The 57,671-nt window shown below is 44.3% G+C and carries 31 protein-coding genes (1 of these 31 running past the window's edge); 22 read left to right on the plus strand and 9 right to left on the minus strand.

The annotated features are described in order from the left end of the window. The 4 genes from F0249_RS07490 to F0249_RS07505 form a co-directional block, all read left to right on the plus strand. Positions 1-5,520: VCBS domain-containing protein (locus F0249_RS07490; RefSeq protein WP_171756264.1), on the plus strand; the 5,520-nt coding region annotated here is incomplete at its 5' end. 490 nt (positions 5,521-6,010) lie between these two features. Continuing rightward, positions 6,011-7,657, plus strand: a complete 1,647-nt coding sequence (locus F0249_RS07495) for an ABC transporter transmembrane domain-containing protein (RefSeq protein WP_171756265.1) — start codon at positions 6,011-6,013, stop codon at positions 7,655-7,657. After that, positions 7,654-9,840: a peptidase domain-containing ABC transporter gene (locus F0249_RS07500; RefSeq protein WP_171756266.1), complete on the plus strand. Its 2,187-nt coding sequence runs from the start codon at positions 7,654-7,656 to the stop codon at positions 9,838-9,840. Before F0249_RS07495 ends, F0249_RS07500 begins: the two co-directional genes overlap by 4 nt. Continuing rightward, on the plus strand, positions 9,833-11,146 hold the full coding sequence (locus F0249_RS07505) for an HlyD family type I secretion periplasmic adaptor subunit (protein WP_171756267.1): 1,314 nt from the start codon (positions 9,833-9,835) through the stop codon (positions 11,144-11,146). Before F0249_RS07500 ends, F0249_RS07505 begins: the two co-directional genes overlap by 8 nt. A gap of 165 nt (positions 11,147-11,311) precedes the next feature. Here the strand turns inward: F0249_RS07505 and F0249_RS07510 are convergent, their stop codons facing one another. Both F0249_RS07510 and F0249_RS07515 read right to left on the minus strand, forming a co-directional pair. After that, on the minus strand, positions 11,312-23,050 hold the full coding sequence (locus F0249_RS07510; protein ID WP_171756268.1) for a VCBS domain-containing protein: 11,739 nt from the start codon (positions 23,048-23,050) through the stop codon (positions 11,312-11,314). Positions 23,051-23,778: 728 nt separating this feature from the next. Further along, a complete protein-coding gene (locus F0249_RS07515; RefSeq protein WP_171756269.1) occupies positions 23,779-24,786 on the minus strand; it encodes a YafY family protein in 1,008 nt (335 codons plus the stop codon). Between the two features lie 93 nt (positions 24,787-24,879). Here F0249_RS07515 and F0249_RS07520 point away from each other — a divergent pair, with 93 nt between their 5' ends. Both F0249_RS07520 and F0249_RS07525 read left to right on the plus strand, forming a co-directional pair. Continuing rightward, positions 24,880-26,469, plus strand: coding sequence for a DUF4145 domain-containing protein (locus tag F0249_RS07520; protein WP_171756270.1), 1,590 nt, complete (start codon positions 24,880-24,882; stop codon positions 26,467-26,469). A 329-nt stretch (positions 26,470-26,798) separates the two neighbouring features. Next, on the plus strand, positions 26,799-28,181 hold the full coding sequence (locus F0249_RS07525) for an MATE family efflux transporter (protein ID WP_171756271.1): 1,383 nt from the start codon (positions 26,799-26,801) through the stop codon (positions 28,179-28,181). An 88-nt stretch (positions 28,182-28,269) separates the two neighbouring features. Here F0249_RS07525 and F0249_RS07530 read toward each other — a convergent pair whose 3' ends face one another. Next, positions 28,270-29,832: an arylsulfatase gene (locus F0249_RS07530; RefSeq protein ID WP_113798975.1), complete on the minus strand. Its 1,563-nt coding sequence runs from the start codon at positions 29,830-29,832 to the stop codon at positions 28,270-28,272. A gap of 347 nt (positions 29,833-30,179) precedes the next feature. On the opposite strand from F0249_RS07530, the gene F0249_RS07535 reads away from it, so the two are divergent. The 10 genes from F0249_RS07535 to yegS all read left to right on the plus strand — a co-directional run bounded on the left by F0249_RS07535 (position 30,180) and on the right by yegS (position 43,093). Next, on the plus strand, positions 30,180-31,727 hold the full coding sequence (locus F0249_RS07535; protein ID WP_113798973.1) for an arylsulfatase: 1,548 nt from the start codon (positions 30,180-30,182) through the stop codon (positions 31,725-31,727). A 208-nt stretch (positions 31,728-31,935) separates the two neighbouring features. After that, positions 31,936-34,299 (plus strand): tetratricopeptide repeat protein, encoded by a 2,364-nt coding sequence (locus F0249_RS07540; protein ID WP_171756272.1) that lies wholly within the window; start codon positions 31,936-31,938, stop codon positions 34,297-34,299. A gap of 148 nt (positions 34,300-34,447) precedes the next feature. After that, positions 34,448-35,431 (plus strand): MoxR family ATPase, encoded by a 984-nt coding sequence (locus tag F0249_RS07545; protein WP_171756273.1) that lies wholly within the window; start codon positions 34,448-34,450, stop codon positions 35,429-35,431. A 12-nt stretch (positions 35,432-35,443) separates the two neighbouring features. After that, a complete protein-coding gene (locus F0249_RS07550) occupies positions 35,444-36,406 on the plus strand; it encodes a DUF58 domain-containing protein (protein ID WP_171756274.1) in 963 nt (320 codons plus the stop codon). After that, positions 36,407-36,985, plus strand: coding sequence for a DUF4381 domain-containing protein (locus F0249_RS07555; protein ID WP_171756275.1), 579 nt, complete (start codon positions 36,407-36,409; stop codon positions 36,983-36,985). Then, a complete protein-coding gene (locus F0249_RS07560; protein WP_171756276.1) occupies positions 36,978-38,057 on the plus strand; it encodes a VWA domain-containing protein in 1,080 nt (359 codons plus the stop codon). The genes F0249_RS07555 and F0249_RS07560 overlap by 8 nt, the downstream gene beginning before the upstream one ends. Further along, complete coding sequence (locus F0249_RS07565; protein WP_171756277.1) at positions 38,050-39,774, plus strand: VWA domain-containing protein; 1,725 nt, start codon at positions 38,050-38,052, stop codon at positions 39,772-39,774. The genes F0249_RS07560 and F0249_RS07565 overlap by 8 nt, the downstream gene beginning before the upstream one ends. Next, on the plus strand, positions 39,771-41,150 hold the full coding sequence (locus tag F0249_RS07570; protein ID WP_171756278.1) for a BatD family protein: 1,380 nt from the start codon (positions 39,771-39,773) through the stop codon (positions 41,148-41,150). Before F0249_RS07565 ends, F0249_RS07570 begins: the two co-directional genes overlap by 4 nt. A gap of 78 nt (positions 41,151-41,228) precedes the next feature. Further along, the gene (locus F0249_RS07575) at positions 41,229-42,134 is read left to right on the plus strand and encodes a LysR family transcriptional regulator (protein WP_171756279.1); all 906 of its coding nucleotides are present in this window, start codon (positions 41,229-41,231) and stop codon (positions 42,132-42,134) included. Positions 42,135-42,151: 17 nt separating this feature from the next. Then, positions 42,152-43,093, plus strand: a complete 942-nt coding sequence (yegS, locus tag F0249_RS07580; protein ID WP_171756280.1) for a lipid kinase YegS — start codon at positions 42,152-42,154, stop codon at positions 43,091-43,093. Positions 43,094-43,236: 143 nt separating this feature from the next. Here yegS and F0249_RS07585 read toward each other — a convergent pair whose 3' ends face one another. Both F0249_RS07585 and F0249_RS07590 read right to left on the minus strand, forming a co-directional pair. Then, positions 43,237-44,919 carry an alkaline phosphatase family protein gene (locus F0249_RS07585; protein ID WP_171756281.1) on the minus strand — a complete coding sequence of 561 codons (1,683 nt, stop codon included), beginning with the start codon at positions 44,917-44,919 and terminating at the stop codon, positions 43,237-43,239. Between the two features lie 97 nt (positions 44,920-45,016). After that, on the minus strand, positions 45,017-45,805 hold the full coding sequence (locus F0249_RS07590; protein WP_171756282.1) for an SUMF1/EgtB/PvdO family nonheme iron enzyme: 789 nt from the start codon (positions 45,803-45,805) through the stop codon (positions 45,017-45,019). Between the two features lie 136 nt (positions 45,806-45,941). On the opposite strand from F0249_RS07590, the gene F0249_RS07595 reads away from it, so the two are divergent. The 5 genes from F0249_RS07595 to F0249_RS07615 all read left to right on the plus strand — a co-directional run bounded on the left by F0249_RS07595 (position 45,942) and on the right by F0249_RS07615 (position 51,216). After that, on the plus strand, positions 45,942-47,273 hold the full coding sequence (locus tag F0249_RS07595; RefSeq protein ID WP_171756283.1) for an anaerobic sulfatase maturase: 1,332 nt from the start codon (positions 45,942-45,944) through the stop codon (positions 47,271-47,273). An 87-nt stretch (positions 47,274-47,360) separates the two neighbouring features. After that, complete coding sequence (locus F0249_RS07600; protein ID WP_171756284.1) at positions 47,361-48,419, plus strand: HEAT repeat domain-containing protein; 1,059 nt, start codon at positions 47,361-47,363, stop codon at positions 48,417-48,419. A 484-nt stretch (positions 48,420-48,903) separates the two neighbouring features. Next, positions 48,904-49,872: a TerC/Alx family metal homeostasis membrane protein gene (locus F0249_RS07605; RefSeq protein WP_253825292.1), complete on the plus strand. Its 969-nt coding sequence runs from the start codon at positions 48,904-48,906 to the stop codon at positions 49,870-49,872. A gap of 289 nt (positions 49,873-50,161) precedes the next feature. Further along, complete coding sequence (locus F0249_RS07610; protein WP_017054483.1) at positions 50,162-50,353, plus strand: hypothetical protein; 192 nt, start codon at positions 50,162-50,164, stop codon at positions 50,351-50,353. Positions 50,354-50,505: 152 nt separating this feature from the next. After that, a complete protein-coding gene (locus F0249_RS07615) occupies positions 50,506-51,216 on the plus strand; it encodes a DUF1223 domain-containing protein (RefSeq protein ID WP_171756286.1) in 711 nt (236 codons plus the stop codon). 47 nt (positions 51,217-51,263) lie between these two features. On the opposite strand, the gene F0249_RS07620 is transcribed toward F0249_RS07615, so the two are convergent. The 3 genes from F0249_RS07620 to F0249_RS07630 all read right to left on the minus strand — a co-directional run bounded on the left by F0249_RS07620 (position 51,264) and on the right by F0249_RS07630 (position 55,798). Beyond that, positions 51,264-51,821, minus strand: coding sequence for a PhnA domain-containing protein (locus tag F0249_RS07620; protein ID WP_017054668.1), 558 nt, complete (start codon positions 51,819-51,821; stop codon positions 51,264-51,266). Between the two features lie 226 nt (positions 51,822-52,047). Next, entirely contained in the window at positions 52,048-54,534 is a 2,487-nt protein-coding gene (locus tag F0249_RS07625; RefSeq protein WP_171756397.1) for a VolA/Pla-1 family phospholipase, read from the minus strand. Between the two features lie 22 nt (positions 54,535-54,556). After that, positions 54,557-55,798, minus strand: a complete 1,242-nt coding sequence (locus F0249_RS07630) for an outer membrane protein transport protein (RefSeq protein ID WP_171756287.1) — start codon at positions 55,796-55,798, stop codon at positions 54,557-54,559. Between the two features lie 404 nt (positions 55,799-56,202). On the opposite strand from F0249_RS07630, the gene F0249_RS07635 reads away from it, so the two are divergent. Next, complete coding sequence (locus tag F0249_RS07635) at positions 56,203-57,285, plus strand: site-2 protease family protein (RefSeq protein ID WP_171756288.1); 1,083 nt, start codon at positions 56,203-56,205, stop codon at positions 57,283-57,285. A 92-nt stretch (positions 57,286-57,377) separates the two neighbouring features. Here the strand turns inward: F0249_RS07635 and dcuC are convergent, their stop codons facing one another. Continuing rightward, positions 57,378-57,671: the 3' end of an anaerobic C4-dicarboxylate transporter DcuC gene (gene dcuC, locus F0249_RS07640; RefSeq protein ID WP_017054672.1), read on the minus strand. It continues 1,074 nt past the right edge of the window; 294 of the gene's 1,368 nt are visible here — the last part of the coding sequence; the start codon falls outside the window, past its right edge; its stop codon occupies positions 57,378-57,380.

Consider the following 57,671-nt stretch of genomic DNA (forward strand, 5'->3'; position numbering starts at 1 on the left):
GAGCTGAACAACCGCCACCCAGACGTGCAAGCTCTCGATGCCGATAGCGATCCTGTGATCCGTACCCTGACAGTGACGTCGGCGGACGGCACCCCTCATGACGTGGTCGTGACCATCGCGGGCTCAGACGACCAAGCGGTCATCACACCAGAGCAACCGGGTGATGATAAAGGCGCGGTGCAAGAAGACGTTACGCTGACCACGAGTGGCAACTTAACCGTGTCTGATCCTGATGAAGGCGAAGCGGTCTTCCAACCACAAACCAACGTTCAAGATGGTAACTGGGGCACCTTCTCGATTGATGAGACTGGTAAATGGACGTATGAGCTGAACAACCGCCACCCAGACGTGCAAGCGTTAGACGCCGATAGCGATCCGGTGATCCGTACTCTGACAGTGACGTCGGTGGACGGCACCCCTCATGACGTGGTGGTGACCATCGCGGGCTCTGACGACCAAGCGATCATCACACCAGAGCAACCGGGTGACGATGCGGGTGCAGTAAGAGAAGACGTCACGCTGACCACGGGTGGCAACTTAACCGTGTCTGATCCTGATGCCGGCGAAGCGGTCTTCCACCCACAAACCAACGTTCAAGACGGCCACTGGGGCACGTTCTCGATTGATGCCGAGGGCAACTGGACGTATGAGCTGAACAATCGCCACCCAGACGTGCAAGCGTTAGACGCCGATAGCGATCCGGTGATCCGTACCCTGACAGTCACATCGGTGGACGGCACCCCTCATGACGTGGTGGTGACTATTACTGGTAACAACGATGCTCCGGAATTTATTAGTGGAACGAATGATAGCCACGGCCTAGATGAAGACGGTAAAGCTGATACCGATAGTTACCAGTTTAGTATCAATGAGAATGCTGTTGCTGGGGTAATTGGGCAGGTCGAGGCATTTGATGTTGATAAAGGGAGTAGCGTAACTTATCAGTTAACTAACCACACCGGCCTGTTTGAAATCAACAGCCTCACAGGTGAAATCAGCGTTAAAAGCGGCGTAGTCTTTGATCATGAAACGTTGGATAGCTACCAATTATTGGTAGAAGTTGAAGATCAGTCTGGTGCGAAGGATACGGCCAACGTCAATGTCGTGATAAATGACATTAACGAAGCTCCAATCGCTGAAGATGACAAGGGTATTGAGAAAGAGACGAAGGTTTTAGATCACACGAACTGGGACGAGAGCACCGATATTAGTGTGGATTACTACATCGTTGATACCAACACTGGTAACAAAGTTGGTGACGCTAACAAGGCGGATTACACCGGTGATGGTGGTACGCATAAGTTTGGGGTTAGCTCTTCTTTAGATGGCGGTACGGATCAGGTAAAAGATGGCCAAATTGGATTCGATGATGCCACTTCACACAGTGAGGCTATGCGTTTCACTTTCGCTGATGGTCAAGTCGCAGATCATGCTGAAGTTCAAGTTAATAATCTTTGGAGCTCTTGGGAGCCAGGAGTTGAGCGCGGTGTTTGGAAGGCTTACTATAAAGGTGAGGTTGTCGCTTCGGGTGTATTTGAAGGTACTGGCAATGGTAAGCAAGTTGTTAGTATTGATGCGGACGGTCGATATTTCGATAGTATTGAAATGTCAGCTGTGGGTTACAAAGATGGTGTGGTTGATCCTAAAGGGTCGGAGTACTTTGTAACGCAAGTTTCCGCCGATTTGACGAACTTTGATGACGACTATCAAACAACAGGAGCTGGTATTCTAGAGTTGGATGTGTTGGCGAATGATAGCGATCCAGACGGTGACGAACTAACCATTATCGATTACCCACAAACAGAATATTTAAATTTAGTAGATGGCAAATTGGTTTTTGATGCAGCTAAGTATCTTGAGTCGTTGCCAGAAGATCAGCGTACGATCAAAACAGGGGAGATAAAGGAATACTCATTTAAATACGTCATTGAAGATGCGGATGGTCTAACTGATGAAGCAGAAGTGACAGTTCATGTGGTAGGTGAACCTATCTCATTGGATGATTCGCATATCATGCTTGATGAGTCTGCCGTTGGTTCGGATGCTGGCGTACATGCAGAAGGTGATTTAGTTGCAGACCTTGGTTTAGCATCCGATGCAGAGTTCCGATTTGATTCTGAACAGAATCTGCAGAACGTTACCAGTGAAGGCAAGCCTGTCGTGTTTGAAGTGAGTGACGATCGCGGGACTTTGACAGGATATGTTAGCTCAGGTGATGATAAGGTCAAAGTGATTGAAGCTAGTATTGATGGTAAAACTGGGCATTATACCGTCGAACAATATGAACCAGTAGATCACCCGGAACAAGGTGCTGATACGTTAGATATCCCTGTCAACATTCAAGTGGATGCAGGTGGTCGAGTTGAAAATGCGACAATGCACCTTGGCGTCGTTGATTCTTTACCTTCAGTTAATTCAGGGCACCATGAAATCATGGACGTTGACCCACAAAACAACAGTGTCGTCATTGCGTTAGATGCGTCAGGTTCAATGTGGTCAGATATGGTTAAAAACGAACAAGGTGTTGAAGTTACCCGCTGGGACCTTGCACGTAGTGCAATTAAAACCATGTTTGAAAAATATGATGATCTTGGTGATGTTCGATTTAAGATTGCGACACACTCAGGATACCCTGAGGGTAAAACGTCTGAATGGTTGGAGTCTGTGGAGGATATTGATACTTATCTGGATTCAATTGGTCGCGGCGGTTGGACGCCATACAGCCAAGCGATCGATCAGGTAAACGAAGCATTAACCGAACTTAGCCATGAAACGGGCGATACTAGCAGTCATCAGCTTTACTTTATTTCAGATGGTGCACCAAGCGATTTCAATTCATGGACAAATACTTCGGACCCTGCATATAGTGGGTTACGCGATAGCTTAATGAAGTGGTCTACAGCAGACGATTTTGAAAGTGAGCAGCGTTACGAGTACTTAGTTAATGGTTGGGATCAACCGACAGAAGCTGAGCAAAATATCATTCTTGAAAATGCGATGGAGCACAGTATCGGTTCGAGTGGTGCATCTTTAGAGAACATTTGGTCAATTGGTATTGGTGCTGGTGCGGATATGAAATATCTAGAACCAGTGGCAACCGATAAAGGCTCAGCACTAGTGGTGACCGATGATTCTCAAATAGAGGGGCTCCTGAATAAAACAGTATCAGGTCAGCTTCAAAGTAACCTTTTAGATGATATTAGTGGCGACAGCCAATGGGTCGATCAAATAGAGGTGGATGGTGAAACCTACCAGTATAATAAAGTGGAAGGTACTGTTAGTAAGAGTGATGGAACGGTTATTTCTTCGCACTCGTTGGCAGAGATTGACACCGAGCACGGCACGTTAACCATTAACTTTGAGAATGGTCGCTATGATTATAAAGCGACGAATGTTGCTGGCCATCAACAAGAAAGATTTGATGTAACCGTTATCGACGCGGATGGCGATACTGCCACTGGTGAAGTGACTATCGATATTCGAGATCGCGCTCCTGAGTTTATTAGCAATACTGATGCAGATCAGACTCATGGAACCGATGTCAGCGGTATGCCAACAGCGGATAATGCAACTTTTAACGTTGCAGAGCTGGAATCCGGATTGTTGGTGGGTAAAGTTGGAGCTTTCGATCCTGATGGCGTAGATACTATTAAATACGAGCTAAGTGGCGGTGATGCCAATTTATTCAGCGTAGATTCAAATAGCGGTGAGATTTGGCTTAAAGACGGGGTTAAGTTAGACCACTCTGTTCAGAATAGTTATCAGTTGGAAGTCACGGCGACGGACGGTACGGATAAAGACACAACTCAGGTCACTCTAAACGTAACTGAAAACCATGCGCCAACGTCATCGCCAGTACACAGCTTTGCTGAAATGGAAGACTTGCCGATTAACAAAGTGACGGTTGTGTTTGATGAGTCTAACAGTATGACTCTCACCTTTGATGGGCAAAACACCGTTGGTAGTGAAGCAACCGCAGAAAAGAGTGAATCAAGAGCTTATAAAGCAGCAGATGCTCTGCACTCTATGGTTGTAAATATGATAGAGGATGGTGGTCAATCTAATACTTTCATTCGTTTGGTTCGTTTTGATGGCGATACGTCTACACAGAGCTGGTTGACTTTAGATCAAGTAGAGGAAATGAGTCGTCCGCCTTTGCAGAATGGACGCGATTCTAATGATCCTAAATATCTGAGTGAAGTTGCCTCTTACGTGAGTCGATGGTGTGATATTGATCACGGGACGAACACTGACTATAGCAAGGCACTAGAAGCTGTCATGGGCTCTAATGAAATAGGGACTCGCTTCCCTTGGCAAGATGGCTTAGATGAAAACGGCAATTTTGATTGGGATCTGTACTTGAAAGAACAGCCAATCGAAAGCAAAGAGACCATATTCTTTATCTCTGACGGCGCACCAAATCCTAAAGAAGGTGAAGTAGCAGCTCCGGATTTGAATGAACGATGGGAAGACTACAAGCAAACACATGATGCCAAAGTATATGGTATTGGTATTGCAACGTCAGATAGTGAAAATGCAGCACAAGCGCTAGAAGAGCTGAGCGACAAAGTTGTATTTATCGACTCTGGCGAAGAGTTAGGTCAGTTCCTGAACCATTTTTCACCTGAACCAATTGCTGGTGAGTTGCTTTCAGGAAGCCAAGATGCGGATGGCGACATCATGACAGTATCTTTGGTTGATGGGGATTTTACTCTTTTAAGTGCTGATACGCATGGTGTCGCTGTCGACCAAGAACTGGTTTCTTCGACGTATCAAGTTGATGGGAGTTTGCATGTCGAAACGGCATTTGGTTTGTTGCAAGTTGAGTCAAATGGGAGCTACAGTTTTACACAAAGTGATAGCTTTACCTTAGAAGGTAATCAACAAGTTGATCTTAACTTTCTCTTTAAAGTGTCAGATGGAAGAGGCGGGTTGAGTGACAACGTTTTTACCTTAACGCTAAGCGAGTCTGGCGCTGATATTGCTTCAACTGAACGTCACGCTATCATAGGGAATGAGTTATCTAACCTACTTGATGGTAGTGAAACTATTGATATCATGTTGGGACAAGAAGGGGCAGACACCTTAAGTGGCGCTGCAGGCGACGACATCTTAGTTGGTGGCCTAGGCAACGATATACTTATAGGCGGTTTGGGGAATGATATCCTAACAGGAGGTGAGGGGAGCGATACGTTTACTTTCACCAACGAGTCTTTAAGTTCTGAGCTATCTATGGATGTGATCAAAGACTTCAATCTAGCTGAAGATAAGTTAGATTTGAGTGATATCATTTCGCCAGCAGATGATATGGTTGGTATGGATGCCTTACTGGAACATGTTAGCGCTAGTTTTGATGGTGAACAGGATATCCTTAATCTAACCATTACTAACGAGACAGGTCAGTTTACATCGGTAGCGTTGGAAGGCTTCGATATGTCTGGCCTAGAATTGGGCGCATCAGCGAGCTCTCATGAAATTGTTGACCAGTTGTTCCAGCATCATGTGTTTACAACGGTCTAATAATTTAGCCTTGGCAAGATAATCATTAATGTTAAGCGGCATCTGGACTATTCAGATGCCGTTTATTTTGGTTAATCTATAGGTTACAGTGACATTAGGAACTTCGTGTCCCGCGAATGCGGCAATATCCCTTTAGTGACGAATTTTTAAATATCAAAATACGAATATTATCGTGTTGCTTCGTATCGTAAGGATAAAAATGAGGTAAAACTTGACCTGGAGATGGTAGGTTCTCTGACGAAGAAATGTTATCGATCAATCGTTTGTAAATGATGTCAGGTCTTACCGGTACTATAGACTCTCAATAGGCCATTAAAAACAATTTCAAAGTGTCCGTTTTCTTATTTTTGCCGTATTTAGGGTACTCTTGTTTTGCCAAATCTAAACTAGATGGTGAAGATCCCAAAAAACACGTTAAATCAGTTTGTTATCTTGCAATACCAAGCATGGTGTACCAATCTTATTTCATAAGCATGGATAAGGATTATGTATGCCCGCAAGTTCAATGAAAAACAAAGGGGTGGTAGGAAAAGTCTTACTGCCTTCTTTACTCATCAATATTCTCTCTCTCGCCGTTCCATTAACGGTTTTACAAATTTACGATCGTATTTTACCTAACCAAAGTTACGGTACCGCCACTCTGCTATTGGCTGGTGCGACATTGGCCGTCGCGATGGAAGCATTGATTCGATTCGTGCGTACTTGGCTTTTGTCTGCAGCCGCCAGTAATACCGAGAAAGCGACCTACCAAACCTTAGTTGAAAGAGTGACTAATGCTTCATCGGGTCATATTCGCCATCTAGGTGTTGGGGGCGTGGAAGAGGGGTTGAGCTCCGTATCAAAAGTCAAAGACTGGTATTCTGGTGGGGTAATAGCTGGCTTTATCGATCTTCCTTTTGCACTGATCTTTCTTGGTTTGGTGGCTTACATTGGCGGTGAGCTAGTGGCGATACCTTTGGCGGTTTGGCTGGTTACTCTCGGAATTGTTTGGTTATCTTCTATTCGCGTTAAAAGTCTAAGTGAAGAAGCTTCCCAAGATGAGCAGGAACGAAAAGCGTTCTTGATTTTGCTGAGTCAAACCATTCAGGGAATCAAACGTCAGGCCGTTGAGTCTCGAATCTTCAATCAGTTTAAATCCCTAAATAACGTTCGCTCTCAGTCGAAAGCGAGAGAAGAGGAACAGAATGCTTTCGCACAAGAGTGTATTCAGCTTGCAGCGTTAGCGACGTCAGTCTTACTCGTGATTACGGGTAGCTTGTGGGTATTGGATGGCCAGTTAACCACTGGTGGGTTGGCGGCATGTTCTATCTTATCGGGCAGAGCTGTCGCGCCGCTGAGCGCTCTGATTGGGGTTCGAATCAAGCTCAATTCAATACACAGTGCCAATCAGGCAATAGAAAAGCTGAGTGACTTGTCACTATCTGAGTCTTTAGATTCTGAGCAATCTGAGCCCCATTTATCTGACTTTGAGACTTTGGAAATCAAACAAGCGACCGTTGAAAGATATGGCGAACTCGCTCATGCGGATCTGATACTAAATAAAGGTGAGTTGGTTTTGTTAGAGAGTGAAGACCGCCACACCAACAGTCATTTATTGTCGTCGATTGCAGGTATTGATGATCTGAAATCGGGTGAGTGCTTCATTAATGGAACTGCTGTTTCAATCGCATCCGTAACCAACATTTCTGCCTACTGTGGCGTGAAAGGGCAGTTGGTGTCGGGGACTATTCTCGATAACTTATGTGGCTTTGATCCCGAGAGAACACAAAGCGCCAATGACTATGCTAAACGCTTGGGATTAACCAAAGAAATTACTCGGTTGCCCGATGGACTAGAGACACAAATTGGCCACACGAGCGCGTCTTTATTGAGTATGGGTAACGTGAAAATGCTCAATATCGCGACCCAGCTGGCCAGCGACAAGCCCGTAATCATGTTAGATAGACCGGACTCTTCACTCGATTTAGATGCCCTTGGGAATCTAGCTAAGGTGTTGGAAGAAGAAGTGGCGGCAGGACGCACGTTATTGATGGTGAGTTACCATTCGAAACTTCGCGAATTAGCTAATCGAATTATTACAGTGGAAAGCCGAACCATTACGGTCGAAAGTGAGATCAATCAGGAGGCCGTCGTATGAATCGTTTAGATGCTAGTGACCGTTCAGATACGAGTGATCGACAAGAGGTACTGAACCATTTAGAAACCGAAAGCCTTTCTGTTCTTAAGCAGTTGGAAGTTAACGCTAATATTCAGTTGTTCGCACATCAATGGGTCGATGAGAATGGCATTGAATCAATCGACGACATGTTCGCCATGTTCGATAGGCTTGCATTACCCTATCGCTTGGTTGCTAATCTCGATGAGGTAGGTGAACACAAATTAGTCTTATTGGTGCTTGGTGAACATGAGTTGATCTCAGGCCATTTAGAATCGAAGCAATTTGTTGCCTTTAGCGCGAATGAAGCCATTACCGATGTTCCGCAGTTTTGTATTGTCATAGATGGTCCACCATTAGAGAAGGCCTCTCCTGATTGGGTTGGTGAACGGTTACATGCGTTTCGTCCCATCATTCCTAAATTGCTGTTGGTCAGCTTTATCACCAACTTGTTTGCGCTTGCTGTTCCATTCATCACGATGTCTATCTATGACCATGTGATTGGTGGTGACGCGGGGCATGAGTTGCAAGGTATTGCTATTGGCGCGGCTTTGTTGTTTGTGATGATGGGTTGGTTAAGAACATTGCGCAGCCGAGTGTTTGCTTCGGTGGCAAATCGAGCCAGTCGCGAGATCTCTCAATCTCTTGTTCAGCGTCTGCTTAGAAATAGTTATGCTCAAAATCAACAAACAGCGTCGTCTAGTCAACAAAACCAAGTGATGTTGTCTGAGCGCATTTCAGGCGTGTTGTCTGGGCGTTTAGGAAATGCGCTGTTTGATCTGCCATTCATTCTTATCTTTGTACTTGCGATTGGTGTGTTAGGTGGATGGTTGGTGCTGGTTCCTATTGTTTCTTTAATTCTTTATTACTTGCTAGCAAAACGCTCGATACGCTCTAGCAGCAAACGCTCAATACAATCAACGGTGGCAGGAACTAATCGTCAGAACATGACCAATGAGCTGTCATCTAAACTCGCCTTTATTCGCAGTGCTGGATTATCAGAGCACTGGATTCAACGCTTCCAAAAGGCCAACCTTCTTGCGTCTACAGTGACGTTCAATCAATCGGTTCTCCAGAGTCGATACACCTCAATTTATTACTTCATTGGTGTGGGTTCGACGTTAGCGGTTATGGGGTTAGGAATAGGGCTTATTTTTGAACAAGTGATGACGCCTGGTGGTTTGATTGCTTCAATGATGTTGATATCTAAAGTGACAGGCCCTGCTCAGGTATTGGCGAACAGCGCGATGCGTTTTAATAGCTTTAATCAATCCAAGTTGCAGGTGAACCGTATTCTGTCTCAACCGTCTGAGCGCGAATTTAGCTACCAACATCATCCGCTGCCAACGTTAGCACCTAACTTGAAGTTGGAGCAGGTGACACTACGTTATCCGAAGCAAAGTCGCCCTGCATTGAGTGGTGTGAGTTTTGATATTGAAGCTGGCGAAATTGTTGCAATTACGGGGCCTTCGGGAAGCGGAAAATCAACGTTGATCGAAGTGCTGTCTGGTCTACAGCCAATACAAAACGGGATGGTTGAGCTTGAAGGGGTTAACCTCGTTCAATACGATCCACAGCTCTATCGCCATTGGTGCTTTATTCGGGCGGCTTATCCTGATTTGCTCACGTTGAGTATTCGTGAATGGCTCAACGACGGACATCAAGTTGAAGATCAGAAAATGATGTCTTCGATTGAACTTGTGGGGGGCAAGCGTTGGTTCGCCACGTTGCCTGATGGGTTGGATACTTCAATCAGCAGTATTCAACCGGATAGCCTTTTTGACATGTTGTCTGGCAGTGTTGCGCAGATCCTCATTGACGCGAAAGCGTTGGTTTATGACTACCCAATGTTCTTAATGGATAACCCCGTGCCTGATGCGCATCCAAATGCTAAGCGTGTATTTGGCGAGTTTTTGGCTTCGAAAAAAGGAAATGCAACGGTGATCTATACCTCTCACGATCCGGATTTAATCAAGCTTGCCGATAAAGTGGTGGTATTAAATGAAGGTGCTGTGGTTTATGCCGGTCCATTAGAGCCGGAGCAGTCTTTGAAGCAGGAACAGCCTTCAGAGCCTCAAGCTTCTCAAGAACAAGATCCGTCTGCTGAACAAAATGCAGCCCATCAAGAACAATCAAAGTCTAAGCAAGGAGTCGCTAATGGCTAAACAACCTATCGAGAAGGGCAAGCGCTACGGTGAACTTGTTGAATCACAACATACGGCTCGTACATTGGCATTGGCGACATGGTCAGTTGCTTTATGTGTCATTGCTTTTGCCACTTGGTCTGTAGTCACCCAAGTTGATGAAATTGCCAAAGCTAAAGGAGCTGTTATTCCTGAAGGAGAAAAACAAGTTCTGCAAAGCGATATCGGTGGCAAACTAAAACGACTTCTAGTGAAAGAAGGGCAACTTGTTGAAAAAGGTCAGCCGTTGGTGGAATTTGATGCCACCTTTCAGCAAACCGCATTGGAAGAATTAAGGTCTCAACAAGTCACCTTGCTGGCGAGTATAGAACGTATGAATGCTTTGCTTGATAATCGTGAACCAAACTTTGGAGAGTTTGAAATCGATTTCCCAGAGATAGTGAGCCAGCAAAAAGCACAGCTTAATGCTCAAAAGGGTCTCTATTATCAGAAACGTATTGTTCTTGAAAAAGACAACGAACAGATTGCAGAACAGCTCCGTAGTTTGGAAAAATCGTTGCCGAGTTATGAGAAAGAACTTTCTGCGACAAAACAAGAATTGAATATCCTAGAGAAGGGTTACAAGTCTGGCAATATTTCACGATTAAGAGTGTTGGAAATGCGTCAAAAGTTGGCAAGCATTGAACAGAAGATCGAAGAGGCACGTGGTAAAAAAGCGGTGTTGATTAAACAAGCTGATGGGGTCGAACAAAAAATTGGGCAACTACTCGCAGAAGCTAAAGTGAAAGTCAGTGACGACCGTTCTAAAGCGGTATCTGATTTATCCGCACTTAATGCGAGAGTTCGTTCAAGCCAAGCTAAAGTAACCAATACGACGTTAGTCTCGCCATTACAAGGGTTAGTCCAAAGTCTTCCAAGCACCAAGAATGGTGGGGTAATTCAACCGGGCGGTACCGTGGTTGAAATTGTTCCTGTGGGTGGGAAAGCTGACTTTAAGGCTCGATTATCCCCAAGAGATATTGGTTTTGTGAGTGTAGGGCAGCCGACTCGAATCAAGATTGATGCGTTTGACTACAGTCGTTTTGGCGCATTGAAAGGTATGGTTGAGAGTATCTCTCCAACCACAAGTCAAAGTGAGCGCGGTGAAATCTATTACGAAGTAGTCGTTTCGGTGGATGTTCCTTATTTCCGTGATAATCCAGAGAGTTTTTCTATCTTGCCAGGTATGACGGGCGAGGTGGATATTACAACCGGTGAGAAGTCCGTTTTCCAATACCTGTGGAAGCCAATTTACACAAACGTGAGTGTCGCGTTTGGTGAAAGGTAATCGCTATAGAGAGTCGCAGAATAGTAAACACATAAGAAAATAGAAAGCAAAAGGGAGCACATCATGTGCTCCCTTTTTGGTTTTCATTTTCTTTGTTTTGTGTGTTCTTTAGAAGAGATTACGGGAGCAGACAAGACTCCCGATTTTACTTACTTGATGTTGATGTTATGGATTAGGGTCTATGTCTGGCAGCCCGTCTAGGTCGTTGTGACGGTGATGCTCATCATCTTGGTTGTGGTTGACGTTCGTATCATGGTGTTCAAACGCATCCGACATATCCAAGTGCGCTTGGTCATGTGTTGCTGCATCTTGTTGGTCGACTTGTGCTAGTACGATGTCCATGTCCGCAGGTTGATCGTGATCTTCTGTAGATGTCGTATCTGGTTTTATGCCCAATGCATCTAAATAAGCGGCCGCACCATGGTGGCTGGTTTTCTGGTCTGGTGCTTGGTGAGCGTGCTGAGTCAAATCTAGATAACTGTCATCACTTTGCGTAACGGTAAAGTCTGCTTGCGAAGACATGTCAGGCTCGTCATGCAACACCTGAGGAGGAGGCGGTGGAGCAGGGTGTGAGGTATGGGTAATAGGGGTTATTGTCATATCAACCACCTCGGTACCTATATTCAGTTTACCGCTATGTCCCGGCCCGTGGCTGAGTATTTGAACGTTCACATGGGCAACCACTTCATCTTGATTTGTACCTTGTAATGCAACTTCGAACTTGTCTTCATGTTGGCCAATACCAGAAGCGCTGCCATGTGGCCCTGTGTGTACATTTGCCTGTTCTTGATAATGTAAATCACCAGTCTGAGGGTCAATGGTTAATGTTCCATATTGACCGTGATGACTTGTTACATAACTCCCATCTGGAAGATGAATCCGCCAACCATGTTGTGCAGTTGGCACTGGCGTTAAAGATGGGAGTAGTGGCGGTGTACCCAGTGAACCGGACACGTGATGACTTCCTGGTGGCGCTTTGACTATGATCGGATCAGGTATGGCACTGGCAGCAAAGCCTTGGCTACCCGCGGTATTACCGTGTTCGTCAGTCATGGTCACTTGCACTTGAGCTCCCGGTCGAACTTCAATTTGAACTCCGTTAGCGAGAGTATTTGCATCGAGCACATGGTCTTGTCCATTAACGACAAGATGCTCGCCAATTTTAGCATCACCCGGAGGCGTAATGGTTGCTGTGATCGTGTTTGCATCACCACGAGCAATTTCAGCTTTACTGTATAAGTTGTCTGCGCCTGCGCTTTCAAATGTAACCGTAGGGAGACTTACCTGAGTGTCAACTTGGTAAACCACATCGGTGGTAGCGTGCGCGTTATTACCTGCGCTATCTGTAACGGCTATTGAGGCTTCAATTTTCTGGTCAGCATCTGCAATTAATTCACTACCAGGAACAGCAATTGAATAGTGCCCATGTGAATCGACAGCGCCAGTATGTTTTATGCCATTTACATTTAAAGTGACAACATCTCCAGTATTAAAATCACCAGAAACGGAACCGGTGATATCAACGGATGAATAGGACTCTTGATCGTTAATCACGTTATCAACAGTGACAGGGTCTGTATGAATGCCAATGTGTATTTGTGTATCAACGGTGAACACTTGCGAACCAGTGGTAGCACTTCCTGTATTTCCTACCGCATCGGTCGTTTGTATTGTGGCTTCAATAGAGTGTATGGGTGCCGCCTGCCCACTTGCATAGCTAGTATGGATATTGGCACGTTCCAATACGTTACCTGCAACAGGAATTGAGAAATGCCCAGCCGCATCAACGGTGCCCCTGAGAGACGGAATATTCGCTCCGTTTATCTTCAAGCTTACAGTATCACCTGTGTGATAATCACCCGTCACCGTGCCTGTTATCGGAATACTTTGCCCCGACTCAAGGGCATTAAGTACGTTATCTTGCGTAACTGAATCAACAGCGATATGTGGAATTGGATTTTGTGTATCGACTAACAAATGAGTCGAAATACGAGGGGTTGAATTGCCAGCTGCATCCACGGCTCCCACTTGTATTGGGTAATTGTGGTCAGCCGCCAAAATACTTTGGTGAGCAGATGCACTTAGGGTCAATGACCATGAACCATCTGATTTTACGGTTGCGTCATAAAAATGATTATTGCCGACGATAACATACACAACATCACCAGGATCGACATTCGAAGTTGTTCCCGTAATCACTAGTGGTTGGTTATTCTCAGCCGCATTTAATGCATTATCTTGCGATATCGGATTCACGGTCACTGTGCCGGGGGTTGTATCTAAGGTAAAACTAAAGTGAGTCGCTGGAGATAAGTTACCAGCGATATCAGTTTGTCTTACCTGTAGGTTGTTTACACCTTCTACTGGGTTAAATACAGCAGTCCAACTGTGTCCACCGTCATTTGAGTATTCTACTTTCGCGCCCGCTTCCGTTTGAATTGAAAGCTGAGAGTCTTGAGTGATAAAGTCAGGTGTACTGATTGAATGTCTCCCAGTGTCGTGGGTCAATGACACTGTTGGTGCTGCAATTGAATTATCAAGGGTGAAATTCAATGACGTGTTGGCTGACACATTCCCCGCTGTATCTGTCTGCCTCACACTAACGGTGTTTGAACCTGGTTGTGGCGTAAAACTTGAAGTCCATGTTTGCCCATTGTCCGTTGAAAACTCAACGGTTGCGCCTGCATCTTGCCCACCAATTGTTAGTGCACCATCGTTGGTAATTAAGTCAGAAGCGCTACTGCCGGTGTCATGAGTTAACTCGATAGTCAGCGGAACAATAGTGGTATCAACATGTACTGAAAGTAGTGGCGACGTTGCAGGCAATACTGATGAAGGAGCCAGTGCTGTAGCGGATAGATTATGAGCGCCATCTGTTAAGTTGTTAACTACGGCACTGTATTGACCCGATGCGTCAGATACAGCATGTCCAATCGGTGTTAAACCATCGTAAACAGTCACTTGCGAGTAAGGAATGTCAGTGTGACCCGTTATTGTTGGCGTATTGTTGTTTGTAAGGTTGTCAGTATCCGATTTTCCGCTATCACTTGAAGCTGCCAAATCTACAGTGACCGCATTACTTGGTGGCGTGTTACTGCTAGTTGGAAGGCTTGGTTGCGCCGTCGTAACGATGGGGTTTTGTGGTACTGTTGTGGTGATAGTTGGTTGTTGCCCTGTAATCAGATTGACTTGTCCATTGGTATCAAAGGTTAGGAATCTTGATGATTCGCCACCATGATTATCCGCAACTTTAACTTCAAACACATCAGCACCATGGTAGGTATGTGTGGCTGAGTTATAGCTCATGCCTGAAACAGAAGAATTTGGAGTGTAAACATAAGCGCCAGAGGTTGGATCAACCGAAAGGTCACCAAACTGTCCGGTAGGGCTAACCACTGAGAAAGAATGCGTGTCTTTTACATCGACATCCGTTTCAGTCAATGTACCTGTTGTTGGCGTAGTTTGCGTGACAGAAAGTATTGGGTCATCGTTGGTGCCGTGGATACTCACTGTAACGATTTGTTTATCGCCACCTTGTGTGATCACTTCGTATTGCACTGTCTCGACCTGATCCTTAGCAAGGTGCTGGACGTTGGTATTAGGAACGGAATAACTCCAATCTCCAGCTTTTCCTATGGTGAAAGATCCTCCAAATGGGTCATGGAGAGCATGCACATTATGGCTTTCATGGAAATGATTTTCCCCAGCATCGGGATCGGTGACATCAAGAACTCCAACTGTATAAATAGTATGTTGAGCATCACCTTGTACATGGTTATCTTCGGTGACAGTTCCTGACTTGTCTCCTGTGATTACACCTGCGTCATTAACCGCTGCCAATGTTGTGCTAGCACTTGTGTGCGTAATGCCACCATGTGCATCTTTAACGTCATAAGTGAAATTTACCTGTCCGTTGTAGTTAGCTTCAGGGGTAAAGGTGAAAGTGCCATTGACATTGGCTAAAATGGATCCGTGGTCGGTTTGCAAATTGGCTATTGAAAGCTGGCCGGCATCGTTGTCATCAACATCCGTGGCATTTGCAAGCAGTTGAGCTGAAGTAAGAATGATCTTTGTATCTTCTATTCCAGCAGGTAAAGATACTGCGGAGGAGATGACGGGATTATCATTGGTACCATGAACTGTGACAGTAATATCTCGGTGCGCACTACCATCAATAGATTCTACGGTGAATGTTTTCTGGTAGCTTTCACCAGCCCCTAAGTGTTGTAACTTGCTGTTATCTATATTGTACGCCCAACTTCCTAAGGCGTTTATATGAAAACGCCCTCCTTCTGAAGTCGTGATATCTTGAGCGATAAAACCAGCTTGATCATGATCGGGGTCGATAACATGTAAATAACCAGTGCTACTTATTAGGTTATGGGTAGTTCCGGGAGTAAAGTGGTCTTCAGTTACATGGTTATCAACACTTGAATAACGACCGACTTCGATTCTTGCTTGGCTGTCTTCACCAATGACTTTCACCATGATAGTTACTGTTTGCCCATCAGTAGTTTTAACAGTATAAGGGAATTCCATTGATTCCCCTTGGTGTAAGCTACTGACCAAGTCATCAGCATGGCGATTGAGAGCTGTCTCTAAATGGAATGAGTATGACCCATCAGGCCATATATCAAGTTCACCAGGGGGAAACCCTTGTCCTATATAAACACCGCCAAATTGAAATTGAGTATTGTCGCCAGTATCAGGGTCGATTAGCTGTAGCTTACCTTGATAGCGAGTAAACTCACTCTGTAATGCCTCTGTTTCACTCATTTGTATGACATTCGAGACTAGTACCGCTTTGTCATCTGTCCCTTCAATTGTAAGGACGGCGGTTTGCTGAGTTTGGCCAGCATGACCATCACTCACAAGGTAAGACGCCACTATGTTCAATGGCTGACCAGCATTGAGGTAGTTAAATGCAGGGTCGGTTGCATCGACCAGTAAAGTATGACCATCTTTAGCGATTGATAGTCCAGATGGAAGCAATTGAGAGCTTTTGCCGCCATCTACTGAAAAAGATAGCTGTTCTATATTTAAAGCGTCTCCTTCCTTATCTGTCGCGCCTGCTAGCAGATCTAGGTGGCGCGGTGATGTCGCTCCTTCAATAACACTGTCAGTTAAAGGTTGCACATCGGGATTATCGTTTACAGCGACTAACGTGGTTGCCGCACCCGTATGCGTCACACCGCCATGAGCATCTTTAACGTCATAAGTGAATTGAACTTTACCGTTGTAATTTGAATTTGGAGTGAAGGTAAATGTACCATCATTGTTATCGCGAATTGAGCCATGATCAGCGTGTAGATTTGCAATAGAGAGATTGCCTGCGTCATTATGATCTACGTCTATGGTATTAGCTAATAATTCGGTAGAAGTAATGGTCTGAGCTAAATCTTCTTTCCCTGAGTGCAGCTGCACTTCTGAAGAGCAATATGGGCGGTCATTATCGCCATGAATAGTGATAACGATATCGTGACCTGTACCATCTTTGGAAAACACTTTAATGGTATCGGTAAGGCGTTCATTTTCGCCGAGTTTATCTATAATTGATCCGATACCTGACGCTTGTTGGCCGACTTCGATGGTGTAGTGCCAAGTGCCGTCTTTAAGTAGCATGAGATGGCCATACTGTCCGTGATAACTGTATCCAGGGCCTTTGCTATCAAAGGTGCTTTCTCCACTATCACCGTCTGTAATATTGAGTTTTCCATCAATATATAAAAGATCATTGGTTATTTCACCCATTCCCGGTTGTGCATGATCTGGAGATCGGTTTGGCCTGCTACTTTCGTGAATATCTCCCGTATCTAACCCTGATATAATGGCCTTGTCATCAACAGCAGCCAGTGATGTGCTAGCGCCTGTATGGGTAATACCACCATGGGCGTCTTTGACATCATAGGTAAAATGCACGTCACCGTTGTAGTTTTTCTCTGGGGTAAACTCAAAACTGCCATCAGGATTTGTGGCAATAGAACCATGGTTGGCATGCAGATTCTCGATGGTGAGTTTACCTAAATCATTAGCATCAACATCTACGGTATTAGCTAATAATTCAGTGGAAGTAATGGTCTGAGCTAAGTCTTCTTTACCTGAGTTTAACTGCACTTCTGAAGAGCAATAAGGTTTATCGTTATCACCATGAATGGTAATCACTATGTCGTGAGTTGTGCCGTCTTTAGATTGAATGGTTACTGTATCGGTGAGCGTTTGCCCTTCGCCGAGTTTATCTATGGCAGTGCCGATTGTTGTTTTACGATTATTAACCCAATCAACACTGCCTACGGTGACATCGTAATGCCAAGTGCCATCAGTATTTAATAGTAAATGCCCATATTGCCCGTGATAGGAGTTATTCCAAGCTCCACCTTTAGGATCAAACTGAGATTCACCAGTATCCGGGTCAACAATATCCAACTTACCATCAGCGGTTAATGCACCTTGCCCTATTTTTGCCATGCCAGTTTGAGCATAATCTGGAGAACGGTCTCCAAAAGTGCCATAGCCTTCATCCACATCGCCGGTTGATTGGCCTGTGATTATTGCAGCATCAGCGACGGCGGCTAAATCAAGATTTGCCCCTGTATGCGTTACGCCACCGTGCGCATCTTTTACATCGTAATTAAAATGGACGGGGCCGTTATAATCTTTAGCGGGGGTAAAGGTAAACGTACCATCGGTATTAATTGCAATAGAACCGTGATCAACTTGCAGGTTACCAATAGCTAACTGACCGGCATCATTGGTATCAACATCGACTGTATTTTGCAGTAATTGATTTAGCGTTAAAGTCTGAGCAATATCTTCTTTGCCTGAATTTAGCTGGACTTCAGATGAGCAATACGGGGCATCATTATCACCATGAATGGTCACCACAATATCATGCGCAGTACCGTCTTTTGAGTAGACGGTGATGGTATCCGTTAACGAGTCACCATCTCCTAGTTTATCAATGGTTGTACCGACATTGGTAGTTGATGTGCCAGTGGTAAACCCATTATGGCCGATATCAACCATATAGTGCCAAGTGCCGTCTTCATGCAGATTAATACGGCCATATTGGCCACTGTAGCTATAACCACCGCCATGATCGTCAAACTTACTTTCACCCAAATCAGGATCGGTGATGTCTAATTTCCCATCGGCATACAGCGCTTCGGAAGTTAATTGGCTTTTGCCATAATCCGGTGACATATCAAAGTAGTGCCCATGCCCTTCATCGACTGCACCTGTATCTTGGCCGGTGATGATTGCGCTGTCGGCTACCGCATTAAGCGCAACATTTGCACCAGTATGGGTAACGCCTCCATGCGCATCAGTTACGTCATAAGTAAAATGTACTTGCCCGTTGTAATCTTTATCTGGCGTGAAAGTAAATGTCCCATCATTGTTATCGAGAATTGAACCATGATCAGCGTGTAGATTTGCGATGGAGAGCTTTCCTGCATCATTAGCATCCACATCTACAGTATTGGCCAAAAGTTCAGTAGAAGTAATGGTCTGAACTAAATCCTCTTTACCCGAGTTTAATTGAACTTCGGATGAGCAATAAGGACGATCGTTGCTGCCATGGATGGTAATAACGATATCATGAGAGGTTCCATCTTTAGTGAATACGGTAACCGTATCGGTGAGAGTTTGATTCTCCCCCAGTTGGTCAATCGTTGTGCCACGGGTGCTGGTTAGCCCTCCTGTACTACGAATTTGACCTGTATCAGCATGATATGACCAACTACCATCTTTGTTTAGAAGGAGGTCGCCGTATTGACCGGAATAAGTAAACCCAATGCCGTGCGTGTCAAATTCCGCTTCGCCTGTATCGACATCGGTAATATTGAGCTTGCCAGTGGTATGTATGGTACTTCGGCCAAGGAATGCCATGCCAGGTTGAGCATAATCTGGGGACATGTGTTGCCCTGCATTGCCTTCAGTAACATCTCCTGTGTCGGTCCCCGTTATCACTGCGGCATCGTTAGTGCCAACAATGGTGACCGAAACTTGCTTTGATGCAGTTCCGTCGATGGACGTTATGGTGTGGGTTTCCACCAGTTTCTCTCCAGCAGCGAGTGCTTGTACCTTCGAATTATTTGGATCGACCTGATAGTCCCAACTCGTTCCATGAACTGTAAACACTCCGCCAATGGCTGTGTGCGCTGTTTCTGATTTCAGCAGTTCTTCACTATGAGTCGTACTGCCTTGGTTATCGACGTCAGTAACATCAACATTTCCATAAGCTCGTAATGCGCCGCTGGTATCAATGTCGCTGATTTTGTCTTCGAAAACAGTGGTGTGAGAGCGACTAGGTTGCAATGTGATACTTGCACTGTCGTTGTCTCCAATGATCTCTATAGAAATGGTTTGGCTTGTGCCATCAATAGCTTTCACGGTAAAGACTTCTGTTACGTGTTCACCTTGTGCTAATTCATCAATCGTTTTCCCTTCACTTGGTGCCAATTGATAGTGCCAGTGACCGTTTGCATCTAGGGATATTGAGCCGTAATGGCCCATTTGACTATGAATAGGTTGGAAGAGGTTCGATTGTCCACTATCTACATCTTGTGAAGTTAAGGCTCCGGATAATGAGTGGGCGTTCTGTCGAGTGGTGACATCATGTTTATCGGCGTCAAATAAAGCATTTTCATGGATGGATTTTACCGTGTCACCGGAGATGACGGCAGCATCATTAGTACCATTCACCGTAATGATCACTTGATGTGGCGTTCCATCAGCAGAATGAACGGTAATGGTATCAGTAGCTGTTGCTCCTTTACCTAAAGCTTGAACGGTAGGGTTTGTATTGTCTAGGTCGTAAGTCCAAGAGCCCGAGTCAGTTAAATGTAGGGTGCCCAATGAACCTACAATATCTGTGTTGGAGAAATGGGCTTCGCCAGTATCGACATCAGTTACGGTTAGCGTTCCAGAGGTTTGCAATTTTGACTCTTCGGTCACTGCGCCTGAGTTTGTGCCACCAATAATAGCGACATCATTAGTACCATTCACCGTAATGGTCACTTGATGAGGCGTACCATCGACAGAATGAACGGTAATGGTATCAGTAGCTGTTACTCCTTTACCTAACGCTTGAACGGTAGGGTTTGTATTATCAAGGGTGAAGGTCCACAAGCCAGCTTCAGTGATAGAGAAGTGCCCATACTGTGTGGGCGTATCCATTTGTGCGGTGAAGTGATCTTGCTGTGCATCCTGATCGGCGACATACAGTTGATCAGACACCGTTGATTGACCATCTTCAGTGACAACACCGGTGGTGAATCCCGTAATGTGTGCTTGATCATCATGCCCTTTAACCGTGACCACTACCTCTTGCTGTGTACCGTCGGAGGTGTGCACCATGAAATGCTCGGTCACGGTGTCTGCACTGGTCAGCTTTTGCGAGGTAAGCAGGTAATCCCATGATCCATCGGGTGATAAATTAAAGGTGCCGTATTGCCCCTGAGCACTTTGTTGTGCAACAAAGTGGGTGTGGTCCTGTGCATCCACATCATGGGCAACGAGTTTACCATTGGCCTGTACATATTGGTCTTCAGTGACGGTGCCGGTAGACGTTCCGGTTATCGTCGACTGGTCATCGGTGCCATTAATGGTCACGGTCACTTGTTTTTGTGTGCCGTCTGCTGATGTAACGGTGATGACTTCGGTTGTTTGTTGTCCCGCTGAAAGTGCTTGTACTTTTGGATTGGTATTATCTAGGTCGTAAGTCCAAGAGCCCGATTCAGTTAGATGTAGGGTGCCTAAGTTACCCGCAATATCCGTATTTGAGAAATGCGCTTCGCCTGTGTCGACATCCGTAACGGTCAGAGTTCCCGAGACTTTTAATTGAGATTCTTCAGTCACCGTGCCTGAGTTTGTGCCACCAATAATAGCGGCATCATTAGTGCCATTTACTGTGATAGTCACTTGATGCGGCGTGCCATCAGCAGAATGAACGGTGATGGTATCAGTAGCTGTCGAGCCTTTACCTAATGCTTGAACGGTCGGGTTAGTGTTATCAAGATCGTACGTCCAAGAACCAGTATCGGTCAGATGAAGCGTACCAAACGAGCCTGCAATATCGGTACTTCCTGTGGATGAAGTAGCGAAGTGCGCTTCACCAGTATCCACATCCGTAACAGTCAGTATGCCCGAGGTCTGAAGTTGGGACTCTTCGGTTACCACGCCGGCACTGGTTCCGCTTATCACGGCTTTATCATTGGTGCCGTTAACGGTAATTGCAATTTGATGAGGAGTGCCGTCGGCGGAGTGGATGGTTATGATGTCTGTTGTCGCAGAGCCTTGACCAAGAGCCTGAACTTGTGGATTTTTATTATCTAGATCGTAGGTCCAATCGCCATTGTCTTTAAGGTGTAAAGTACCCAGTGTCCCCTTGAGGTCGGAATTAGAAAAATGCGCCTCTTTTGAGTCGATATCGGTGATGTTGAGTTGGCCTGAAACCGTTAGGTCTTTATCTTCAGTAACTTGGCTTGAGCCATTACTTGTCCCGATAGCGAAAAACGAACTTGGTGAATTTGCTGTACTACTCGTGATTACTGCATGGTCGTTAGTGCCATTGATCGTAACCATAACTTGATGCGCTGTACCATCAGCTGAGTGAACAGTGACGATGTCTGTCGCAGTTGAACCTTGGCCAAGTCTTTGAACTACTGGGTTATTGTTGTCTAAACTGTATGTCCACGCACCGTCTTTGGTGATGCTTAGCGTACCGAAATTGCTAGTTACTTGTGATGCCTGAAAATGATCTTCTCCAAGATCTGAATCTGTTACCGAAAGCTGCCCTTGAACTTGTGTCGTTAAATCTTCAGTTAACGTGCCAGCATCCACACCTGTGATAACGGCGTTGTCGTCGTTCCCGCCAATCGTCATATCGATCGTTTGTGGTGTACCATCTTTGGTGTGAATAGTGAAGCTTTCGTGCAATGAAGTGGCTGCGGTTAACGCTTGAACATTAGAGAGTGAGTTATCAACTTGATATTGCCAATGCCCATCAGCATCGATAGTTAATGAACCATATTTACCTGAGATAACTTCCGGCGTAACCGAACTTTCACTTTGGTCAGGGTCTATGACATCAATTTTGCCGTTCGCATGTAACAAGCCTTGTGAATCAATATTATGATCTTCTGTCACGACGCCTGTTAAGTCTCCAGAAATACTTGGCGTGTCTTGCTTACCTGTTACCGGTATCTGAACAATGATGCTCGAGCCATTAGATAGATGTAACGCAAAGTGGTCAGTACCTGGTTGCTGCTGATTTAAAAGGATGTATTGAGGAGAATTTGGATTCAATACAAATGTGTATTGACCATTTGCATCAACATGAAGCTCTCCGTACGTACCTTTTATGACTTCGGGTATGAAGGTTACGGGTAAAGCGGGCGTCGTAGGTGCATTCGAATGAGTCGGCTGGCCGTTACTTCCTGAGGAGATAGTCGGCATCGAGACCGAAGGAATGTAATGGACTTGCGGGTGAGAAAGCGTCGATAAATGATGAGAAGGAACCAAGTGAGAACTCGAACCATGGGGGGCATGACTTGCACTCAAGGTCGAATTTACGTCACTTTCACTCGTTTGAGCCTCTTGATGAGTAACCGCTGAGGAGTCCTCTTGTGTATGGTCATCGGTGACATCTTTTTCGGTCACGTTATTTGCGGTTACTTGATCTGCAGCGTCGCTGGAATTGTCTATACTCTCTGCAGCAGCGTGTTTAGCCAATGATGGTAAAATCATCATGAGTGACTGAAAAAGTGGGATATTAACTTTTAGGTGTGAATGCAGTCTAAGCTTCTTTTTTTGTGCCGTTTTCTTTTGTTCTAACTCGTTATTTTTCTTATTTTTGGTTTCTGTATCTTTTTTGTTTGTTTCGACGTTTTTTTTGTTAGCCATTTTTCTCATCCGTGAGTCTTGGTTGCACTCTTTTAAGTAAAATACATAGAACGATGTTTTGCTAGCTAATTTTATAATTTATAAAGAAAAATTCAGGAAATCTGTTAGTGAACCCACATTATGCACATAGTTGGTTACTAAGGCTTGGAAAGTAAACGGTGAACGAAACTGACATACCGATTTAATCAAATGCCACTATTCTCATTGTAACTCTAAAAAATAAGCCTTAACGTAGATGAATAATGCACACAGAACATTCTCTATTCATGTCCATATTGCCACGGTCATTATTTTGCTCGTTGTTATGGTTTCTGGCGTTCAAATTTGGCTAGGAAATAGATGACTAACAGACGTATTTTTTGAAACTAATAAGAATGTTTTTCAAAGGATCGCAGATCAAACGCGTAGCCAAATGACCGTACACTATGGTGCGACTTTTATCGCGATTGGCACCTTCCAAAAGGGAAAAATGGTTCAATAGAAAACGATAGAAAAAGAAATAGTTAGTAGAGCTTTTGCCAACGCCATGAAAATAAGATAATGCTTTTGCTATTCATCGTGAGCACTTCGGTACTAGCCATGGTCATTTCCAACCCAACTCTTTACGTAGGTATGTTTAATTTGCGTGCAATTTTATTACATAACTTCTATGTCACATGTGACGTAGAAGTTTATTGTTGTGAGTATTAGCGTAAGTGCTTCCATAGAATGCTACGAGAGCTTTGTCTCTAGCTATAAAGCTTCAAGCTAGCATGTAACGTTTCAACTATTTTGTCACGCAATGATATTGGGGAGACCACCGCCACGATATTGGCATTTTTCATTAACCACCATTCAAAGGTCAAACTATCCCGCACTTCAGCCTCAATCGTGGTGTATTGTTTATCTTGAGTGAGTATTTTCTGGTTTGGTGACAAACGCGTTTCTTCAATCAGATGTAATCCGCTGAGATTTTCAATCTTCAATATTACTTTCTGCATCTCACCTCCAGAAAAATGACGTGCATTCTGCTCTACATACTCTTTGACGTTGAATTTGTTTAAGGTTTGGATGCTAGTAAAACCAATCTTTAATGTATGTACTCGGTGAAGAGCGTATGTACGGATGCTATCGGTGTCATTCGGCACCATGCCTACTAGGTAAAAACTATTGCCGTGAAGGAAAAGACCAAGAGGGGTTAACACATAGCACTTTGGCTGAGTTGCACCACGCTTCTGGTAGGTAAATTCAATGTCTTTTTTCTCGAGTAATGCTTGTTCAATCTGTTTAAAAAATGCGTTGCCTACCTCAGGTGCTTCCAATGGCAATTCTCTTTGGAAATAACAAAAACGTTCACTCCATAATTTTGTTTGTTTGGTGTCTTCTTGTTTGAGTGAAGAAAAAATATTGTCCACACCAGAGCGCAATGTCGGTGGCAACATAGACTTAATTTCTTTCTCTATGACTTGCAATGAAACCACAGAAGACATGCCATCTGGCTTGATAGGGTGACGGTGTCCTTGAGCAATGCGATAGCGATACGGTCGTCGTTCATCATCAATCTCAATGCTGTTGTTATCTTCAATCACATTATTAATGCAGCGTTGAACAGTGCGTAGTTGGCTTTTCTCATCCGCATTGGTGCTCAGTAGTTCAGCCGAGAGTAATTTGTCTCGTAACTCTAATGTAGAGATTGAATCTGGATGGCAGGGGATGGACTCCAACACTTTCTGATATCGCTGTATTTGCTTGCTCATTGAATTCTACCGATAAATAAAACTTTAAAGCGACATAAAATGTCGCCAGTGAGATTAGTATAGCGTTCATAGACATGAATTAGGAGCGTTAAAATGCAACTTCAGGCAGACTTTGAGAATAACAACCACGATAATTTTGCTTTTCTGAAAGAGGGCTTGGGGGAGCTATATAAACAGGCCACTTTAGCTGAGCGCTACTATTTCACCGACCCCCAATCGAGCATGGCGAAGGTTCGTCTATTTGTTGAGCTCACTTGTCATGAATTAGGTAAGCATCTCAAACTTCGCCCTCCCGTTCATGGTGAATTATCTAATAAGATTAAGATGCTGCAAACATCAGGCTGTATTGAAGAATGGGTTATTGACGAGATGAATGCCTTGCGCCATGACGGTAATCGCTCCGTTCATATGACAGAAGTCAATGGTGCCTATGTCGCTGAAATGAAAGTGTCTCGCGCTCGTATGCAAAAGCACATGAACAGCCTTTATGAAATCGCTCAATATGTGGGTAAAACCATTCTTGGTATCGAAAACCTGTGCACTAACTTATGGCAGGAGCCTACCTCATGTGAACTGTCGTTATTTGTGACTGATGCCCTGAAAGGTTCTAAAGACGCGACTTATTACCTTGCGAACAAGTTTTACAACGAGTTGCTTGAAATGAGTGAACAAACGGGTAAATCTCGTTGGTGGGAGAAGGAGCAATACCTAGATAAGCAGGCAGACCTGAGTTATTGGCTTGAGAAAACTCACCGTCAAGGTCACCCTCAAAGTTGGTTGTTATATGCTAAATGCTACTCAAACAAACTACTGCAAGAGAGCGTGGCTCGTGATGCGAAACTGTGCTTTAAGCAGGCATTAAAAATAGATGAGGAAGGTGATGCTACCTTTGAATTTGGTTCTCATCTTCTCCGTTGTGGAGAACACAAACTTGGTGAAAGTTATATTCGTCAAGCGGCGGAGAAGGGCAACCATGATGCGCTTTCATTCCAACTTAATATCGCTTATAAAGCAGGCTCGGATACAGGGCATTGGCTACAGTGTGCTATTGAGCATCGTTTGCCTGAAGCGTTCACAGTCGATGCTTATAACAAACTTGAAAAGCATGAAACTGAGCAAACCGATGAGTCACTAAAAGCACTCCGCTCAGCTTTGGTGTCGGGGCAGGCTCGCCGAGCGCCTGGTATTGCTTTCTTTAAATCTTATGTTGATGCCACTGTGTATGAAACCGAGCAAGTTAAACAAACTGTGGCTACGATGGTCGATAGCTATAAATGTTTACCTGAATACTTAGCGGTAGAGTTTCGTTTATTTAAGCAGATTGCAGATGATGCGGAGCACTATGACTTCATGATTGATATTTATCACGAGGCTTTAAAACAATCGAGCAATGAATTGGAAGAAGCGGATATTAAATATTCTATCGTCACGCAAGCCCTTGCGAAGGCGGCAACGAAATTTAAAATGCGTGATGGTGTTAAAACGCCAAAACCTATTCCAACATTACTTCAAGAAGCAGCAGATGCAGGCCATCCTGAAGCCCGAACTTTTGTAAACAGTGCCGAAGGTAAGGCAGTACTTAAGAAAGTGGGCTTTACAAGCCAAGGTAAGATTCAAAAAAACTCAGCGGAGAAGAAGAGCAAGCAGAAACGTAAGTTGGCGAAGAAAGCGAAGCGTAAGTGATTTCGCTTTCAGTGAAGCAGATAAGTTGACAATACCTTTCCTTCCTCCCTTTTTTTACTAAGATGCCTCTCATCACTGAATCGATGAGAGGCCTTTTGTACTTTTAGTCTTTAACCAAAGTTAAGTTTTAATGATTCTCCATACTTAACTCAGCGTCCAAAGCTATTGGTACGGATCAGTACTCTCGTTAGCTGTCCTCCTTAACAATTCCAATGCTTGACCCTACTGAGTATTCTGTTTATATTATCGCCGCCCAACGGGCACATCCTAAAATACACATTCGCTATCCTGCCATCATTCGTGTATTTATATTGGTGTTTAATACTTCCATGCAAACTAAACTTCCCTCATTTACTCGAGAATCGGGTGCTTTAATGCATCTCTCGATCCCTATCATTTTTACTCAAATTGCAACCCAAGCTATGGGGTTTGTTGATACAACCATGGCAGGTCAAGTTAGCCCTGCCGATCTTGCGGCCATTGCTCTAGGTACCAGTCTTTGGCTTCCAGTATTGCTGTTGCTTCGCGGTATTATCATGGCTTTAACACCCGTCGTGGCATATCATCGTGGTTCACGAAATTTTGAACGTGCCTCTGTAGAATTTTTCCAAATGATATGGTTGGCATTATTGGCGAGCGTGCTATTGATCGCCTACTTGATCAATGCAAAGCCAATTTTGGAATGGATTGGTGTCGCCTCAGAAATTATCCCAATTGCGAGCGATTATACATTTGCGCTGGCGTTTGGTGTGCCGGGTATTGCGCTGTTTTACACATTGAATGGTTTTTGTGAAGGGATGAACAACACCAAAGCACCAATGATCATTTCCGTTATTGGTTTGCTTGTGAATATCCCGGTTAACTACATCCTTATTTACGGTAAATTTGGATTTCCTGAAATGGGCGCAGTTGGCTGTGGTTGGGCAACAAGCTTAGTTTATTGGATTATGTCTATAATCTTGTATTCTTATATCAAAAGTCATCACCACTATAAAACCATTATTCGTTTTTCAGATGCAAAGCCAAAAGCAAAAGAGATGTTGCACCTGTTGAGGTTGGGTTTTCCCATCGGCATGAATATCGCGGTGTGTGGCAGCATTTTTGCAGTAATCGCGCTGATGATCGCTCGTATCGGTGCTGAAAACGTCGCAGCAGCGCAAATCGCGTTAAACATTTCGAGCATGACTTACGTGATCCCAATGAGCATCTCATTTGGCATTACTATTCGAGTTGGTCATGCATTAGGTGAGAAAGATGAGTTGGGCGCTATCGTGCGAAGCAAAATTGGGATTATTGTGGCAGGCTTAGTGTCTCTCATTTCTGTCGTGATTTTTCTACTGTTCCCTGAATGGATCATTCGTCTTTACACCGCAGATCCAGAGATCAGCGCCAAAGCCGCAACATTGATCGTCTTTACTGCAATGTATCAATTCAGCGATGCGATACAAACCTCTGCAAATGGTGCACTGCGTGGCTATAAAGATACTAAGATTCCGATGCTTCTTGCCATTGCATCTTACTGGGGGTTAGCTCTACCACTTGGTGTTATATTAGGGTTAACGGATTACATTATTCCTGCGATGGGTGAAGCGGGTTTTTGGGTTGGGATCCTTACAGGATTAACCATCGCAGCCATTCTTATGTTATTTAGGCTGCAACATGTCATTAAGAGTCGCGATACACAGGTAACAAGTACCGCACCCGCAAACTAATTAATACGTAATGACATTCCCCTCACACCTTTAGATGTAGGGGAATGCATAAATATTAAAATGGAACAAGCTTATGTTTTAGATAGGCTTATTTAACTTGCGCTGCAGCTGCTTCTAGTTGCTTAAGCTTGCCTTGAAGATTGTAAGTGTTTTGGTTGAAGTTACCAGGGTTCAATACTTGGCTGCTCTGCATTGGGTAGTCAGGTAGCGTGTTCATGAACTCTTGTACTTTGCCGCCTACTGGTACGAATAGCCACATGTTGTCTGCCATCCAACGTAGGTACATGCCAGATTCGTGAGGTGCTTTTTCGAATGGGTCAGCACGTAGGTGAACAACTTGAGGCCAGTTCGGTTGGAAACGAACAGCATCAACAATGTTACCTTCCATTACAGCGAATGAAATCTTGAAGTCATTCCAACGTACAGCGTTTAACTCAGCGTTTGCAGAGAAGTAAAGCATGCTATCACGAGGGCCTTTCTCTTCTTTACCTTCGAAATAAGGTAGGAAGTTGTAACCATCTAAGTGTACACGCCAGTTCTTGCCGTTGTAAGTTGCACCTTTATCTGAAGCCAGTTTCTCAACAACGTTATCATCACCAGCAGCAGCTAGTAGTGTTGGGATCCAGTCTTGGTGACCCATAATGTCGTTGATCTTAGTTCCCGGTTTAATTGTACCAGGCCAGCGAACTAGCTGAGGAACACGCATACCACCTTCGTAAGTTGTACCTTTCTCACCGTGGAAGTAAGTTGCGCCGCCATCAGGCCAAGATACTGTTTCTGCACCGTTATCGGTAGAGTAGATTACGATTGTGTTGTCTGCGATTTTCAACTCATCAAGCTTGTCTAGAAGGATACCTACCTGGTCATCGTGCTCCAGCATGCCATCTGCGTAGATGCTGATACCTGATTTGCCTTGGTATTTCTCTTGCAAACGAGTCCACACGTGCATACGAGTAGTGTTGTGCCAGATGAAGAAAGGTTTGTCCTCTTTTACTGCTTTTTCCATGAATGCTAGAGATTCTTCTAGGAACTCTTCATCCGCATGTTCCATACGCTTACGCGTCATAGGTCCTGTATCTTCAATCTTACCGTCAGCAGTAGACTTGATTACACCACGAGGACCAAAGTTCTTATGGAATTCAGGATCTTTAGGGTAGTAGTAAGTCTCCGGCTCTTCTTCTGCGTTCAAGTGGTATAGGTTACCGAAGAACTGGTCAAAACCGTGGTTCGTTGGAAGGTGTTTGTCTTGGTCACCCATGTGGTTTTTACCGAACTGAGCTGTCATGTAGCCCTGTTCTTTTAAAAGGTCAGCAATCGTTGGAGCCCAGTCAGGGATGCCGTGGTCTGAACCTGGCATACCGATCGTTAGCAGACCAGTACGGAAAGGTTCTTGACCTGTTAGGAATGCAGCACGACCAGCTGTACACGACTGTTGGCCATAGTGGTCAGTAAATAGTGCACCTTCATTAGCAATACGGTCGATGTTAGGTGTTTCGTAACCCATCATACCGTTGTTGTATGCACTGATGTTGAATACACCAATGTCATCACCCCAGATAGCAAGAATGTTTGGCTTTTCTGCTGCTGTTGCCGCTGAAGAAGCTGCTAATAAGCCAACTCCTAATGCTAGTTTATTAATTTTAGTACCCATAAAGGACTCCAATTTGCTTTTAAGATTAATGTGTTAAAACAACACATCGATGAGCAAACATTAATCTCAAAAACCGGTTGTGTCTTTTTATAGTGGTTATAACTAATTGTTATGGAGGTTGGTTAAGTTGTTGATTATATTTCGTTATATGTATTTCTTGGAAGTGCCTATTAACTGTTATGTGTGATCCGAATCATGTTTGTATACGTAATCTCTATCGTCTACTGCCGCATCTTGTTGACGATAAAAATGACAAAAAGATTAATAGGTTAGCGAATGTCGCGATAGTTTAAAAAATGAACTATACGTTGTAGTGCAGGATGCAAATAACTAACGAAGAGGTTTCTATGACAGTGAAATATGGCGTCAAACGCCGATTAGCGATTTTAGGTACTGCGATGATGGCGGCTTCCACCGCCACATTCGCAGCAGAAAAACCGAATATTCTCGTCATTTGGGGGGATGACATTGGTCAATCTAATGTCAGTGCATACACCTTTGGCTTAATGGGGTATCAAACTCCGAATATTGATAGCATCGCCAAAGAAGGCATGATGTTTACCGATTATTACGCTGAGCAGTCTTGTACCGCAGGCCGCTCTACGTTCATCACGGGCCAAAGTGTACTTAGAACAGGTTTGAGTAAAGTTGGCTTACCGGGGGCAGATATTGGTCTTCAAGCAGAAGATGCAACGATTGCTGAAATGCTTAAACCAATGGGGTATATGACTGGTCAATTTGGTAAAAACCACCTTGGCGATAAAGATGAATTCCTTCCAACAGCGCACGGGTTTGACGAATTTTTTGGCAACCTTTACCACCTGAATGCTGAGGAAGAACCAGAAAATGAAGATTACCCAACCGACCCAGAGTTTCGTAAGAAATTTGGCCCGCGTGGTGTAATCAAATCATTTGCTGATGGCAAGATTGAAGATACTGGCCCACTAACGCGTAAGCGTATGGAAACTGTTGATGAAGAAACACTCGATGCGGCACTCGATTTCATGGATCGAGCAGTGAAAGCCGACAAGCCATTTTTTGTTTGGTGGAACGCAACACGTATGCACTTTAGAACGCACGTGAAAGCCGATAGCAAAGGTGTGACAGGCGTGGGTAACTATGCTGATGGTATGGTTGAGCACGATCGACACGTTGGCCAATTGTTGAAACAAGTGGATGAGCTGGGTATCAAAGACAACACCATCGTTTTCTACTCAACGGATAACGGCCCTCATATGAACTCTTGGCCTGATGCGGGTACAACACCGTTCCGTGGTGAGAAAAACACCAACTGGGAAGGCGCATACCGTGTACCAGCAATGGTTCGTTGGCCTGGTAAAATTGCCCCGGGAACTGTATCTAACGAAATCATGCACCATATGGACTGGATGCCAACCTTCGTTGCGGCTGCTGGTGATGATCAAATTAAAGAGAAACTGCTGAAAGGTCATACTGCCGGAGATAAAACATTTAAGGTTCATCTAGATGGTTATAACTTCCTTCCTTACCTCACTGGTGGAGAAGAGAAAGGCCGTCGTGCTGAAATTTTTTATTTTACCGATGATGGTGATTTAGCAGCGCTTCGCTACAACCAATGGAAAGCGGTGTTCATGGAACAGCGTGCAACAGGCACCATGCAAATTTGGGCTGAACCGTTCGTTACGTTACGTCTTCCTAAGCTGTTTAACCTGCGTATGGACCCATATGAAAATGCTGATATCACATCGAACACATACTACGACTGGTTGTTAGACCATGCTTATATGTTCGTTCCTGCACAAGCGTATGTAGGCAAATACTTAGAAACATTTGCCGAATACCCACCACGCCAAAAAGCAGCAAGCTTTAGTTTGGAACAGGTTATGGAGAAACTTCAGGAGAACCATAACAAGTAAGCTTTGGTTTATTGAAATTGATAGTTTGATGAAACTGCTAACACGAAAGAGCTCTTAGGGGCTCTTTTTTTATGCGCATATCGATGAGTAAATACCAGTCGTGAATATGAATCACAACTATCAAGCTAGCTGCCACTAAATAATTGTAAATTCGTCGTTTTTACGTCTACCTTATTAAGCATAAGGATGTATAAACACAAGGAACGTTATGTCTGCATGGTTGTGCTCGCAAGTGAACGGATTGAAACACCGGCGAGTTGCAGTATTATCCGCAATGTTGGCTTTACTTATGCTGTCGATACTCAGTTTCAAGGGCTATGCTGATGAACAAGCGTCGCCAGCGACATATGTCGGATCTGAAGCTTGTATCGACTGTCATAGTGCAGAAGTGGAAGCGTGGCAAGGCTCTCATCATGATATGGCGATGAAGCATGCGACCGAAGAATCCGTTTTGGGCGACTTTAACGACCAAACCGTTACTCATGACAAAAAGCCCAACCGATTTTTTCGCAAGGGTGATGAGTTTTGGGTCAACATCGAAGGGCCGGATGGCCAATTCAAAGATTACAAAATCAGCTATACCTTCGCCTTTGAACCTCTGCAACAGTACATGGTTGAGTTTGAAGACGGGCGTGTTCAGTTGATTCCTTTCGCTTGGGACTCTCGCACTGAGGACGAAGGCGGCCAACGCTGGTTCCACCTCTATCCTGATACCACCAACACCGATGAGTTTTACTGGACCAACAGCGGTCAAAACTGGAACTTCATGTGTGCAGACTGCCATTCAACGAACCTAGAAAAGAACTACGACAGCGTAAGCAATACTTACAACACCACTTGGTCTGAGATTAATGTTGGTTGTGAGGCGTGTCATGGCCCAGCGAGTGAGCACCTTGAACAAGCCCAGCTAGCAAAAGATCAGTTAACCAGAAACAAATCAGCAAAAGCCAACGGCGGAAAGGATGTTCTAGTCTCGGCACATTATGGTTTCGATCGCGACTTGTCGAAGTCGGTGAAAGAGTGGATCTATCAAGAGGGCAACTCAACCCTTCAACCAAAAGACATCATTCATACCAATCAAGTTCAAACCTGTGCTCAATGCCACAGTCGTCGAACTCAGTTGAATGAAACGGGTGACCACGTTAACGGTTCATTCTTTGATAAATATCGTCTGAGTCTGATCACCCCTGAGCTTTACCACAACGATGGCCAGATTTACGACGAAGATTACGTTTACGGCTCTTTTTTGCAATCAGTGATGGCAGAGAAAGGCGTCACTTGTACTAACTGTCACGATCCCCATACTGCAGAACTGAAAATTGCCGAAGAAGCCGTGTGTAGCCAATGTCACATTGCTTCTGAATACACACCTGAAAAGCACACATTCCATGAAGCGAATACCGAAGCTTCACAATGTACCACTTGTCACATGCCAGAAACGACGTACATGGAAGTCGATCCAAGGCGTGACCACAGCTGGCATATTCCACGTCCAGATATTAGCCAACATATTCAAACACCCAACGTGTGTACTAGCTGTCATGAAGACCAAACTGATCAATGGACCGATCAACAAATTGGCAAATGGTTCCCAGATTCTAAGTATCGTAACCAACAACACTTTGCTGTCGCCTTTTATGCGGATTCAATAGGGCACAGAGGTGCAGAGGATGCGTTGGCATACTCAGCTCAGGATTCAAGCTTAAGCAATATCATTCGCGCTTCGAGCTTAGAACGTTTGGGTGGTAATACGGGTAAGAATACGCTCATCTCATTAGCAAGAGCGGTGAAACACGATGACGGAATGATCCGCTTAGGTGTTGTGCAAGGTTCCTCAGGTTTTCCGTTCACTGATCGCTGGCAGATTCTAGAGCCACTATTGAAAGACTCCATATTGTCGATTCGTTCAGAAACCGCAGGCGCATTAGTCCGTTATTGGGGAGAGATGAACCCGCTGCAGAAAGATCAAATCAAGCCTGCATTGGAAGAGTACGTAGAGATACAACAATTTAATGCCGATAGAGGATTTGGCCGAACGAACTTAGGTAACGTTTATCGAGATTTAGGTCAGAACGACAAAGCGATTGAGTTTTATCTAGGCGCTATTGAGATTGAGCCTTACTTCGAAAACAGCTACGCCAACTTGGCTGATTTATATCGTGCAATGGGCGACGAGCCAAAAGCATTGGCGACACTGAAACAAGGCATTCAAGCTCAACCTAAATCGAGTGTGTTGCCATACAGCGCAGGGTTATCCATGCTGCGAGCGAAAGATTACAAACAAGCAACCGACTACCTAAAACAAGCCGCTGAAACGGCGCAAACTGACCCACAATATTGGTATGTGTACGGCTTGGCTTTGGAGAAGTCTGATGTGCTTGCCGCTAGTAAGTCATTGAACAAGGCTTACCAATTCAGCCGCAATCCACAACACCTGTACGCACAGTGTGAGATTTTGGCTCGAAATTACCAGAAACCGGGCGCAGCAAAAGCGTTTGAACAATGTGTTTCGTCGTTGAGTAAGGTAGCGCCACCGGAAGCCATTAACCAATTGAAAGTACTTAGCAAGTAAAAAGCTGGGCTGAAATAAAGGGTCAGCAAAAACTTGTCTATGGCACTTATAACTTATCGCGCTTATGACTAATTATCACGTTTATAACTAATAGTTATGGGGCTTGTGGGTAGGATGTACGCAGCCAGATTGAATAAAGGGAAGACCTATGAACCATGCGCAACAAGCAATAAACCAACTGATTAAACAGACAGAGAAAAGTGTTATCGGTCAGAGTCACGTCGTTCGGGCTCTGGTAATCGGATTATTGACCAATGGCCACGTGCTTCTAGAAGGGCTTCCCGGCACTGCGAAAACGCGCTCGGTCAAGTCACTAGCGAATTTATTGAATACAAGCTTTGGGCGAATTCAGTTCACGCCTGACTTATTGCCATCAGATGTGACGGGTACTGAGGTGTATCAAGAACTGGATGGCAAGCCGCAACTGCATTTCCAACCGGGTCCTATTTTCAATAGCATTGTTCTGGCCGATGAAGTGAACCGTGCCCCTGCGAAGGTGCAAGCGGCTCTGCTTGAAGCGATGGCAGAAGGAACGATAACCGTGGGCGGTCAAACTCACATCCTTCCCGACTTGTTCATGGTATTGGCGACTCAAAACCCGGTTGAACAAGAGGGCACGTATCCGCTACCTGAGGCGCAAATGGACCGTTTCATCATGAAAGTAACGGTCGACTACCCAGAAGACGAAGCAGAGCGTGACATCATTCAATTGGTGCGCAGTGAAGAGCTAGGTAGTGAGACAAGTTCAGAATTAGTCACACCACAGCATATTGAACCTGAATTGGTACTTGAAGCTCGTCGCCAACTTCCTGATATTGCGGTTTCTGATTTAGTCGAAAACTACATTGTGGCCTTGGTGATGGCGACTCGTAAGCCAGAGCGTTACCCAGAATCAAACTTGTCTAAATGGATTGAGATTGGTTCAAGCCCACGAGCGTCAATCTCATTGGATAAATGTGCTCGCGCTTATGCTTGGCTACAAGGGCGTGACCACGTCACGTTAGATGATGTGCGTGCAATGTTACCTACCGTATTGGGTCATCGATTCTCATTGTCTTATGACGCATTGGCCGATGGTGTTGACCATCAAAGAGTGGTTGAAGAACTGCTTGATAATGTTGAGATCGGATAACTAGGGGGCGTCATGGCGAAGCCAACACAAGCTCCCAAACCACAAGGCCTTGATCCACGATTATATTGTGATTACTCAAGGTTAGTGCGAATACAGGCTCAAGCTGAGTCGTTTTCTCTATTGCCTCATCTAAAGGCGGGCAGTGTACTGTCGGGTCGACATAATTCTCTGTTCCGTGGCCGTGGTTTGAACTTCGAAGAATTACGTCATTACCAATTGGGTGATGATATCCGTAATCTTGATTGGAAAGTTACGATGCGAACGGGGAAGCCTCATGTTCGCAGCTATACCGAAGAGAAAGACCGTAATGTGATTATCTGTGTCGATCAGCGCAGTTCGATGTTTTTTGCTTCTCAAAACACCATGAAATCCGTTGTGGCCGCCGAAGTCGCAGCATTGTGTGGATGGCGAGTGCTGAAAGACGGTGACCGTGTTGGCTTTGTTTTAGCCTCACACCAAAAGCTCTTTCATACCAAAGCGCAGCGTTCTCAATCTGATTTATTAGCTCAGTTAAAGCATCTTACCAAGGCTAATCAAAGCTTAGACGTGAGTGTGAGTGACAGCGAGGGTGTTGGGTTTAATCAGTGGATTGAACTGATTAAACGAATGAGACTCAAGCAGTCGACCTTAATTTTTATTAGCGATTGGCGTGACTGCCAAGAACAACACCTTGACCGACTCAAGCAACTTCAACAACACAATGACATCCTAGCCATTATGGTGACCGACCCATTAGAACAATCACTGCCTCAAGACCTTGCGAGTGCAAATTGGGTGGTGGGTGATGGTCGTTTTCAGATCAATCTTGATAGCCAATCTAAGGTCAACCTTGCGAGCGAGAGCCTTGCTCAAAAAGCGGCACTCCAAAAACAATCTCTTGCTAAATTGATGGCGATGAAAAACCTCCCTTATATCGAATTAGATACGTCTGGTCATCATATTTCACAGCTTCAAAAACTAGTAGGAGGGCGCTAAATGACTGTTGAACATACGCCTCCTAGTACTTATATCCTTCGCGAACTGCATGATGTCACGATTCCCGACAGCGTGAGTTGGGTTCCCCAAACGATCGGTTGGAAGATCCTCGGCGTTGCCTTGTTATTGGCCGCGTTCTATCTGGCTTATCGCTTGGCGCTAAAGTGGTGGAATAATCGTTATCGCAAAGAAGCGCTCAAAGAGCTTATGGTATTGGATGCGCGAGACAAAAATTCAACCGAGCGAACCTTCAAGATACTCAAAGTAGTACTTCGTTACCTAGACAGCAGCAATGCAAAGTTGTTTGGTCAACCTTATGTAAATCGCTTGAATGCTTATTTGCTTGTTAGTGCTGGCACGAATGCAAACAGCAATGCTTTCTTTACTGATGAAGTCTCGGGGCTATGGATGCAGAGCCTAATTGACCCTAAGGTACGTTTAACCTTTGAACAGCGTTTAGAGGTAATTCAAACCGCGATGATGTGGCTAAAACTTCATAAACCCGATGTACAAACAAAACCAGAGGTACAAGCGAGATCAGAGGTACAAGCGAAACCAGAGGGGCAAGATAATGTTTGATAGTTTATCTGCCAGTTTTGAATTCGCGCACCCACTGTGGTTTATCGTACTACCTTTGCCTTTACTCGTGTACTTCGCTGTACCTGCTTATCGCACCAAGCAAATGGCTATCAAAGTGCCATTTTTCAGTGCGCTGGTTGAAGCGATTGGTGAGGCGCCATCCGAAGGTGCAAGCCAATTAACACCAAGCTGGTGGCAACGAATCACGCTGATTATCACTTGGGTACTCGTGGTTTGTGCGTTAGCTAAACCAACCATCTTAGGTGAGCCACAAGTTCGCGAACAATTAGGTCGTGATGTGATGGTAGTGGTTGATTTGTCTGGTTCAATGGCTGAACAAGATTTTACTTCTCAACAAGGCGATAAAATTTCTCGTTTAGATGCAACCAAAGAGGTGTTAGCCGATTTCGCAACAACCCGAAAAGGTGACCGACTTGGGTTGATCCTGTTTGGTGACGCTGCATTTGTCCAAACACCATTTACTGCCGATCAAGAGGTTTGGCTTGAGCTGCTCAACCAAACCGATGTGGCGATGGCAGGGCAAAGCACGCATTTAGGCGATGCTATTGGCCTTGCGATCAAGGTGTTTGAACAGAGTGAGAAGCAGAGTGCAGCAGTTCAAGATTCAAGTATTGATGCGAACGCGAAAGAGAAAGTTGTGATTGTGCTAACTGATGGCAATGACACGGGAAGCTTTGTAGAACCTATCGATGCCGCCAAGGTAGCCAAGGCGAAAGGCGTTCGTATTCACGTTATCGCCATGGGTGACCCGCAAACCGTGGGAGAAGTGGCTCTGGATATGGAAACCATCAAGCGTGTGGCTCAAGAGTCTGGTGGCGAAGCCTTTGAAGCACTTAATCGCGATGAACTGACTAAAGCTTATGCTCAAATTGGTGATCTAGAGCCTCAGTTGTATGAGAGTACGACTTATCGTCCTAAACAGGGATTGCACCATTACTTAATGGCGATTGTTGTTGTGATGTATTTGACTGCGTTTAGCTTGGCGACAATCCGTAGAAGATCGCTTTTGGTTTCATCAAAGAAAAATTTGAAAGGAGAGAACAATGCCTGATTCTCTCATGTTGCAACAGTTTTTTACTCAGTTTCACTTTATCCGACCTTTGTGGTTGTTGGCCTTTATTCCGATGTTTTTCCTACTGTGGATTCGCTGGAGAGAAGAGACCAAACCAACGTGGAAAGACATTCTACCTGCACACTTACGTGATGCATTGACGATTGGCGAAACAGGCTGGCGTAAGCAGCTGCCATTGAAGCTATTGGTGGTGATTGTAACTTTCGCCATCATCATCTGTTCTGGCCCAACATGGCAGCGTGAGGCTTCGCCTTTTGGTGAAGACAAAGCGTCGATGTTGGTTGTGCTTGATAATAGTGAATCCATGCTCGCTAAAGACTTACCACCGAGTCGCTTGGAACGATCTAAGCAGAAAATTAGAGACTTATTGGCAGCTCGGAAAGGCGGTAATACGGGCTTAGTGGTTTATGCAGGCAGCGCACACGTCGCGATGCCCGTTACTCAAGACAGCAAAGTATTCGAACCGTTTCTAGCGGCTATCACGCCCGATATCATGCCGGTATCAGGTAAGTCAGCAGAAGAAGCACTGCCACTGATTAATCAGCAACAGTCTGGTGAGTTAGGCTCTTCTGTACTGTTGGTATCAGATGGTGTAAACCCAAGCACCATTAGGGCGTACGAGAGTTTCTTTAACGACAATCCGTATCAGTTGCTCATTCTCGCCGCAGGAAACAGTAATGTGGTGAGCGATAACCCTGTCGACCTAGATTCACTGCGTAACTTAGCGAGTAAGACGGGTGGACGAGTGATTGAAGTGACCGTTGATGATTCGGATATCCAACAACTGAACAGAGCGGTTGAAAGAAACATGCAGCTCAACGGCGAATCTTCAATGCCTTGGAAAGACATGGGCTATGGACTGCTTATTCCAATGGCTTTCATTATGTTGCTATGGTTCAGAAAAGGGTGGTTGGTGCAGTGGTGTGTGGTTGGCGTTTTGATTACAGGCAGCGTGTATTCTCCGCACTCTTTGGCGAAAACGGTCAGTTTAACTGCTGACAAGCCTGTAGTTGAAGAGTCCTTGACGGCTTGGGATAAAACAGCCCAATGGTGGTGGGATTTATGGCTAACGCCTGATCAGCAAGGACAACGTTTATTGAATCAAAAGGAATACCTTGAAGCAGCAAAGCACTTTAAGGATCCAATGCGAAAGGGCGCAGCTTATTACTATGCTCGTGATTTTAAGTTAGCCCACAGTGCCTTTTTGCAAACCAAAACTGAACTTGGCTTATACAATGCAGCCAGTGCGTTAGCCAGACAGCGTGAATACCTTGCCGCACGAGACCTTTTGAAATCATTAAGCGAGGAAGAGGATCTGTCACCAGAACTAAGAACGGATGTGGAAAACAACCTTGCTGTGCTTAGTGGTATTGTCGAAGAGGTTAATCGCACCAGTGAAAGCCAGTCTGGAACCACAGATGGCCCTGAGGAGTCTTTAGAACTCGAAGACGATCAGCCTCGAACGGGAGATGGAGCTGAAGAAGAAACGGTAGCGAAATTGATGCTTAAGGAAACGCTTAATGCCAATGAAATCTTAGGCAGTCAAGAGCTTGCCGACAAGTGGTTAAAACGCGTAGAAGCCGATCCCAAGTTCTTCTTGAAGTCCAAGTTCCAAATTCAGTTAAGAGATCCTGCACCTTCCATCGAACAGTATTCAAAACAGGAACGGTCGCTAAAACAGGAGCAAGCACAATGAGTCGATATGATTTAACTCTTGCAGCGCTTCAAGTAAAGGTAGGGCGCTTAGAGTCCGTTAAACTAACCAAGACCTTGTTTGTGTCGCTAGTTCTGCTGTTTAGCACTGCTTTTTCTACACTTGCTTCTGCGGCTGATATTTATGACCTGCAGAGGAGTGGCGATGTCGAACTGATTGCTTGGGTCGGAGAAAAACCGAAGTCTGGCGACAAGATTACGCCTACGAAAGTTAGCGTTAATGAACAAGTGATTCTCACTATTGAGGTGGCGACTCCTCGGTGGCTAACGGGTGGGACGCGAATTGGCAGCATCGAAATCCCTAATGTGATTGCTAAGCAGCGTAACCAACTGGCGACGAACTACACTGAACGAGTGGGCGGCACGACATGGTCACGTCAACGTTGGGAAGTGACGCTTTATCCGATGACTTCGGGCAAATTTGTGATTCCGACGGTACCTGTTCGTGTTCAAGTGTCCGCTCCTGATGGATCAAACGTTGGCGGCACGCTTTACACGCAGCCGATTAAGTTTGAAGCCTCACTACCTTCTGGTTTATTAAGCGATGAGTCGCCTTGGTTTTCTGCGACAGACGTGGATGTTGAGCAGCAATGGCAGCGTTCAAGCGAAGACTTAAAAGTGGGTGATGCGGTTACACGAACAGTGAAGATCAAAGCGAAAGACAGCTTGTCTGTGTTACTGCCTAATGTGTTGACCAATGAATCGACTCAGCAATATCAAGCTTACCCTCAGCCTAATCGTTTGGATGACACACAAGAACGTGGTGACTACCGTTCGAGTCGCGTTGAAGAGACGGTTTATGTGATTCAGCAAGGTGGCGAATTCACCTTGCCGGAGTTTACGTTCCAATGGTGGGACAGCAAAAATCAGCGTCTTGAAAGTGTGGTGATAAAAGGCGAAGTGTTTGAAGCAAAACACACACTCCAATCCTTTATCAAAGCTTACATGTCTGCCTTTATCAGCGTTGCACTGGCACTGGTGCTATGTATTACATTCGTTGTTTCCTTGAAGCGTTATTATAAAAACCGACCGACACCAAGTTGGCTGGTATTACGTCGTTTGCTTAAGCAAGGTAATTGGTCAGCATTGAGAACCTTTATCTATCGTGAGTTGCGAACTCAGACGACTCAGCTAGAACTGGGTAAAGCGCAACTTGGTAAATTGAATGGAGAGAAACGTTGGATAGAAGACAGTAAATCCCTCCAACAAGGGCGTGAAGATAAAAGCGTATTTACTCGTTTGTGGAGAGGGTTACGTAACTTACCGAGTGACAAATCAAACTCAAGCAATTATCGTTCAATTTTCGACCGCTTGAAAATGCCTAAAGCCCTGCCAGACTTAAAAGATAGAACTAAGTAGCAAACTTAAGTCATTTGCATCGAACATAATCGGCAGGTTCTCTAGTATAGGGAATCTGCTTCTTTAATATGGAACTGTATGAAAAGTACCGAGCTAAATTTAATTCCTATCTTTGTTGCTATTTATGAAGAGCAGAACTTATCTAGGGCTGCGAATCGTATGGATATTAGCCAACCAGCCGTGAGTAAAGCACTTGCTAGGCTTCGTGATATATATAACGAGCCACTGTTTCACAGAACCACATCCGGCGTAGAGCCGACTACCTTTGCTATTGATATTTACCCAGCTATGTCTGCGGCATTGAAAAATTTCACGTCAACACTGTCTGCATCAAGAGACTTTGAGCCTAAAACATCAAATCGTATCTTCTCTATCGCTTGCGTTTCCGCAGCAAGTTATGAAATGGTGCCAAGAGTTATGCAGTTGATTAGCCAAGCAGCGCCTAATATCGCGTTAGAAGTTCACCCCCTGTTTACCGAAGATTATGAATCGGATTTGAGGCTTCAAAGACACGATGTGATCATTGATATGACGCCCAGACGAAGAAGCACGCTCAAGCACGAGGTGGTTTCTAGAGAGGAACTGGTGGTGGTATGCCGTTCAGATCACCCTGCGATCGGAGATACTATCGATATGGAGCAATTCCTTACTCTTGATCACGTCGTGGTATCACGTTGGCATGCACGTAAAAGCTTATTAAGTTCTGAACACTTTAGTGACTTGGAAAAGCGAAAAATTGTGTATCGAGCAGCTGGCGTCGTCGAGATGCTTCCCGTGATCGAGGGCTCCGACGCTATCGGTATGCTTCCTATGTCATCGGTGCGATGTTTTTCTGAGAAATATAATGTAAGAACACTGCCTTTGCCATTCGAATTGGAAGATCTTGATATGTGTATGATTTGGCACCCAAGTCGCACTAACGAATCAAGCCATAAGTGGCTGCGCGCAAAGATCAAAGCGGCAGCAAAAGACATATCAAGTTAGCCCTAAAGGACATCGCTATGGAAAGCATTCGCGCAATTTTAAATGGAAAGAAAGCCAATATCCCAGAACTGAGACAAGAGGTCTTTGCTGCAAGAGACAGGAATATAGACCTACAAGTGAGGGTAACTTGGGAGTCTGCAGATATGTTTCGTTTGGTCAGCGAAGCGATATGCGACGGCGTAAAAAGATTGGTTGTTGCTGGTGGCGATGGAACGGTGAATGAAGCCGTTAACGCACTCAATCAGTTTCATTCCAGTGAACGACCTCAACTAGCCATTATTCCTATGGGAACTGCGAACGATTTTGCGACCGCAACGGGTATACCTAGCAATATTACGGATGCTTTCAAACTGGCGTTAGAAGGGAATGCGTTTGCGGTGGACAGTGTTTGTGCCAATGACCGCTATTTTATGAATGTTGCTGCGGCAGGTTTTGGCGCAGAAGTGACGGCTGAAACCCCCGTTGAACTCAAAGATTTTCTTGGCGGCGGCGCATACACGCTAACTGGTGTGGTCAAAGCGCTAGGCTTTAAGCCTTATAGCGGTACTTTGACCATAGATAAAGGCACTTTTACTGGCGAAATCCTGGTTGGCGCTTTTTGTAATGGTCGTCTAGCCGGGGGCGGGCAAGAGCTAGCACCCAACGCGTTTATTGATGATGGTTTGATGGATCTTACTTTGGTTAAAGCATTCGTGGCTTCTGATTTGCCAAAAGTCATCGAAGAGCTTAAGCATCCAGCAGACGATGGGAAGTATGTTGTTCATACTCAAGCTCGTTGGTTGGAGATCGATTTTCCTCAATCGCTGCCGATTAACTTAGATGGCGAACCTTATCATTCTAATCAAATTCGTTTTGAAGTTATACCTTCAAGTATCAGTTTGGTGCTGCCCGAAGATAGCCCTTGTTTAAGCAAACAAAGTACGGAAAAGAATGCTCGTTTTAGTAACGGTATTGATTAAGCAGATAAGATTTAAGATCAGAAACTGAGATAAGAAAGAGCCATTTATCTATTTGACTACATCAGTCTGAATATGACAAACGGCTCTTCTATTTTGTTAGTGCTGGATTCGAAGTCTAGATGATCAAACCTCAGAGATTTATCTCACTCGGTAATTTCTTTCAGCACTTCTCCAATCGAACCACTTGGTTGAGTTATGCCCAGTTTGTTCGAAAGCGTTGGTGCAATGTCGTATGGCGTGATTGGACGGGAAACCTTCTTAGCATCCACATCATAGCCCGCGAAGATAACCGGAACATGTGTGTCGTATTTCCAAGGTGAGCCATGAGTCGAGGCAATCTGTAGGCCTTCCATGTCGTTAATGTAGCTGCGGGGTGCAAAGACCACATACACATCGCCAGAACGAGCAGGGTGATAGTTGTTCTTGATTAGCTGCATCACATGAGTATCCGGCACTCGGTTCGCCGCAATATCACTGCTCGATACGGCAAACGCTACACCTTTCACTTTAGTAATCTCGTCAGCAATCGCTTCTTGCACCTTTGCTAGCTCCAGCTTTTTCTCTGCGATTAAGTCGTGATTAAGATAGATATAAGGTTGAGCATACAGTCGAATCGCATCTTTGGATAAACCAAACTCATCTTTTAACCGTTTCTCAACGCCACTCGATAGTAGTGTGTCTTTGTTGAAATACTGAGCTTGATTGAAACCAAGCGCATTTGCCGCAGGCGAAGATTCAGGCACACCATGGTCGGCAGACAACACAATTAATGTGTTCTTTAGACCGACTTGGTTATCGATGGTTTTAAGAAGCTTGGCGATCGTCTTATCAAGTCGAATGAGATTGTCTTCTGTCTCTAAACTTTCAGGACCGTACAAGTGCACCACATAGTCGTTTGATGAGAAACTCACAGACAGGTAATCGGTCACGTCGCCTTGGCCTAACTTCTCTTGCATCAACAGTGTGCTTGCGAAGTTCTCGGTGATTTCATCGCCAGCCGGGCTCACGGTTAGCGTTGTGCTGTAGTATTTGTAGCTTGCAGGGCCGTATGGGTGAGGGAAGGTGCGTTGGAAATCACCGAGCTTCACCTTGTGGTCCGTGTTGTGCTCTTGCAGTGTGTACTCTTCACGTGGTAACGAAAGTTCCCATTTCTGTTTAGAGTATTGGGCTGCAATTTCTTTTTCATTCCAACGAGATACCCAAGCTGGATACTCGTCGTAGTAATAGTTACTAGTGACAAATTCAGACTGTGCCTTCGAGAACCAGAAGGCTTTACCGCTGTGTCCCGCTAATGAGATTGCGCCGCGGTCTTTAACAGAAACACCGAACACTTTCGATTTGCCACTATTGGAAATCGTCAGCTCGTCACCAAACGTGGTGGCCAGTATTGGCTCTGGAGAGCGGCCATCACCTTGTGCTGTTTTTTGTGTTGGGTCGATCTCAGTTGCTTTGTCGACACCCGCGCCTGAAGTCAGCATCTTGTAATTGCCGTCTTCTACGTTATACACCAAACGTTCTTCACTGCGGTCATACCAAACATTACCTACCATGCCGTGAACACTCGGCGGAGCGCCGGTTGCAAGCGACACATGACCGACAATGGTTTCTGTGTTGCCGTGCTGGTAGTTCGCATTGGTGTAGTAAGTACCATCATCCATTAGGTAACGAAATCCACCTTCACCGAAGTTGTGCTTGTAGCGTTCGATAAGGTCTGCACGCAGGCCATCTACCGTGATTTGGAGGACTAGATCGGGTTTGTCCGCAGCGGATGCTGGGAAAGCACAGAGTAACGCGAGTGTAAGTCCTGAAAGCTTGGTGTATTGCATAGAGTGTCCTTATTCGATGTAATTTCGCTATTCAAAATGACATGGATTGGTCACTGAACAGAGGCTGTCCTTTGTTCAGCAACCATGGGGTGTTTTGCTAGTTTACGTCCTTCACTAGGCGTAGGCCCATATCAGACATGGTGATCGATTGACTGGCAAAGTCACGACGGTAACTTTCTGATTCATCTTCGTCGTATGCAAAACTGCCACCGCGTACCGATTTGTGTGATAAACCGACATCACTGTGTTTCGCGTTGTTAGGATTGTCTGTTGGACCGTATCGGTAGAAAGTGTCATCGAAAGCATCAATAACAAACTCTCCAACGTTGCCTGTCATATCATATAAGCCTAGCTCATTTGGTTTCTTTAGCCCGACAGGATGTGCGCTATTTTTGGAATTTGCTGAGTACCACGCAACATCATCTAAGTTGTTGGAACCACTGTAAGTATAACCTTTGCTTTTATTGCCACCTTTCGCGGCAAATTCCCATTCAGCTTCTGTCGGAAGGCGGTACTCTTCGCCCGTTAATTCATTCAACTGCTCAACGAAATAGTTCGCTTGCTGCCAACTTAGGTTATTGACCGGAACTTGTGGGTTTTGGAAATAACTGAGAGATGAACCCATCACCGATTCGAACAATTCTTGAGTCACCTCAAACTTCGCAATATAGAAACTATCTACAGTTATATCTCGTGCTGGTTGCTCTGCTTTGGTCGCTTCAGGGTTGTTTGATCCCATGGTGAATGTACCGCCTTCAACTAACACCATTTGTTGGTCAATTTGTTGGGCGATAGGATGTGTAGGCACGCTCGCACAACCGCTTAGGAAAATAGTCATGGTGACGCTGCTGATCGCCGCTAATTGTTTGTAATTGATAAATTTCATCACGTGCCTCGAATGTTCGAATAGGAGGCAATTTTAACGTTTAAGGTCATTCCTATTGGTTATAAAGGGTATAACATGCCACAAGTTGAAATAGGAATTATGATGGGAACAAGACACTAAGATAGGTAGGTAAATCATGCACATTACTCAAGGTCCACAATACAACGGTAAAGCCTCTAAGCGCTTACATGTGATGGCTAAGCCGATTGGCGCAGCGTGCAACATTGACTGTAAATATTGTTATTACCTAAGTAAGCAAGATTTGTTGGAGTATAAGAAAGGCAGTTCTCCAAGAATGGATGATGAGACGTTAGAGACTTACATCCGACAATACATCGAAGGTCAAAATACCCCTGAAATCATATTCTCATGGCAGGGTGGTGAACCTACCATGCTGGGTTTAGCGTATTTCGAACGTGTGGTTGAGCTACAGAAAAAGTACCAGCCTGAAGGTGTTTTGATTTCAAATGACCTACAAACTAATGGCACACTACTGAATGATGATTGGGGTCGATTCTTAGCAAAGAATAACTTCCTGATCGGTTTGAGTATTGATGGTCCTGAAATGCTACACAACGCCTATCGTGTCAACAGAGCAGGCCGGGGCACATTTAAACAAGTGATGGCGGCTGCAGAGTTGCTGCACAAACATCAAGTCAAATTCGCAACCCTAACCTGTGTGAATAACCTCACCAGTCAAAATGCATTAGAAGTGTATCGCTTCCTGCGTGATGTGGTGAAGTCTCCACAAATGCAGTTTATTCCTATCGTTGAACAGAAAACCTTTAGAACGGTTGCGCCACAAACGTCTCAAGTGAGTGATCAACTTAAGCAAGGTGACAAGCGTCTGATCCCTGGCCATAAAGATTCGATCATGGAATCGTGGTGTGTGTCGGATTTGGCTTGGGGTAACTTTCTGATTGCTGTGTTTGATGAGTGGGCGAAGAATGACATTGGTAAAGTGTTTGTTCAGTATTTTGAGGCGAGCTTAGAAACGTGGATCGGTCGCCCGAACCCGCTTTGCACTTTGAACGAGATATGTGGCAAAGGCCTAGCGATGGAGCCTAATGGTGACGTGTTCTCGTGTGACCACTATGTCTACCCAGAATATAAAATTGGCAACATCCACCACGACAAGCTTGATGACTTGGCGTACAGCGCGCCACAACAAAAATTTGGTTTCGCTAAATCACGTACACTGACCAGCCAATGTCAGCAATGTGACTATAAGTTTGCTTGTCATGGTGAGTGCCCTAAAAACCGCTTTATCAAAACTCGCGCCGGTGAACCGGGTTTGAACTATTTGTGTGCAGGTTGGCACAAGTTCTTTTCTCATGTCGATAAGTCGATGGCGTACATCGCTCGAGCGATGGGGCACCCAGTTGCTCATGGTAAATTCAGTGATTCGGTCATGATGGCACATCGTGCAAAACAAGCGCAACAAACTACGTTCGAGACCAAGTTTTAACTCGTTTTTTGGGTCAACAGATCCAAGACAAATTTAATCAGATACGAGTCTAAGGACAGGCTAAGTTCTCCAGCTTAAGGTAATACTATGATCAAGAAGACTTTAGCGACTGCGGTTGCTTTATTTATTTCAACGTCCGCATTGCTACCAACGTCTGCGATGGCAGCCAATAGCGTTCAAGAAACCGTTGATGCGCCTGCGCAAAATATCAATCAAGTACTTGAAATGACAGACACTCAAACCCGTATTCAACAATTGTCTTACATGGCGCAAGATCAGAATCAATCTATCGAGAACCGTACAGGTGCGCTGCAAGAACTGGCTACTTATCCAAGCCAAAATGCGCTGGTGGCGGTTGCTAGAGGCTTAAAAGATCAAAACCCTGAGGTCCGTGAAGCGGCGGTTATTGGCTCTGAACCTTACCAACTTGAGCACCGTTGGGCATTAGTATCACCACTGTTAAAAGACAGCGATACCATGGTTCGTCACACGGCAACGTCAAACCTGATTCGTGACTTTAATGTTTTAGATGATCAACAAAAAGCACAGATTGAACCACCAGTAAAAGAGTTGATTAGCTTCTTGGAAACGCAAGAATCTGAAAAATTCCAATTATTGTTTGCTGATGTGCTCCGTTGGCACAATGAATGGGATAAAGCGGAAACGATTTATCTTGAGTTGATTAATACTCACCAGAAAGACCCTCAAGTTTGGCTGAGCTACGCGGATAACTTCCGAGCTCAGAATAAAGATCAACAAGCGGTCGAGGTGTTGGATCGTGGTTTGAAGACCGTGCCGGACAATGCAGCGATGCACTATTCTAAATCATTAACTTTGGTTCGCCTTGAAGACAAGGCAGCAGCAGCCAAAGAGATTGAAGTAGCAGCAGAACTTGCAAAAGATAACAGCTACTACTGGTACTTGAATGGGGTACTACAAGAAGAGCTGGATATCGACAAATCGACTAAATCGTTCGAGAAGGCGTATTTGATCTCTGGTTCTCCGGAGCAGTTATACGCGGTCTGTGATATCTACGTACGCTACGGTAATGAGAAGACGGATGACTGTTTAGAAGAGCTAGGAAAAGTCGCTCCGGACTATGTTATTGAACAGTTGAAAGACAAACGTATAAACTCAAGTTTGTAAAGTTTATCTTTAAGCTCGCCCAATTCCGGTAGTTTTGCCCACATTATCCAATACACCTCTGGTTGCATTACCGCTTTAGCCTAAGGCTTAGGGATGTAGAAGAGCTTCTAGCAGAACGAGGATTTGTCGCCACGATAAATATTTTTATCCATACTATGAAAATATCGAATAGACACTTAACAAGAACAGGCTTATCATTTGCCGTGTTTGGGGAGTAGTTAGCGCAAGCTTATTTATCGTCATCTCGTTAAGTGAAAGCTTATCCGGTAAATAAGAGTGAAGACCATCAACTAAGTTTCAAATAAGTTGCTTCATTCCAACGAGACCAACGCATTCAATGCCGATCACTATGATTCGGTGGTTTTTGTATGCGGAAGGTCACCTATTCTTATGATCTTCCGTTTTTGGAGGATTCATGAATCCAGTAGAACTCACATCATCAATCAGCACTACGTCTGGTTCACTATCTCAACACCCTAGCTTTATGATCTATTGCGGCTTTGCTGTAATGACGCTTATTTTGATCTCGCTCGATATATGGCAAACCAAGGGCGGCAAGATCACCATTAAAAAAGCGGCATTATGGAGTGTTGTATGGTTTGCTCTTGCGCTCGTATTTGCCGGAAGTATCTATTTTTTCTGGGACTACTATGCTCCTCACAGTAGCTACTCATCAGAAAAAGCGACCATCTCATTCCTGACAGGCTATTTGTTAGAGAAATCGTTGAGTATCGATAACCTATTTGTATTCGCGATTATTTTTGCTCAATACAAGGTACCTCAGCATTTGCGCCCGAGAGCGTTACTGTGGGGTGTGGTAGGGGCATTGATACTAAGAGCGGTAATGATCGCGGTTGGGGCTCAGCTGTTAGCTCAGTACCATTGGTTACTCTATGTCTTCGCAGTGTTTTTGATTGGCACTGGGATACAACTTGCGCGAGATAAAGGTGAAAGTGAAGTAAACCCATATCCAGAAAAATTGATCAGAAAATTTGCCAAAGTGACGGATGACTTTAAAGGAAATGCACTGTTCATGAAACAGCAAGGGCAGTGGTTTGTTACCCCTATGCTGATTGTTATTGGCGTTATTGCTTTAATGGATGTGATGTTTGCACTGGACTCTATACCAGCAATCTTTGCTGTCACAAGAGAACCTTTCTTGGTGCTTGCTGCGAATGTTTTTGCTCTACTAGGATTACGATCTCTGTATTTCGTACTGCAGGGGATGATGGATAAATTTGTTTATCTAAAGCCAGCGTTGTCGATCGTCATGGTTTTTATCGGTATTAAAATGATGTTGGTAGGATCGGCGTGGGAAATACCGACCTACATCTCGCTGTTGGTACTCTTACTGGTCATGACAACGGCAGTTATAGCTTCAATGTTTCGACGGGAATCACACCACGATGATTGCTGTGAGTTATCGGACAGAATAACTAATCAAAAACTCTAATATTAAATTAAAAAAGAGTGCGTCGAGAAAAAACAATATGTGATCTAAATGTTAACTTGAATTGTGCTTTGGTTGCTAACTGAACGAAATATGCAGCTAATAATACAATTTCCGATTAACTATGCACGGTTTAGTCATGGTTAATAATTGAACATGTTAAAATAATGTTTGATTAGTAAAACTAATCTGAAAAGTCAAATTTTGTCATTTTTTACACATCAAAAAATGGCTTAATATTCTTCTCAACGAAACGAAACCATTTCAACAAAATTTAAATAGAGAGGCAATCATGGCACACGCAATGAACATCGAAACAATCGCGACACCTATCTCTATGGATAAGAAAACCTACTCGGTTAACTTCAAAGGATTGATTGCGCACATTGTCGATATTATGTTTGGTAAAGAACAAGTAGAAAGCACTTACTATGCAAGTAACCTATCTGGTCACATGCAAAAAGATATCGGTATCTACCGTTAATTGCTTTAAAGCTTCTAGTTTTACCGTTTCATAGATAAACGAATTAAAAAGAAACGCCGACTACTTAGTAGTCGGCGTTTTTGTATTGAGTGAAATAAAAAAGAATCAACTCAGGTCTGTGTAGATAGGTTTTCACTTAAGGTATCGTTTAGATGAAGAGATTTCTGTTATTAACTCTTACCTCTCTTGTTACTTTTCCTAGCGCAGCTCAAACATGGCAACATTCTGGGCCTCCGGCTCAATTGATTGAGCTATTTACATCGGAAGGGTGTTCAAGTTGTCCTCCTGCCGATCGTTACATTGGTGCATTTCGTCATTCTTCTAAATTATGGAACTCAGTGATCCCAGTCGCCTATCACGTCGATTACTGGGACTACCTGGGGTGGAAAGATAAATTTGCTAATCCTGCCTTTAGTCAAAAACAACGGTTGTATAAAGCTTATGGCGTCGTTGACAGTGTCTATACCCCAGGTTTTGTTGTCGATGGCAACGAGTGGCGCGGTTTCTTTCATTGGGGAAAGAAAACCTTGCCTTCCCCTTCGACAAACAACAGAGGTCTATTGACTTTGAATAGGGAAGGGAATCGTTTTAAATTAGTTTATAGCGGCACTGATGCCTACACAGCTAATTTGGTGGTTCTTGCGCTTGATGAAGTAACGCAAGTTAAAGCGGGCGAGAACAGCGGAAAGTTACTTGAGCATTACTTTGTTGTTCTGGATAAAATGCAGCGTCAGGGCCAAAAGGCTTGGCAATTTGACGTACCTGTAATACCAGAAAATGCAGATGCGGTTGCAGTATGGTTAACCAAAGAGGGCTCATACCTTCCAGTACAAACTGTCGCCGGGGAATTTAACCGTAAATAATAAAAAAGGCGCTAATCAGCGCCTTTTTTATCGAGAAGCGTTAAGAATTACTTCTTACGACAGAACTCAGCGATAACATACATAGATTGACCGCCGTTCGCTTTACCAGAAACAAGCTTAGGATCGTCACCAATGCTGATGCCACGGATAACCGTACCTTGCTTGATTACTTGGTTGGTACCTTTCACTGGAAGATCTTTGGTTACTGTTACGTCGTCACCTTTTTTAAGCTCAACGCCGTTAATATCGAATGGTTTGTCATCAGCTGACATGCCGATCTGTGCCCAAACTGAAGTCTCTTCTTCAAGATACATCATGTCTAGTAGATCTTGAGCCCAACCTTCAGCATTTAGACGAGTAAGTTGACGCCAAGCCATTACTTGAACCGGTGCTTCTTGGCTCCACATACTGTCGTTCAGACAACGCCAGTGGTTGATATCTTGTGGGTCGTCGATCTCGCTAAGACACTTTTCACAAACCATGATGCCGTGATCAACTGTTACGTAGCTGTGTGGTGGTACAGCGTATGCGGTAAGTTGAGTATCAGCAGAACATAGTTCACATTTAGATTGGCAGCGTTCAAGCATGGTTGCTTCAGAAGACATAGTAGACTCACAATTAGTATGAATTAATAACCGCGCTATTATCCACGTTATAGGAAATAAAGATAGGGTCCGTACGGCATTCTATCTGGATTAATTTTGAGGAAGTAAACCATTTGTATTCTGATTGGTAAATAAGTCGTTACGTGGCAAGTAAAAAGATAGAAATATGAAGAGTGATGAATAATAATGCCAGCGGTTAAGCTGGCATTATTAACAATACAGATAACTATTTGAGATAGTTCGTCTCAGGTAGAGCTGTTAGAGAGTCCTGCACTAAGAAATTCGCATTTTTTTCTTGCATATCTGCGTGATAGGGCGTGTCGATAGGATGGTTTTGCGGAGCAACAAACGTAGAGTGAGAGGCAACCGAGGTTGTTACCTTTCCATCACCGCCTAATGTATTACCTTGATATTTGTAGAAGCTCGCAGCAGCATTCGATGCAGAACTGGTTGAATCGATCGTAACTAAATCGAGTTTTAAGGCTAGGGGTTCTGTTCCCGCGAAAGGAGCCAGTGGTACTGAGTTTGGTACAGTTTGATCGTTATCTACTTGAGACATGAAAATAGGCAATCCTTTACCTTTTAAATCAGCGGCATTGGTGTATGGATCAACTGTATCTAAGACCGTTTGGGTCGCAAATCCAAATTGTGTAATTTTCCCATCTAACTCTGCTTTTTGTTCACTAGTCATCCCTCCATAAAGAGTTTCAAAACAACTTGCCGCTTCCAGGTTCATACTCGTACATATTGTGTCAGCACTATTTTTGTACGCAGGCGAACCACTGTATGCCACATTGTGTTTAATCAGACTGCCATAATTTGCAGAGCCAAGCAGCAAGTTAGATATTTGACCACCTGTGTTTTGAATCGACATTGAGCTAAAGCTGTATAACGCAGCAATCTTAGCTTCTTCTAAAGGATCTGCGAGTCCAATTGGTTTATTCGCAGCTGCTACTGCCGTGGTAGCAACGATGCCACCAAGTGAATGACCAAGCGCTTTTACTTTTGATATTGCAGGGTTAAATGAGCTGAGTGGCTTATTAGTAAATAAACCAGCTTGCGCAGAAATTGCCAAGCCTGCTCGTACGCTCATCATATCCATTTCACTTTGACGGACATTATCACGCGCAACAGGCAGGTAGGGTAAATTGATATAAGCTAAAATATCAGCATTAGCAGAGCGTTGGTCATCTAAACTACGTTGGCCATGCAAAGGTAAGTCGATTGCGATTACAGCAACACCTGATTGCGCGAGGTTTTGCGCGAATGCATACGCATTTTCTTTTGCTGATGTAATTCCGTGTTGATAAATCACAATGTCAGTAGGTTTTACTCCTTTTTGAGTGAATAATAACAAGTTAACCGCTTCCACTGACTTAGGTTGTGGTACAGGGTTGTAGCGAGTTATGATTCTTTCAGGATCAAGCTGTGTTCCATTGGAAAGGGTTAGTTGTGAGCCAACTAATTTCAATTGTTCTTTTGGGTCAGTCTCTAGATTTGCTGAATTAATACCAAGTACATTGAGTTGTTCTTCTATATGTACTTTTTCTGCATCGTTACCCAAAGCATTCACGATTTTAGCCAAGCTAGGCATTGCCGCAACCATAGGCTGGCTGTTCCAGTTTGCACCTTTTTCCAAATAGTAAGGTAGGTTTACAACCCCAGCTGTTACTTCAACTTCCGGCTTTCCTCCCGCTACACCCGCTTGATATGCTCCGATGATAGCCGCTTTTTTATCCGCATCGTCACTGATGTATTTTGTAAATTGATCGTCTGCGGTTAGTGCATCATCAAAATCTTGGGTAGTACCTAGGAGCATTGCATAGGCACTTGAAAGGTCTACAGAGCCTGGTGCTAATGGGTCATTTTTGTATAGAGCATTTAATTTGTTACTGCCATCTGCGAAAGCCAAACCAGTTACGCCTTTCATTGCAGCTAGGGAGTCACCAACAGACTGGGTACTAAACCAAGAAGAATAGATAATATCGGCAGGATCGACTCCTGTTAAACCTTGTGCTGCAGAAAAAATATTTTCGACTGCGTGTGTTGCTGCTTGTACTGAAGCTAAGTCGCCTTCCTTGAAAATAGTTTCTTTACTTTTTGCGGTAACATAACTCCCTGATGAACCAATTCCGTCGCCATTTTTGTCTGTAATATTATTAGTAATGGCAAAAATATACTCACTTGATTCATCTAATGAATCTCTAAATTCAATGTATAAATTAGCGCCATTTGACTTTACAGTGAATGCATAATCAGGCGTCGCCATGTCATTAATTTTTAAGACACTCAGGATTGGATTGTCACCAGGAACAATGTCAGTCAGGCGTTTACTTAATTTGATAACGCTTACCCCTGATGTCACAAGGCCGGGATTAAAACCAACACCTTCAAATTCAACCACAATAGGCATTGAGGTAGACCAACCATCGGCAGTATTCATTGCTGCAAGCGGATTGGTTAGTGACTCATTCCCATCTGTAGGTAGTTTTAAGGTGCCATCTGTTGTATCCATAAGTAAGTAACTTGGCAGGGGAACTGCTTTTCCAGAGCCCTGTAGGGTAAATTTCACTGAGGTAGGCTGGTTTAAAAGTGCCTGCTCACTCGGTGTTAAATTACTATTATTTGATGTGCCACTGCTTTCTGAATTATCACCACAACCTGATAGAAGAATTGCCGAGCATAATAGTGATAAGTTAAATGTTTTGTTCATCATGTATCTCCGTCAACACAGATTATTTAAAGGTGTAGTTCATTTGAATTGCACTGATATAAGCAGCGCCTTCTGCGTCGAATGTTAGCTCTTGATCTGCAGCGTTCTTTTCTGTGAATTTACCTGATTTACTTATTACAAGAGCAAAGCCCGCATCTAGAGTCATATTTTCACTCATTACATAGGTAAGGCCTGCGCTGTACCAAAAACGGTCGCTGTCTGGAATGCTGAGCGTTGCTTTACCGGCTTGTTCGTCATAAGCGATACCAGCACGCAAGGTCCATGTCTGATTAACAGAATAAGTAGCGCCAAAGGAGTAACGGTTATTGTCATCATATTTCTCAGGCTTGTAGAAACATACGCCGTTTGCACAATCTGAACTGGTCGCTTTTAGCTCTTTAAATGAACTCCAATCTGTTTGTTGCCAACCGTAATGCACAGCCCATTGGTCATTTAATTGATGGAAAGCGGAAAGTTCTATTATTGCGGGTAAGCTGATTTGTAGGCGTCCGTCCACTTTGGGTGACGACGCTATACCTGAATCATAACTGCTAAATTCACCATCATCGAAATCTAGGTCTACTTTAGAACGATAAGAAAAACCAAAGCGATTGTGCTGGTCTAATTCATACAAACCACCTACATTCCAACCGTAAGCGATTGTTTCACCTGTCATGCCAATTAATTTGTCTGACTTTTGACTACCTGGGCCGAATAATGGGGCTAACGATCCCTTATGACGAGTCAGTTCTGCTTCTGCATACACGATGTTGATACCAGCCCCAAGGCTGACTTTGTCATTCAATCGATAGGCAATGTTTGGGTTTATATTCACAGATAATAATGATGTGTCACCCGCCATATCACCCGCAGAAATATCATCAGGATAATCAGTTGCAACCCCGTAAGTAGTAAATAATCCGATACCCCACGCCCAAGATTCGTTAATTGGGCTGATGTAATAAGTAGCAGGGACAATTTGCATTGGAGCAACATCATTAGATTGCTCACTATTCGTTACGTCGTATACATCAACCTCAGGGTCAACGATGGAAAGAGCGCCAGAAAATTGTGCTGTTTCAAAAAGTGTCATGGCTGCCGGGTTACGAGCGAGTACGCTTGCGTTGTCTGCAACCGCGCCTTCACCAGAAAATGCACGACCTAGACCAGAAGCTGAATGTTCGGCAACTTGGAAACCAGCGGCATTCGCATTACACGCTAACAATATTGAAACTGTCAGCAGAGAGCAGTGCTTCATGTTCATCCTTGACCCTCCTAGGGTATGAATTAGTAAGTTTATAGTTTTTATAATTTCATCCATCTAGTGCAAATACTGCACTTATGTAAATCAAATGTTAATTCTTTGTTTGCTGTTTTGTCAAAGTTTTAAGTCTAATTTTATGAAATTCATTATCGATATTTGTGATTTTCGATAGATTAATCTTTTTAATTCAATTGTATAGAGGGGGAGCTAAAGGTTAGACCAGCCGTGTTTCATTCATCTTCGTTATAATTAGTGATGAATGTTGCATTTTGAATTCATTGCACACATCCAAAAGGCTCAAAATGAGAAGCCCCAATGACCAAAGTCATGGCTAAACCTTTACCCGCTAAAGGTAAGTCGGCATAATCGCGCCACTTCTGTTTGAAAACATGCTGGGTATAAATTTGGAATTACTTGCAATCGAATTTCTTGGAAAACCATTGCGCTTAGAGGGCTCAATGGCTGGGTGGCAACAACTTTTTTGGGATGATCATTTGGTCTCACAGCTGGATGCAACAGCAGATCAAGAAGAGAACCGTACTCATCAATTTAGCTTAAGTTGTGGTGAAGATTTATTGCAGTGCGAGCTTAATGTTGATCTCGTATGGCAGCCGTTTGTTATCGAATATACGGCGCTTGTGAATGAGCAAGTCGTCACTCAAGGAAGCCGAAATGCGAAAGATATAGAATCACAAGTGCCTCAAGTGAAACCCAAAGCAGAAAAACGTTTTAGTTTGATTGGCTTAGCTTCTTTGGCGATGAAAGGGCTAAAGAGTGCGAAATTGATTAAGGTTGTTTTAGCATCTGCAAGTTTAGCCGCGTATTCATGGTTGTTCTCTGTCCAGTTTGCTTTATCACTCATTGCTTGCTTGATGTTTCATGAGTATGGGCATATTCGAGCAATGAAATACTTCGGTATGAAAACGAAAGGGATCTATTTGATCCCATTTTTAGGTGGTCTCGCTCTGAGTGACGAAAAAATCAATACTCGCTGGCAAGACGTTGTTATCTCAATAATGGGGCCACTTTTTGGTCTGATCCTTTCGTTTATTCTTGTGGTGATCTACTGGGTAACCGGAGAGATGTTTTTTGCAGGTTTGGCAGTATTTAACGCGTTGCTTAACTTATTCAATCTCTTACCGATCTTGCCATTAGACGGAGGACATATCCTCAAAAGCATCAGTTTTTCAATGAACAGCAAGTTGGGTATTGGGCTTTGTGCGTTAGCGGCTGTAGCCGGGATTATTTTAAGCTACCAGCTTGGTTTAACTCTGTTTGGTTTTCTTCTGATTATGGGAAGTGTCGAGATATTATTTGAATGGAAACAACGTCATCGTAGCCATTTGTTGCCACTTGATCGATACGCTCAAATCGTTTCTTTTGTATGGTACACGGGCTTAGTTGCTGGGTTAATTGGAATTATTTGGTACTTTGCTTCTACTGGTGATGCCTTATTGCAACTGCCAATGCAAATACTTGGAACATAAACAATCATTTTTTAAAACGTATAAAAAATGCCATTCACTGAAAAGCGAATGGCATTTTTATTAATAGATTGTTTGTCTCTAATTTTTAACGATTAAGCAAACATAGGTACTAGAACTACAGTGCCGATAACAACCGTTACAAGACCTGCAATCACAGGAACAGAAGTACGTTTAACTACTTCGAATGGGCTGATTTTAGCCATACCAGACGTTGCAACGATAACACCAGATACTGGTGAAATTGTACGACCAAGGTTAGACGCTTGTAGCATAGGGATGATTAAGAACGCAGGGTTCAGTCCCATTTTAGCTGCAAGTGAAGGTGCAAGTTCTACGAATGCGTAGAATGGCGCGTTACCAGAACCTGTAGCGATAGCGGCTGCAAC

Origin of the sequence: Vibrio sp. 03-59-1 (assembly GCF_013114135.1) — a bacterium.
Classification (GTDB): Bacteria; Pseudomonadota; Gammaproteobacteria; order Enterobacterales; family Vibrionaceae; genus Vibrio; species Vibrio cortegadensis.

What these genes read in the sequence shown, in the direction of transcription:
- F0249_RS07615 (WP_171756286.1), top strand. Translation starts at nt 50,506, where the DNA reads ATGAAGAGATTTCTGTTATTAACTCTTACCTCTCTTGTTACTTTTCCT.
- F0249_RS07540 (WP_171756272.1), top strand. Translation starts at nt 31,936, where the DNA reads ATGTCTGCATGGTTGTGCTCGCAAGTGAACGGATTGAAACACCGGCGA.
- F0249_RS07535 (WP_113798973.1), top strand. Translation starts at nt 30,180, where the DNA reads ATGACAGTGAAATATGGCGTCAAACGCCGATTAGCGATTTTAGGTACT.
- F0249_RS07545 (WP_171756273.1), top strand. Translation starts at nt 34,448, where the DNA reads ATGAACCATGCGCAACAAGCAATAAACCAACTGATTAAACAGACAGAG.
- F0249_RS07610 (WP_017054483.1), top strand. Translation starts at nt 50,162, where the DNA reads ATGGCACACGCAATGAACATCGAAACAATCGCGACACCTATCTCTATG.
- F0249_RS07520 (WP_171756270.1), top strand. Translation starts at nt 24,880, where the DNA reads ATGCAACTTCAGGCAGACTTTGAGAATAACAACCACGATAATTTTGCT.
- F0249_RS07515 (WP_171756269.1), bottom strand. Translation starts at nt 24,786, where the DNA reads ATGAGCAAGCAAATACAGCGATATCAGAAAGTGTTGGAGTCCATCCCC.
- F0249_RS07595 (WP_171756283.1), top strand. Translation starts at nt 45,942, where the DNA reads ATGCACATTACTCAAGGTCCACAATACAACGGTAAAGCCTCTAAGCGC.
- F0249_RS07605 (WP_253825292.1), top strand. Translation starts at nt 48,904, where the DNA reads ATGATCTATTGCGGCTTTGCTGTAATGACGCTTATTTTGATCTCGCTC.
- F0249_RS07495 (WP_171756265.1), top strand. Translation starts at nt 6,011, where the DNA reads ATGCCCGCAAGTTCAATGAAAAACAAAGGGGTGGTAGGAAAAGTCTTA.
- F0249_RS07590 (WP_171756282.1), bottom strand. Translation starts at nt 45,805, where the DNA reads ATGAAATTTATCAATTACAAACAATTAGCGGCGATCAGCAGCGTCACC.
- F0249_RS07585 (WP_171756281.1), bottom strand. Translation starts at nt 44,919, where the DNA reads ATGCAATACACCAAGCTTTCAGGACTTACACTCGCGTTACTCTGTGCT.
- F0249_RS07525 (WP_171756271.1), top strand. Translation starts at nt 26,799, where the DNA reads ATGCAAACTAAACTTCCCTCATTTACTCGAGAATCGGGTGCTTTAATG.
- F0249_RS07550 (WP_171756274.1), top strand. Translation starts at nt 35,444, where the DNA reads ATGGCGAAGCCAACACAAGCTCCCAAACCACAAGGCCTTGATCCACGA.
- F0249_RS07510 (WP_171756268.1), bottom strand. Translation starts at nt 23,050, where the DNA reads ATGGCTAACAAAAAAAACGTCGAAACAAACAAAAAAGATACAGAAACC.
- F0249_RS07500 (WP_171756266.1), top strand. Translation starts at nt 7,654, where the DNA reads ATGAATCGTTTAGATGCTAGTGACCGTTCAGATACGAGTGATCGACAA.
- F0249_RS07630 (WP_171756287.1), bottom strand. Translation starts at nt 55,798, where the DNA reads ATGAACATGAAGCACTGCTCTCTGCTGACAGTTTCAATATTGTTAGCG.
- F0249_RS07575 (WP_171756279.1), top strand. Translation starts at nt 41,229, where the DNA reads ATGAAAAGTACCGAGCTAAATTTAATTCCTATCTTTGTTGCTATTTAT.
- yegS (WP_171756280.1), top strand. Translation starts at nt 42,152, where the DNA reads ATGGAAAGCATTCGCGCAATTTTAAATGGAAAGAAAGCCAATATCCCA.
- F0249_RS07530 (WP_113798975.1), bottom strand. Translation starts at nt 29,832, where the DNA reads ATGGGTACTAAAATTAATAAACTAGCATTAGGAGTTGGCTTATTAGCA.
- F0249_RS07620 (WP_017054668.1), bottom strand. Translation starts at nt 51,821, where the DNA reads ATGTCTTCTGAAGCAACCATGCTTGAACGCTGCCAATCTAAATGTGAA.
- F0249_RS07600 (WP_171756284.1), top strand. Translation starts at nt 47,361, where the DNA reads ATGATCAAGAAGACTTTAGCGACTGCGGTTGCTTTATTTATTTCAACG.
- F0249_RS07625 (WP_171756397.1), bottom strand. Translation starts at nt 54,534, where the DNA reads ATGAACAAAACATTTAACTTATCACTATTATGCTCGGCAATTCTTCTA.
- F0249_RS07570 (WP_171756278.1), top strand. Translation starts at nt 39,771, where the DNA reads ATGAGTCGATATGATTTAACTCTTGCAGCGCTTCAAGTAAAGGTAGGG.
- F0249_RS07555 (WP_171756275.1), top strand. Translation starts at nt 36,407, where the DNA reads ATGACTGTTGAACATACGCCTCCTAGTACTTATATCCTTCGCGAACTG.
- F0249_RS07505 (WP_171756267.1), top strand. Translation starts at nt 9,833, where the DNA reads ATGGCTAAACAACCTATCGAGAAGGGCAAGCGCTACGGTGAACTTGTT.
- F0249_RS07565 (WP_171756277.1), top strand. Translation starts at nt 38,050, where the DNA reads ATGCCTGATTCTCTCATGTTGCAACAGTTTTTTACTCAGTTTCACTTT.
- F0249_RS07560 (WP_171756276.1), top strand. Translation starts at nt 36,978, where the DNA reads ATGTTTGATAGTTTATCTGCCAGTTTTGAATTCGCGCACCCACTGTGG.